Source organism: Streptomyces sp. WMMB 322 (assembly GCF_900090145.1).
Lineage (GTDB): Bacteria > Actinomycetota > Actinomycetes > Streptomycetales > Streptomycetaceae > Streptomyces.
In genome coordinates, this window is record NZ_FMHI01000008.1 from 225628 (window position 1) to 266777 (window position 41150).

At 71.5% G+C, this 41150-nt stretch carries 38 protein-coding genes and 1 pseudogene (1 of these 39 running past the window's edge); 21 read left to right on the top strand and 18 right to left on the bottom strand.

What is annotated here, in order from left to right:
- On the bottom strand, nt 1-1164 hold the 5' portion of the coding sequence (locus H180DRAFT_RS15545) for a zinc-dependent alcohol dehydrogenase (RefSeq protein WP_055486655.1). The gene continues 18 nt to the left of window position 1, outside the view; only the first 1164 of its 1182 coding nucleotides appear in the window; its start codon is at nt 1162-1164; the stop codon falls past the left edge of the window.
- Nucleotides 1165-1446: 282 nt separating this feature from the next.
- On the opposite strand from H180DRAFT_RS15545, the gene H180DRAFT_RS15550 reads away from it, so the two are divergent.
- Entirely contained in the window at nt 1447-2994 is a 1548-nt protein-coding gene (locus H180DRAFT_RS15550) for an FAD-dependent oxidoreductase (protein ID WP_055486656.1), read from the top strand.
- Between the two features lie 266 nt (nt 2995-3260).
- Entirely contained in the window at nt 3261-4688 is a 1428-nt protein-coding gene (locus H180DRAFT_RS15555) for an LCP family protein (protein WP_055486657.1), read from the top strand.
- 197 nt (nt 4689-4885) lie between these two features.
- Here H180DRAFT_RS15555 and H180DRAFT_RS15560 read toward each other — a convergent pair whose 3' ends face one another.
- The 4 genes from H180DRAFT_RS15560 to H180DRAFT_RS15575 form a co-directional block, all read right to left on the bottom strand.
- Nucleotides 4886-6706, bottom strand: a complete 1821-nt coding sequence (locus H180DRAFT_RS15560; RefSeq protein WP_254666034.1) for an acyl-CoA dehydrogenase — start codon at nt 6704-6706, stop codon at nt 4886-4888.
- 89 nt (nt 6707-6795) lie between these two features.
- Nucleotides 6796-7695 (bottom strand): SAM-dependent methyltransferase, encoded by a 900-nt coding sequence (locus tag H180DRAFT_RS15565; RefSeq protein WP_368073125.1) that lies wholly within the window; start codon nt 7693-7695, stop codon nt 6796-6798.
- A 42-nt stretch (nt 7696-7737) separates the two neighbouring features.
- A complete protein-coding gene (locus H180DRAFT_RS15570) occupies nt 7738-7995 on the bottom strand; it encodes a DUF397 domain-containing protein (RefSeq protein ID WP_055486658.1) in 258 nt (85 codons plus the stop codon).
- Between the two features lie 4 nt (nt 7996-7999).
- Nucleotides 8000-8857, bottom strand: a complete 858-nt coding sequence (locus H180DRAFT_RS15575; protein WP_055486710.1) for a helix-turn-helix domain-containing protein — start codon at nt 8855-8857, stop codon at nt 8000-8002.
- 221 nt (nt 8858-9078) lie between these two features.
- Between H180DRAFT_RS15575 and H180DRAFT_RS15580 the strand changes: the two genes are divergently transcribed.
- Together H180DRAFT_RS15580 and H180DRAFT_RS15585 are read left to right on the top strand one after the other, a co-directional pair.
- On the top strand, nt 9079-9531 hold the full coding sequence (locus H180DRAFT_RS15580) for an ATP-binding protein (protein WP_055486659.1): 453 nt from the start codon (nt 9079-9081) through the stop codon (nt 9529-9531).
- Between the two features lie 175 nt (nt 9532-9706).
- Nucleotides 9707-10522, top strand: a complete 816-nt coding sequence (locus H180DRAFT_RS15585; RefSeq protein WP_055486660.1) for an SAM-dependent methyltransferase — start codon at nt 9707-9709, stop codon at nt 10520-10522.
- Nucleotides 10523-10732: 210 nt separating this feature from the next.
- Here the strand turns inward: H180DRAFT_RS15585 and H180DRAFT_RS15590 are convergent, their stop codons facing one another.
- Together H180DRAFT_RS15590 and H180DRAFT_RS15595 are read right to left on the bottom strand one after the other, a co-directional pair.
- Entirely contained in the window at nt 10733-11650 is a 918-nt protein-coding gene (locus tag H180DRAFT_RS15590; RefSeq protein ID WP_055486661.1) for a helix-turn-helix domain-containing protein, read from the bottom strand.
- 172 nt (nt 11651-11822) lie between these two features.
- Complete coding sequence (locus H180DRAFT_RS15595) at nt 11823-12065, bottom strand: DUF397 domain-containing protein (protein ID WP_055486662.1); 243 nt, start codon at nt 12063-12065, stop codon at nt 11823-11825.
- Nucleotides 12066-12277: 212 nt separating this feature from the next.
- Here H180DRAFT_RS15595 and H180DRAFT_RS15600 point away from each other — a divergent pair, with 212 nt between their 5' ends.
- The 3 genes from H180DRAFT_RS15600 to H180DRAFT_RS15610 all read left to right on the top strand — a co-directional run bounded on the left by H180DRAFT_RS15600 (nt 12278) and on the right by H180DRAFT_RS15610 (nt 15159).
- On the top strand, nt 12278-12481 hold the full coding sequence (locus H180DRAFT_RS15600) for a hypothetical protein (protein ID WP_055486663.1): 204 nt from the start codon (nt 12278-12280) through the stop codon (nt 12479-12481).
- A gap of 202 nt (nt 12482-12683) precedes the next feature.
- The gene (locus H180DRAFT_RS15605) at nt 12684-13583 is read left to right on the top strand and encodes a universal stress protein (RefSeq protein WP_055486664.1); all 900 of its coding nucleotides are present in this window, start codon (nt 12684-12686) and stop codon (nt 13581-13583) included.
- Between the two features lie 103 nt (nt 13584-13686).
- Nucleotides 13687-15159 carry a dihydrolipoyl dehydrogenase family protein gene (locus H180DRAFT_RS15610; protein WP_055486711.1) on the top strand — a complete coding sequence of 491 codons (1473 nt, stop codon included), beginning with the start codon at nt 13687-13689 and terminating at the stop codon, nt 15157-15159.
- A 167-nt stretch (nt 15160-15326) separates the two neighbouring features.
- Here the strand turns inward: H180DRAFT_RS15610 and H180DRAFT_RS15615 are convergent, their stop codons facing one another.
- Complete coding sequence (locus H180DRAFT_RS15615) at nt 15327-16154, bottom strand: non-homologous end-joining DNA ligase LigD (RefSeq protein ID WP_368073126.1); 828 nt, start codon at nt 16152-16154, stop codon at nt 15327-15329.
- A gap of 203 nt (nt 16155-16357) precedes the next feature.
- Between H180DRAFT_RS15615 and egtA the strand changes: the two genes are divergently transcribed.
- The 4 genes from egtA to egtD all read left to right on the top strand — a co-directional run bounded on the left by egtA (nt 16358) and on the right by egtD (nt 20948).
- The gene (egtA, locus tag H180DRAFT_RS15620; protein ID WP_055486665.1) at nt 16358-17578 is read left to right on the top strand and encodes an ergothioneine biosynthesis glutamate--cysteine ligase EgtA; all 1221 of its coding nucleotides are present in this window, start codon (nt 16358-16360) and stop codon (nt 17576-17578) included.
- A 147-nt stretch (nt 17579-17725) separates the two neighbouring features.
- Entirely contained in the window at nt 17726-19078 is a 1353-nt protein-coding gene (gene egtB / locus H180DRAFT_RS15625) for an ergothioneine biosynthesis protein EgtB (protein WP_055486666.1), read from the top strand.
- The gene (gene egtC, locus H180DRAFT_RS15630; RefSeq protein WP_055486667.1) at nt 19078-19938 is read left to right on the top strand and encodes an ergothioneine biosynthesis protein EgtC; all 861 of its coding nucleotides are present in this window, start codon (nt 19078-19080) and stop codon (nt 19936-19938) included. Before egtB ends, egtC begins: the two co-directional genes overlap by 1 nt.
- Nucleotides 19938-20948, top strand: a complete 1011-nt coding sequence (egtD, locus tag H180DRAFT_RS15635) for an L-histidine N(alpha)-methyltransferase (RefSeq protein ID WP_055486668.1) — start codon at nt 19938-19940, stop codon at nt 20946-20948. The genes egtC and egtD overlap by 1 nt, the downstream gene beginning before the upstream one ends.
- On the opposite strand, the gene H180DRAFT_RS15640 is transcribed toward egtD, so the two are convergent.
- Nucleotides 20938-21174, bottom strand: coding sequence for a DUF4190 domain-containing protein (locus H180DRAFT_RS15640; protein WP_254666041.1), 237 nt, complete (start codon nt 21172-21174; stop codon nt 20938-20940). The genes egtD and H180DRAFT_RS15640 overlap by 11 nt on opposite strands.
- A gap of 113 nt (nt 21175-21287) precedes the next feature.
- Complete coding sequence (locus H180DRAFT_RS29840; protein ID WP_165434852.1) at nt 21288-21446, bottom strand: hypothetical protein; 159 nt, start codon at nt 21444-21446, stop codon at nt 21288-21290.
- 137 nt (nt 21447-21583) lie between these two features.
- On the opposite strand from H180DRAFT_RS29840, the gene H180DRAFT_RS15645 reads away from it, so the two are divergent.
- Nucleotides 21584-22225, top strand: coding sequence for a TetR family transcriptional regulator (locus tag H180DRAFT_RS15645; protein WP_055486669.1), 642 nt, complete (start codon nt 21584-21586; stop codon nt 22223-22225).
- A 38-nt stretch (nt 22226-22263) separates the two neighbouring features.
- Here H180DRAFT_RS15645 and H180DRAFT_RS15650 read toward each other — a convergent pair whose 3' ends face one another.
- The 3 genes and pseudogenes from H180DRAFT_RS15650 to H180DRAFT_RS15660 all read right to left on the bottom strand — a co-directional run bounded on the left by H180DRAFT_RS15650 (nt 22264) and on the right by H180DRAFT_RS15660 (nt 25707).
- Nucleotides 22264-23880: a serine/threonine-protein kinase gene (locus H180DRAFT_RS15650; protein WP_055486670.1), complete on the bottom strand. Its 1617-nt coding sequence runs from the start codon at nt 23878-23880 to the stop codon at nt 22264-22266.
- A 106-nt stretch (nt 23881-23986) separates the two neighbouring features.
- Nucleotides 23987-25000, bottom strand: coding sequence for a non-homologous end-joining DNA ligase (gene ligD, locus H180DRAFT_RS15655; protein ID WP_055486671.1), 1014 nt, complete (start codon nt 24998-25000; stop codon nt 23987-23989).
- Between the two features lie 159 nt (nt 25001-25159).
- A pseudogene (locus H180DRAFT_RS15660) lies at nt 25160-25707 on the bottom strand (GNAT family N-acetyltransferase).
- A gap of 76 nt (nt 25708-25783) precedes the next feature.
- Here H180DRAFT_RS15660 and H180DRAFT_RS15665 point away from each other — a divergent pair.
- Both H180DRAFT_RS15665 and H180DRAFT_RS15670 read left to right on the top strand, forming a co-directional pair.
- Nucleotides 25784-26863, top strand: coding sequence for an ATP-dependent DNA ligase (locus tag H180DRAFT_RS15665; RefSeq protein ID WP_055486713.1), 1080 nt, complete (start codon nt 25784-25786; stop codon nt 26861-26863).
- 34 nt (nt 26864-26897) lie between these two features.
- A complete protein-coding gene (locus tag H180DRAFT_RS15670) occupies nt 26898-27476 on the top strand; it encodes a DoxX family protein (protein WP_079100141.1) in 579 nt (192 codons plus the stop codon).
- Here the strand turns inward: H180DRAFT_RS15670 and trxA are convergent.
- Entirely contained in the window at nt 27464-27859 is a 396-nt protein-coding gene (gene trxA, locus H180DRAFT_RS15675) for a thioredoxin (RefSeq protein WP_055486672.1), read from the bottom strand. The two genes, H180DRAFT_RS15670 and trxA, sit on opposite strands and share 13 nt — an antisense overlap.
- 387 nt (nt 27860-28246) lie before the next feature.
- Here trxA and H180DRAFT_RS15680 point away from each other — a divergent pair, with 387 nt between their 5' ends.
- From H180DRAFT_RS15680 to H180DRAFT_RS15690, 3 genes are all read left to right on the top strand, one after another.
- Nucleotides 28247-28765 carry a lytic polysaccharide monooxygenase auxiliary activity family 9 protein gene (locus tag H180DRAFT_RS15680; RefSeq protein ID WP_055486673.1) on the top strand — a complete coding sequence of 173 codons (519 nt, stop codon included), beginning with the start codon at nt 28247-28249 and terminating at the stop codon, nt 28763-28765.
- Between the two features lie 221 nt (nt 28766-28986).
- A complete protein-coding gene (locus H180DRAFT_RS15685; RefSeq protein ID WP_055486715.1) occupies nt 28987-30060 on the top strand; it encodes an LLM class flavin-dependent oxidoreductase in 1074 nt (357 codons plus the stop codon).
- A gap of 112 nt (nt 30061-30172) precedes the next feature.
- Entirely contained in the window at nt 30173-32305 is a 2133-nt protein-coding gene (locus H180DRAFT_RS15690; protein ID WP_368073127.1) for a neutral/alkaline ceramidase, read from the top strand.
- Nucleotides 32306-32351: 46 nt separating this feature from the next.
- Here H180DRAFT_RS15690 and H180DRAFT_RS15695 read toward each other — a convergent pair whose 3' ends face one another.
- Nucleotides 32352-33752 carry a S1 family peptidase gene (locus H180DRAFT_RS15695; RefSeq protein ID WP_254666035.1) on the bottom strand — a complete coding sequence of 467 codons (1401 nt, stop codon included), beginning with the start codon at nt 33750-33752 and terminating at the stop codon, nt 32352-32354.
- 364 nt (nt 33753-34116) lie between these two features.
- Here H180DRAFT_RS15695 and H180DRAFT_RS15700 point away from each other — a divergent pair, with 364 nt between their 5' ends.
- Nucleotides 34117-34710, top strand: a complete 594-nt coding sequence (locus H180DRAFT_RS15700; protein WP_055486674.1) for an LAETG motif-containing sortase-dependent surface protein — start codon at nt 34117-34119, stop codon at nt 34708-34710.
- 140 nt (nt 34711-34850) lie between these two features.
- Here the strand turns inward: H180DRAFT_RS15700 and H180DRAFT_RS15705 are convergent, their stop codons facing one another.
- Together H180DRAFT_RS15705 and H180DRAFT_RS15710 are read right to left on the bottom strand one after the other, a co-directional pair.
- Entirely contained in the window at nt 34851-36083 is a 1233-nt protein-coding gene (locus H180DRAFT_RS15705) for an acetyl-CoA C-acetyltransferase (protein WP_055486675.1), read from the bottom strand.
- Nucleotides 36084-36248: 165 nt separating this feature from the next.
- A complete protein-coding gene (locus tag H180DRAFT_RS15710; protein ID WP_055486676.1) occupies nt 36249-37145 on the bottom strand; it encodes a LysR family transcriptional regulator in 897 nt (298 codons plus the stop codon).
- Between the two features lie 177 nt (nt 37146-37322).
- Between H180DRAFT_RS15710 and H180DRAFT_RS15715 the strand changes: the two genes are divergently transcribed.
- The 3 genes from H180DRAFT_RS15715 to H180DRAFT_RS15725 all read left to right on the top strand — a co-directional run bounded on the left by H180DRAFT_RS15715 (nt 37323) and on the right by H180DRAFT_RS15725 (nt 40882).
- Nucleotides 37323-38270: a CoA transferase subunit A gene (locus H180DRAFT_RS15715; RefSeq protein ID WP_055486677.1), complete on the top strand. Its 948-nt coding sequence runs from the start codon at nt 37323-37325 to the stop codon at nt 38268-38270.
- A gap of 141 nt (nt 38271-38411) precedes the next feature.
- A complete protein-coding gene (locus tag H180DRAFT_RS15720; protein ID WP_055486678.1) occupies nt 38412-39179 on the top strand; it encodes a CoA-transferase subunit beta in 768 nt (255 codons plus the stop codon).
- Between the two features lie 92 nt (nt 39180-39271).
- Nucleotides 39272-40882, top strand: a complete 1611-nt coding sequence (locus H180DRAFT_RS15725) for a 3-hydroxyacyl-CoA dehydrogenase (RefSeq protein ID WP_079100135.1) — start codon at nt 39272-39274, stop codon at nt 40880-40882.
- On the opposite strand, the gene H180DRAFT_RS15730 is transcribed toward H180DRAFT_RS15725, so the two are convergent.
- On the bottom strand, nt 40848-41150 hold a 303-nt coding region (locus H180DRAFT_RS15730), incomplete at its 5' end, for a transposase (RefSeq protein WP_139151394.1). The genes H180DRAFT_RS15725 and H180DRAFT_RS15730 overlap by 35 nt on opposite strands.

The following is a 41150-nucleotide window of genomic DNA, read 5'->3' on the forward strand; positions in this document are numbered from 1 at the left end:
CTTCACCGCGCCGTCGGCCTTCTTCTGGAACATCTCGTAGGCCTCCGGCGCCTGCACCAGCGGCAGGTGGTGGGTGGCGAAGTCGTCCACCCCGAGGACGTCCTCGTCGGTGAGCAGAGGCAGGATGTCCGGCACCCAGCGCTTGACGTTGGCCTGTCCCATGCGCAGCTGGATCTGCTTGTCGAAGAGCGTCAGCATCGGCAGGGGGTCGGCGGCGCCGCCGTAGAGACCGGAGAGCGAGATCGTCCCGCCGCGGCGCACGATGTCGATCGCGGCCTGGAAGGCGGAGAGCCGGTCCACCCCGGCCTTGGTCATGACCTTCTCGGCCAGCTTCCCGGGAAGCATCCCGCCCACAGTCTGTGCCGCCTTTCCGGCGGGGTTGCCGTGTGCCTCCATGCCGACGGCGTCGATGACGGCGTCCGTACCGCGGCCGTGTGTCATCTCCCGCACGGCGGCGCCGATGTCGTCGTGCTCCGTGAGGTCCAGCACCTCCGCGCCGCGGGCGCGTGCCCTTGCGAGCCGTTCGGGCACCAGGTCGATGCCGATGACCTGCCGGGCCCCGCGGTGCAGCGCGATCCGGCACGCCATGTCGCCGATCGGGCCGAGACCGATGACGGTCACGGTTCCGCCCTTGGGGACGTCCGCGTACTCGACGGCCTGCCAGGCCGTCGGCAGGACGTCGGAGAGGAAGAGGAAGCGGTCGTCATGCGGCCCGTCGGGGACCTTGACGGGGCCGTACTGGGCCTGCGGCACGCGCAGGTACTCGGCCTGGGCGCCGGGAACGGCCCCGTAGAGCTTCGTGTAGCCGTACAGCGGTGCGCCCACCCCGTGCTCACGGACCTGTGTGGTCTCGCACTGGGTCTGCAGGCCCTGGTCACACATGAAGCAGGAGCCGCAGGCGATCTGGAAGGGCACGACCACGCGGTCGCCCGGCTTCAGATGCGTCACCTCACTGCCGACCTCCTCGACGACACCCATCGGTTCGTGCCCGAGGATGTCGCCCGGTGTCATCAGCGGTGTCAGCACCTCGTAGAGGTGCAGGTCCGAGCCGCACAGCCCGGTCGACGTGATCCGGATGACCGCGTCGGTCGGCTCCTGCACGACGGGGTCGGGCACCTCGGCGACCTGCACGTCCCGCTTTCCCTGCCAGACGACTGCCTTCATTTCCTCATCACCTCCGTAGCAGGCGGCCGGGTACCCGGGAGCCCTCCCCGGACACGTGGAGACTGCCGCGAAACCCCGCCGTCACGCGTGACCCGTGCGGCGACGGGAATCACAGCAGGGTTGAACAGCCCGACAGTGGTACTGGGGATGCCATGAAGATCCAGCGGGGGAGGCCCGCGGGAAGCGCATGCGGCGGACGCCGGTGTGCGGCCCTGCGGACAACAGCACGACCCGGACGAGCCGGATGAGCCGGCGAGCCGCGGACGATCATGAGGAGCAGCGGTGACCACACTGCCCGTCGGTTACGAGTCCTACTGGATGCTGTCTGCCGGGGCGTCGGCCCATCCACCGCTTCCGGCCGGGAGCGTGACGGAAGTGGACGTCGCGGTCGTCGGTGGCGGAGTGGCCGGCCTGTCCGTCGCGTGGGAGCTGGCGCGGGCGGGCAGGAGCGTCGCCGTGCTCGAGGCCGACCGCATCGCCGCGGGAGTCACGGGCCACACGACCGGCAAGGTCTCGGCCCTGCACGGTCTTGTCTACTCGTATCTGCGGGAGAAGCGCGGCGTCGAGGACGCCCGCCTCTACGCCTCTTCCCAGCAGCAGGCCATCGACCATCTCGAGGACGTGACACAGGAGTTGGGGATCGGCTGTGACCTGGAGCGGATCCCCGCGTACACCTTTGTCGAGTCCGAGCACCACGCGGACGAGATACAGGCCGAGGCCGAGGCGGCCCTGGAGGCCGGGCTGCCCGCGTCCTTCGTCACGGACACCGGGCTTCCTTTTCCGGTGTGCGCGGCCGTACGCGTCGAGGACCAGGCCCAGTTCCATCCGCGCAAGTACCTGCTCGCCCTCGCCGAGGACCTGCTGCGGCGCGGCGGGCGCATCCACGAGCGCACCCGTGTCACCGGCCTGGACGAGGGCGATCCGTGCCGGGTGGTCACCGAGAACGACGCCGAGGTCGTCGCCCGTGACGTCGTGGTGGCCACTCACTACCCCGTCTTCGACCGGGCGTTGATGTTCTCCAGACTGGAGCCCCGCCGGGAACTCGTCGTCTCCGCGCTGCTGCCGGACGGCCAGGACCCCCGCGGCGCCTACCTCACCCCGGAACGCGGCACGCGTTCGGTGCGGACCGCTCCCTATCCGTTCGGGAAGGGAAAGCGGCTGCTGATCGTCACCGGTGAGAAGTTCACGCCGGGGACCGGGGGGCAGGGTTCCGTGGCCGCCGGCTACGAGCGGCTCGCGGCGTGGACGTACGAGCGCTTCCCCGACGCCCGGCTCGTGCACCGGTGGGCGACCCAGGACAACGACACCACCGACCGCGTCCCCTACATCGGCGCCTTCCACCCGGCGTCGCAGCACACCTGGGTGGCCACCGGCTTCGGCGGCTGGGGGATGTCCGGCGGCGTGCTGGCCGGGCAGCTTCTCGCCGCGCACATCACCGGTGAAGTGCTGCCGCCCTGGGCGAAGTTGTACGATCCGCGCCGGCTGAGTCCCCGTGAGGCGCCGGCGATGCTGCGGCTTCAGTCGGCGGTCGCGGGCCGCTTCGTCGGTGACCGGCTGCGCTCGTCGTACGCCGACTCCGTGGAGGAGGTCGCACCGGGTACGGGCGCGATCGTGCGGGTGCGGGGGCGCCGCTGCGCGGTGCACCGCACGCCGGAGGGCGAGGTGCGTGCGCTCTCGCCGCGCTGCACGCATCTGGGGTGCCTTGTGAGGTTCAACGACGCCGAGGGCGCGTGGGAGTGCCCCTGCCACGGCTCGCGCTTCGACACCGAGGGGCGGGTGATCCAGGGCCCTGCGACCAGGCCCCTGGAGCGGCGCGACGACGTGACGTGAAGGTGGGGGAGGGCTCGGCGGGGACGGGTGGGGCGGGCAGGATCGGCGTTCATCTGACCGGGTGAGCCGGACGAGTGAGCACGACGTATCGCCGGAGGTATGGGCACGGGGCTGCCTAGCATGCGGAATCCCACATTCCGCCGGAGGTGCACCGACTTATGTCCCCTCTCTCCCGCCCCGCCCGGTCCCCGCGTCCCGCCCGACCCGCCCCGTCCCCGCGTCCCGCCCGACCCGCCCCGTCCCCGCGCGCTCGCCGGCTGCTCGCCGTGGCCTGCGCCGTGTGCACCGCGCTCACGTGCGGCGCCGCGCTCGACCCGAAGACGGTCGCGACGAACACGCCCGTCCCGCCCGGCGATTCGGAGCGCGTGAGCAACGCCTTCGAGAAGCTCTCCGAGGCCGGCCGTCCCGCCCGGGGCCCCGGCATGAACATCCTTCTCGTCGGACTCGACCGGCGTGAGGGGCTCTCCCAGAAGACGAAGAACCGTCTGCATGTGAACGGCAAGCAGTGCGACTGCACGGACGTGATGATGCTGCTTCACATCTCCGCCGACCGGCGACGTGTCAGCGTGGTGAGCATTCCCCGGGACTCCTACGTGCGGTTCGCAGCGCACCGTGACCACGGCAAGGGCTTCGGCAAGATCACCGAACGCACCACGCGTCACCTCGGCAAGATCAACAGTGCGTACGCCCACGGCGGTCCCGCGCTCACCATCCGCACCGTCGAGCAGAGCACCGGGGTCCGCATCGATCACTACGCCGAGACCGACTTCCCCGGGTTCGAGAAGACCGTGAACCGGCTGAAGGGGACGCAGGTCTGCTCCGCCGAACCGCTCAAGGACAAGAACAGCGGCCTGAAACTCGCGGCGGGCACGCACACGCTGAACGGGAACCACGCGCTGCGGTTCGTGCGTGCCCGGCACGTCGACCCGCCCGGCGACCTCGGCCGCATCCGCCGGCAGCAGCACGTCCTCGGAGATCTCCTGCGCACGCTCACCAGCGACCGGACGGCCGGCAGTCCGCTCGAAGTGGTACGTGCCGCCGCCGCGTTGAGCGGCTCGGTCCGCTGGGACAAGGGGTTCACGACGCGAGACATGGCACGGCTCGCACGCGACCTGCGCGGCCTGACGGCGAAGCGGACGGAGTTCGCGACCGTGCCGATCCAGGACTTCGACCACCGCGCGCCCGTGTGGGGCTCCACCCTCCGATGGGACGGCCCGCGAGCCCGCGCCCTCTTCGCCGATCTGCGCGCGGACCGGCCCATCACCGGAAACACCGTCACGGGCCCGGCGCCCGGCGCCACGCCCGTGCCGTACCGGCCGGAGGACGTCTCCGTCCGGGTGGAGGGAAGCGGAAAGACCGCCGAGCACGTCGCACAGGAACTGCGGGACAACGGCTTCCAGGTCACCGGCCCGCGGCGGGCCACCGCCGACGGTTCCGGCCGCGGACGCACGGAGATCACCTACGACGACTACTGGCAGCGCAAGGCGAGCACCGTCTCGGCAGCGATGCCCGGGGCGGTGATGCGGCCCCAGAAGGTCAAGGGCAGCAAGCACTCCCAGGTCTTCACGGTGAGGCCCGGTACGGAGGGCGCCGACGTGACCGACGTCGTCTACGACCGCAGCAGCGTCGTGGGCGCCCCGGTACGCGGCGACGAACTCGGCTGCGACGGGCGCACACCGCACAGCAGGGACTGAAGGACCGAGAAGAAGGACCGACGGCACAGAAGCACAGCAGTCCGGGCGCGCAGTCCGGGCGCGGCTCGGATCAACTCCCGGGCCGCGCCCGGACTTTCGGCGTCCGTCCGCGCGACGCGGGGCCTCCGGGGGCGGACTGATGCTCCCCCGGAGGGCCAACGGGTCCCGGGGCCCCGGAGCCCGTTGGGCCGCAGCGCCTAGAACCAGTCCGGCTCGGTCTCCAGCGTCGTGGTGTCGAGCGATTCCAGCAGGTCGAACTGCGGTGCCGTGCGGGGCAGTTCGTAACGGAAGAAATAGCGCGCCGCCTGCCGCTTGCCCTCGTGGAAGGCGTCGTCGTGACCGGCGGTGGCCAGGAACTGTCCGAGCCATATCCAAGCCATGACGGTGTGCCCCACCGCCTCCAGATATACGGAGGCGTTCGCGAGGGCCACCGACGGATCGCCGGTGCCCCACAGCCGCGCGGTGACTTGGGTGACCCGCTCCCACGACTCCCGCAGGGCGGCGCCCAGTTCGGCCGCCTCGCCGTCGGTGGCCAGCGCCCGCTCCACCGTCTTGCCGATGGTCTCGCCGAGCGCCACGAGACCGGCTCCGCCGTCCATGACGGCCTTGCGGCCGAGCAGGTCGAGGGCCTGGATGCCGTGCGTCCCCTCGTGGATGGGGTTGAGGCGGTTGTCGCGGTAGTGCTGCTCGACGTCGTACTCACGGGTGTAGCCGTAACCGCCGTGCACTTGAATCGCGAGGTTGTTGGCCTCCAGACACCACTGCGAGGGCCAGCTCTTGGCGACCGGGGTGAGCACGTCCAGCAGGAGGCGTGCGTGTGCACGCTCCTCCTCCTGCTCGGCGGTCTGCTGCTCGTCGACGAGCCGCGAGCAGTACAGCAGAAGTGCGAGCGCGCCCTCGACGTAGGACTTCTGGGCGAGCAGCATCCGCCGCACGTCGGCGTGTTCGATGATGGGCACCTGCGGCGCGGAGGCGTCCTTGCCGGCGACGGGCCGGCCCTGCGGGCGTTCGCGCGCGTACTCGAGGGACTTCAGATAGCCGGTGTAGCCCAGGGCCATGGCGCCGGCGCCGACTCCGATGCGGGCGCCGTTCATCATGTGGAACATGTACGTGAGCCCGCAGTTGGGCAGGCCCACGAGGTACGCGGCCGCGCCCGGGGCGCCGCCCGGAGTGTGCGCGCCCTCACCGAAGTTGAGCAGGGTGTTCGTCGTGCCCCGGTAGCCCATCTTGTGATTGAGCCCGGCCGTCACGACGTCGTTGCGCTCGCCGAGGGTGCCGTCCTCACCCACGAGGTACTTGGGCACGATGAACAACGAGAGGCCCTTGACGCCCGGGGGCGCCCCGGGGATGCGGGCCAGGACCAGATGGACGATGTTCTCCGCGAGCTCGTGGTCGCCCGCCGAGATCCACATCTTGCTGCCGAACAGCCGGTAGCTGCCGTCCGGTTGGGGTTCGGCGCGGGTGGTGACATCGGCCAGCGAAGAGCCCGCCTGCGGCTCGGAGAGGCACATGGTGCCGAAGAAGCGGCCGGAGAGCATGGGCCGTACATAGGTGTCGATCTGCTGCGGGGACCCGTGCTCGCACAGGAGCCTGGCGTTGCCGAGGGTGAGGAAGACGTAGGCGGACGTGCCGATGTTCGCCGCCTGGAACCAGCTGAAGCAGGCGGTCGTCATCAGCTGCGGCAGCTGCATGCCGCCCAGTTCCTCGTCCATGGGGGCGGCGAGCAGGTCGGCCTTGCTGAAGGCCTCCAGGGCCTCCTTCACCTCCGGCACGGTGTGCACGCGTTCACCGTCGAAGCGGGGCTCCTGCTGGTCGTTCTTCTTGTTGTGCGTAGCGAAGTGGCGCGTGGCGATCTGCTCGCTCAGGTCGAGCACGGCGTCGAAGGTCTCGCGGGAGTGCTCGGCGAAGCGCGGGCGCCGGGTCAGCTCCTCGGCGTCGAGCCACTGGTGGAGGAGGAAGTCCAGGTCCCGGCGGGAGAGCAGGAGCGACGAAGTGGCCATGTGGCGTGATCCGATCACGGTCGGCGGCGTACGGGCGCATTCCTAAGCGCTTGCTTATCGTGCGTCCGCGCGGCACCCCGTGTCAACGGCCCCCCTCACGGCGCCGGTCAGGGTTTACGGGCCACCCCCGCGTAGCTCGGCACCTCCTCGCCGGACAGGTGCGCCGGGGTGTCCGGGTCCGGGCGCCACTGGTGGGGGAGTACGAGGCCGGGGTCGGCCGGCTCCAGACCGTCGAAGAAGCGGGCCACCTCCGAGCGCGTACGGGGCCGAAGCGGACAACCGCCCGGATACGTTCCGAGAACCGTCTCGGCCCGCGCCGCGGCGTCCTCGTCGAGGAAGTCGGCCGTCGCGTGCGTGAGGACGAGATGGCTGCCGGCGGGGAGCGCGCCGAGCAGCGTGCGGACGATGTCGTACGGATGCTGCTCGTCGCGCACGAAGTGCAGCACGGCGCCGAGGGAGAGGCCCACGGGGCGGCCCAGGTCGATGGTGTCGCTCAGGCCGGGGGCGTCGAGGATGCTCTCCGGGTCCGTGAGATCCGCGTGCACATAGGCGGTGCGGCCTTCGTCGTTGCCGTCGCGCGCCGCACGGGCATGCCGCAGGACGAGGGGGTCGTTGTCGCTGTAGACGACCTTCGCCCCGGGGTCGGCCTCCCGGGCCGCCTGGTGCAGATTCGGCTCGGTGGGGATGCCGGACCCTATGTCCAGGAACTGCCCGACCCCGCGCTCGGCAGCGAGCCAGCGGGTCGCCCGGAGCATGAAGTCCCTGTTGGCCCGTGCCGCGTTGCGCACCGCCGGCATTGCGGCAACCACGGATTCCGCAGCCCGCACGTCGGCGTCCGAGTGGTCACGGCCGCCCAGGTAGTAGTCCTGCATGCGGGCCGGGTGCGCTCTGCCGGGCTCCGGTGCGGGTCCGGCCCGGCCGCCGGCGCGGCCGCCGCGGGAGGCTCCCGCCGGCCGCGCCGCTTCCGTCCGTCCCGGGGGTCCGGTCACTCCAGTCACTCCGGTCACTCCAGTCAACGGTGGCTCCGTTTCCGTGCTGGGCGGTCGTGGTCATCCGTGGGTGAGCAGGAAGTCGGCTTCACCGCGCTTGGCGCCGCGTATGAAGGTGTCGATCTCGGCGGGGTCGTATATCAGGGCGGGCCCGTCCGGGTCGGTGGACTGCCGCAGCGCGACGCGGCCGTCCCCCAGCATCATCACCTCCAGGCAGTTCCCGCCGTTCGGGCCGCTCCACGGCTTGTGCCAGCCCTCGGCACCCAGCTCCCGGGAGGGCATGCCGTTGTAGATGTGCTGTGTCGTGTCGCGGCCCATGCAGTCAGAACTCCTTGCGGATCTCACCGAGGAGAGCCTCGGTGCTTCGTGCCGGTGCGGCCTGCGCACCTATGCGGTCCAGTGCCTCCAGATAGACGGTGGTGTCGCGGCGCTCGTCGTAGTAGACGGCGCCGCTGAGGCTCTCGGCGTAGACGATGTCGGGCAGTTCGGGGATCTCGAACCGGAAGAGCTGGAACGGCCCGAACATGGCGGGGTGCGCCCCGGCGGCGAACGGGATGATCTGCACGGTGACGTGAGGCAGGGCGGCGCTCTCGATCAGCCGGTCGATCTGGCCGCGCATCACCTGCGGAGTGCCGACGTGCCGCCGCAGGACCTGCTCCTCCAGCACGACCCACAGCCGCGGCGCGTCCGTCCGTCTCAGTAGTTCCTGGCGCTCCATGCGCAGGGCCACCCGGCGCCCCAGCTCCTCCTCCCCGGCGTTGGGGAAGCCGGTGCGCAGCAGCGCCCGCGCGTACTCCTCGGTCTGGAGCAGCCCGTGCACGCAGTGTGGCTCGTAGGCGCGGATCAGGCTCGCCTCGCCCTCCAGGCTGACGTAGAGGCTGAACCACGAAGGCAGCACGTCGCGGAATCCCTGCCACCAGCCGGGCCGGTTCGCTTCGTCGACCAGTTCGAGAAAGGCGGTGATCTCGTTCTCGGGAATTCCGTACGTTTTGAGAAGTTTCTCCACGTACGGCGGCTTGAGGCCCACCTCGGCCTTCTCCATGCGGCGGACCGTCGTGGTGTTCACGCTCAGGGCCGCGGCCGCTTCGGCGAACGAGCATCCGGCGGCCTCGCGCAAGTCCCGCAGTCGCATGCCGAGGACCATCTGACCCACGGTCGGAGCGGTACGGCCGTCAGCCAACACGCCTCCCCTCCACCGGACTTGCCCGGCCAGAAGTGTCCCATGCGATCAGTGCACGGGCCACTCTGTTCCTCCGATTCTGCAATTCGCAGACTGGCTATTGCCAACCGGGACGAGCACGGCGCATAGTGATGGATGTGATACAGCTCATGCCCCGCATGGTGCTGCCTCCGCGCCCTGTCCCTCCCCGCAGCAGGTAGTCGGAAGGCGTCGAACCCACCGTGGCCTTGTCCCGCCCTGTCATACCGCTCTCCCCGTCCTCACCCGTCGGGGCGCTCGTGCGTCGCGGCGGCTTCGAGCTGCCCGCACACGCCACGGCGGTGGCCGAGGCCCGCAAGATGGTGCGCGGTCAGGTGCGCAGCTGGGGACTGCCGGAGGAGGTCGGCCGCACGGCGCAGCTCGTCGTCTCGGAGTTCTTCACCAACGCCGTGGTGCATACCGACAGCTGCCGCGTCCGCTGCAGACTCCAGGTCTGCGAGCAGCGGCTGCGCATAGAGGTGTGCGACGAGGGCAGGGGATGCGACGAGGTGGCTCCCCGCCGGGCGTCCGCGGAGGATGTGAACGGCCGGGGACTGCAGCTCGTGAACGCGGTCGCGGAGAGCTGGGGTGTGCGCCCGGAGGACTCGGACTCCGGGCGCGTCGTGTGGGCGGAGCTGCCTCTTCCCCGGCTGTGACCGCATGTCCACACGCGTCACTCGCATCCCTGCCGCATCATCGGTTGCGCGGCTTGCGAATTTCCTTTCCCTACTGGGTAGTTGCGGTGCTCTTCGCCACATCGCCGTGCCATGCTTCGCCGTGACGGAACGTGTACGCAACGGGACGCGTGCACGGCGGGACGGTGAGGGACGCATGCGCGGAGACGAAGTCGCGGAAGGTCAGGGAGTGGACGTCACAACTCCCAGTGTGGCGCGTATGTACGACCACTACCTCGGCGGAAAGGACAACTACGAGGTCGACCGTCAGGCCGTCGAGGAACTCGACAAGGTCGTACCGAGCACCCGGCCGCTGGCCGTCAACAACCGCCGCTTCCTCCGGCGCGTAGTCCGCGTCCTCGCGGAGGAGTACGGCGTGCGGCAGTTCCTCGACCACGGGTCAGGCCTGCCGACGCAGGACAACGTGCACCAGGTCGCGCAGCGCGTCGACCCGAAGGCGCGGGTCGTCTACGTCGACAACGACCCCATCGTGCTGGCCCACGGGCGGGCCCTGCTGGACGAGAACACCAACACCGCGGTCATCCAGGCGGATCTGCGCGACACCGACGAGATCTTCGCGCACCCCGAGGTGGGCCGGCTGATGGACCTCTCCGAGCCCGTCGGTGCCCTGTTCGTCTCCGTGATGCACTGCATCCCCGACTCCTCCGACCCGGCGGCCGTGCTGCGCCGCGTCGCCGAACGCCTTCCGTCGGGCAGCTTCCTGGTGATCAACCAGCTGGTGAGCGAGGACAAGGCGACCCGGGACTTCGTCACGGACTTCATGGCGAAGGCCACCGGCGACCGCTGGGGCAGGGTGCGTCAGGCGCACGAGGTCGAGCGCTACTTCGACGGTCTGGAGATCCTGGAGCCGGGCCTGGGGGAGATCAACGACTGGCGGCCGGACTCGGACCTCGGGCCGAAGCAACTCACCGACGAGTGGTACGAGTTCGGAGGCGTCGCCCGCAAGCCCTGACCACCGGCGGCGGGGCGCGGTGCGCAGGGCGGGGCCCCGCCGGACGGGATACCGCCGGGCCGCTGGCGCTCCGTTGCCCCGGTCCGCTCCGCATCGGGCCGCGGCCAGGGCCTGTGCGGCGGTACATGCGGACAGCTCTCGACCGGACGGCTTGATACGGCGGCACGGTATCGCGGGGCACATGCCCCGGGCCTGTCCGGCGGAGAGTCCCTAGCCCGGGTGCCGCTCGAAGCGGCTCAGCAGCCTCTCCAGGAACTCGACCGTCATCGACGGCGGTTCGGCCGTAGCGCACAGGCGGTCCATGACCACCATGTAGTTCTCCACCTCTTCGCGCTTCTCCAGGTACAGCGAGGAGGTGAGCTGTTCCAGATAGACGATGTCCGGCAGGTCCGGCTCCTGGAAACGCAGTATCGTCACCGGTCCGCCGGCGGCGGCGAGGCCGCCGATCGCGAACGGCGCGATCTGCACGGTGATGTTGGGCTGTTCGGTCGCCCACAGCAGCCGTTTGATCTGCTCCCGCATCACCGATGCCCCGCCGAGCGGGCGTTGCAGGGCCGCCTCGTCGACGACCGCCCACAGCTTGGGGCTGTGCGGCCGGGTGAGGATGGCCTGCCGGTCCTGGCGGAGCTCCACGCGTCGCTCGATCTCCTCCGTCGACGCGCGTGGATGCCCCAGCCTCATGACGGCGCGGGCATAGTCCTCGGTCTGCAACAGACCGGGGACGAACTGCACTTCGTACATGCGGATGACGGAGGCCGCTTCCTCCAGGCCGATGAGTCTGTCGAACCACGGCGACATCACATCGCTGTACTTCTGCCACCAGCCGGGGGTGTTGGCGTGCCGCGCCAGGACCAGATACTCCTCGCGCTCCGGTCCGGAGGTGACTCCGTAGAGCGAGAGCAGATCGGCGACGTCCCGCTCCTTGCAGCCCACTCTGCCCAGTTCGAGGCGGCTGATCTTGGCGTGGGAGCCCCGGATCGCGTCCCCGGCCTGTTCACGGGTGATGCCACGCCCCTCGCGGAGCCTGCGCAGCTGCGTGCCGAGCACGATGCGCAGAATCGTCGGGCCGCCACGGGGATGGTCCAGGATCCGCCTGACCGAGGAATCGCTTTCCCGCTCTGCTGACATCAGGTCTTCCCTGCTCCCGTGAGTGACGAGCCGAGCGCCCAGTGTCCCACTCGGTCAACGGCCCGTACAGTCATGCTGCTTGCACATACCCCGGCCATGTGCCACACCGTTGTGGCGCCGCATACGGCCGGGGGCCACGCGCCCCCCGCTGTCCGACCCGGCATCGCCCGCGTCAGCCGCCCGCGGTCAGCAGGTCGTCGAAGTCGCCGTCCTTGGCGCCCTGCACGAACGCCGCCATCTCGGCGGGCGTATAGACCAGCGCGGGGCCCGAAGGGTGGCGCGAGTTGCGCACGGCGACGTGACCGCCCGGCAGGCCGGCCAGCTCGACACAGTTGCCGTTGGGGTTGCTGCGCGCGCTCTTGCGCCAGGTGACGTTCCTGAGGCGGGTGGCCTCGATTCCGTTCTCGATCTGCATGAATGGCCTCTCTGTGACGTCCATCTGACAGCCGTACGGGGGTTGTTGGGTCGTACTGTCTCACAGCCGCACGTTCTTGCATCTGTAATTGCAGATGTACTTGCAGGCGTAAGTACACGCGGTGGAGAATGGCTCGCGCAGCGGTACTGAGCGGTGAACGTGCCCCGGAATCACCACAGTTCGGCTCATCTGTCCCTCACTCTGGAGTCCTGGTGACCTCATTCGGATCCGAACGTCCCGCCTCGGCCGGGCCGCTGGACGCTCAGGCCGCCGTCGTGGAGCTCGAACACTGCGACTGGGACGCCCCGTTGACGCGTCTGCTCCTGCTGCTGGAGATCGCCGACCGGCCGGCCTGGCTGCGGGAGGTCGCCCGCGGCGCACGGCGCGGCGGCTCCGGTCAGTCCTCGGGCGCCTGAAGGCCAGCAGGGCCCGGGCACACCTGCGTCCCGGAACTCACGACGCCTCCGGCGCGTCAGTTCACTCCGCGTCAGCCTTGCGCCGTCACACTCGGCCGGCCCGTCACCTCGTCACTTCGCGGGCGCCACGCCTTCTCCCGGCCTTCGCCCGAATCCCGCACACTGGGACAAACGGACGAGCCCACCCGAGGAGAACCGCCCGATGAATGACCGCTCCGAAGCCCCGGCCGCCGAAGGCCGCGTGGTCGTCGGCGTCGACGGATCCGAACCCTCCTTGCGTGCCCTCGACATGGCCGCCGAGGAAGCGGACCGCAGAGGCGTCGCGCTCGAGATGGTGATTTCCGCCGGATGGCCCCGCCGCTCCAGGGTCCCCGTGCTGGAGGCCGACACCGAACGCATCAGGTCCGCCGCGGCGGCCGTCCTGGACGCGGCGGGGCAGCGGGCCCACGAGCGCGTTCCCGGACTGCGCGTCATGGCGCAGGTCCACACCGAGGCCCTGGCGGCCGACACCCTCGTCAAGGCCAGCCGCAGCGCCGCGCTGACCGTCGTCGGCACGCGCGGGCACGGCGGGTTCTCCGGGCTGCTCATCGGCTCGGTCAGCCTCCGCGTCGCCACGCACTGCGAGGGCCCGCTGATGGTCGTCGGCGACAGCCGCAAGGGCGGCGCCACCGACCGCGGCACCGTCATGGTGGGCATGCACTCCGAGTCGGACGAGGCCGCGCTGCGATTCGGCTTCGAGGAGGCCGGCCGCCGCGGTTCGTCGCTGCGCGTCCTGCACGCCTGGCACCACCCCCGCATGCCCGGCAGGCTCCAACTGCCGCCCAGCGAGGCCGAGCAGGCCCGCTCGGCCGCGTCGGAACTCGTACGCAAGCTGGTGGAGCCGGTCCGCAAGGACCACCCCGGCGTGCAGGTCAGCGCCGACGAGCAGGGCGGCAGCCCGGCAGCCACCCTCATCGAGGCCAGCCGCGCCGCCGACGTCCTCGTGATCGCCGTGCACCGCCGTCCGCACCGCCGCCTGGGACTGCAGCTCGGGACGGTCGCGCACGCGGTGCTGCACCATGCGCACTGCCCGGTGGTGCTGGTGCCCACCCCGGCGGGCTGAGCGCACCTGCGGGCGCACGGATACTCCACCGGCCTCCTGGCCCGTTTACGGCCGGTGCCTGGGCGCACCCGCAAATTCCGGAACCCAGCACGTGGAGGCCTACATGACACGCTCCGAGGCGACCGCTCCGACCACGGCAACCCCTGACGGCGGCGAGTACGACGTCATCGTGATCGGAGCGGGCCCGGTCGGGGAGAACGTCGCCGAGCGCGCCCATGCGACGGGACTCGGCGCGGTCGTCGTCGAGAGTGAACTCGTGGGCGGCGAATGCTCCTACTGGGCCTGCATGCCCAGCAAGGCGCTGCTGCGTCCCGTCGCCGCCCTCGCCGACGCCCGGCGCGTGGCCGGAGCGGCGCAGGCCGTCGGCGGCGCGGTCGACGCGGACGCGGTCCTGGCGCGGCGCACCTCGTTCACCTCGAACTGGCAGGACGGAAGCCAGGTCGACTGGCTTGGCTCCGTCCCCGTGGACCTCGTGCGCGGCCACGGCCGGCTCGACGGTCCGCGCCGCGTGGTCGTCGAGACGCCGGACGGCTCCTCCCGCACCCTCACCGCCCGCCATGCCGTCGCCGTGTGCACCGGCAGCCGCGCGGCTCTCCCGGACCTGCCGGGCATCGCCGAGGCGCGCCCCTGGACCAGCCGGGAGGCCACGTCCTCCAAGGAGGTGCCGGGGCGCCTCGCGGTCGTCGGCGGGGGAGTGGTCGGAGCGGAGATGGCGACCGCGTGGCAGGCCCTGGGCTCCGAGGTGACTCTGCTCGTCCGCGGAGACGGGCTGCTGACCCGCATGGAGCCCTTCGCCGGGGAAATGGTCGCCGAATCCCTCACGGAGGCCGGTGCGACGGTGCGGACCGGCGTCTCCGTCGAGCGACTGGAGCGGCCCTCCCCGGACCGGCCCGTCACGCTGTCCCTCAGCGACGGCAGCACACTCGAGGCCGACGAGGTCCTCTTCGCCACCGGCCGCAAGCCGCGCACCGACGACCTGGGTCTGGAGACGGTGGGCTGCGAGCCGGGCAGCTGGCTGACCGTGGACGACAGCCTCCGGGTGAAGGATGTGCACGGCGGGTGGCTGTACGCCGTGGGCGACGCCAACGGCCGTTCCCTCCTGACGCATCAGGGCAAGTACCAGGCCCGCATCGCGGGCAGTGCCATCGGCGCGCGTGCGGCGGGCGTCCCGTTGCTGGAGACCGACCGCTGGGGCGCGCACTCGGCCACCGCCGACCACGACGCCGTGCCGCAGGTCGTCTTCACCGACCCGGAGGCCGCGTCGGTGGGACCGACGGCGGCCGAGGCGGAACAGCGGGGCATGCGGGTGCGGGTGGCGGACCTGGACATGGCAGAGGTCGCCGGGGCCGCGCTCTACGCCGACGGCTACCGGGGACGCGCCCGGATGGTCGTCGACGCCGACCGCGAGGTGGTCGTGGGCGTCACCTTCGTCGGTCCAGGCGTCAGCGAACTGCTGCACTCCGCGACCGTCGCCGTCGCCGGTGAGGTGCCGCTGGATCGGCTGTGGCATGCCGTGCCCGCCTACCCGACGGTCAGCGAGGTGTGGCTGCGGCTGCTGGAGGCATGCCGCGGCTGACGGCTGACGGCTGACGGCTGACGGGTGACGGGTGACGGGTGACGGGTGACGGCTGACGTCCGGCTGACGCGGGCGGAGGGGGCGTCAGACCTACTCCGGCAGGCGCCTGTCCGCCGCCCGTACCGACCGGCCCCGCGAACCCGTTCCCGCCCACGGATCGTCCACGCTCAGCCTGTCGGCGATGTTGCGGACGTTCCACCGGTCGGGGCGCAGCTCCGGGTCCTCCAGCTCCGGCCACCCGACCGGAGTTGCCACGGGTGCGTGCCCGGCCGGGCACGCACCGAGCAGGGGGCGACGACCGTCTGCGCGTAGGCGTTGCGCTGGATGTCCGGATAGACGCGGTCGCCGCTGGGGGCACCTCCCGGGCCGCGAGGCCCAGGGGGACTTGCGGGGCTCGTCGGTGAGCCGTCCGGGATGGCGCGCCACCAGCACCCGGGAGACCGTGCGGGCGAATTCCCGCACCGCGTCGAAGTCCGACCCGCGGTCCAGTGCGGCGATGACGTGCAGCCCGCGCGAGCCGTCGTCATCGGCTGCGTGGGCAGTCCGGCCTCCTCCAGCAGTCCGCCCACGCAGCGCGCGGCCCACCGCACGTCCTCGAAGTCCGCGTCGCCGTTGGGGTCCAGGTCGAAGACGAGCAGGTCCGGATTGCCGGGCCGGTCCGTCTTCGACATCCAGCGGTGCGTGGTGACATACGCCTGCCCCGCGAGGTACACCAGGGTGTCGGCGTTGTCGCACACCACGTGCCGCACCGTGCCGTCCTGCTTGGGAAGTTCGGCGGTGTGCACCCAGTCGGGGAAGTAGTCCGGGGCGTTCTTCTGCATCAGCGGCTTTCCGCCGACACCGTCCGGATGGCGCTCCATCATCAGGGCCCGGCCGCGCAGCCGCGGCACGGCACGGCGGGCCACGCGCCGGTAGTGGCCCGCGAGTTCGCTCTTCGTGATCCCGTCGTCCGGGAAGAGCACCTTCCGCGGCCTGCTGACCTCGATGTCCGTCACGTCGCGACGAGTTGACCGCTCCCGGTGGCGCAAACCGCCATTCGGCCCTCTCCAGGCGGTTTCGTACGTCACCCGGGGGTCACCCGGCCCGCACCCCGGCGGGCTCTGCCGTCTTGCGCGCAGCGCGTCCCCGAAGCAGTCTCGGACTCCACAGGACCAACCCGCATGCACCGTTCCGTATCCGACTGGAGGCGCCGGATCCCATGGATGCCGTGCTGAACGAGGACGAAGCAGCCGCGTACGTCGGAGGCATCTGTTTCAAGACCGGGCCGCCGCGCCGCGTCGGAGTGGAGCTGGAATGGCTCATCCGCGACCGTTCCGCGCCGTCCCGCGCCGTGCCTCCCGGCCGGCTGGAGAAGGCGCTGGAGCCGCTGTGGACCCGTGGCCTGCCGGGCGGCAGCAGGCTCACAAGGGAACCCGGCGGTCAGCTCGAAGTCTCCTCCCCGCCCGGCGAGACGCTCGACGAGTGCATCGCCACCACTGCCGCCGATCTGACCGTTCTGCGTCACCGGGTGCGCGGCTCGGGGGCGCTGCTGTACGGACGGGGCCTCGACCCGTATCTCAGCCCCCCGCGGGTGCTGGAGGATCCCCGCTACCGCGCCATGGAGGCGCACTTCGACCGTTCCGGCCCCTGGGGCCGGATGATGATGAGGGCCACCGCCGCCGTCCAGGTCAGCCTGGACGCGGGTGACGACTCCGACGGGCCCTCCGGGTACCGCCACCGCTGGCGGCTTGCACACCGTCTCGGCCCCGTACTCGTGGCGGCCTTCGCCAACTCGCCGTTGTGGCGCTCACGTCCGACCGGGTGGGTCTCCACCCGGCAGAGCGTGTGGGCCCGCGCCGACCCTGCGCGCACCAGCCCGCCTCGTCCGCACAGCGACCCCCGCGAGGGCTGGGCACGCCACGCACTCGACGCCGAACTGCTGTGCCTGCGCCGCGACCCGCCGGCCGAATGGACGGCACCTCCCCGGCTCTCCTTCCGCGCCTGGCTGAAGGGTGCCCACCGCGAACGCCCGCCCACGCGCGACGACCTCGACTACCACCTCGGCACGCTCTTCCCGCCCGTGCGGCCTCGCGGCTGGCTGGAGTTGCGGATGATCGACGCGCAGTGCGGCGACGGCTGGATCGCGGCCACGGCCGTCGTGGCGACCCTGCTGGACGACCCCGTCGCCGCGGACTCGGCGTGGGCGGCGACGGAACCCCTGGAGAGCGACCCGGTGCTGTGGCAGCGCGCCGCGCGGAACGGCCCCGCCGACCCGCTGCTGGGGCCGGCGGTGCGCAGGTGCGTCGCGGCGGCCGAGTCGGCGCTCTCCCGCCGTGACCACGGCAGCCTCGTGCACAGCGCCGTGGCCGAATTCGCCGAGCGTTACTCCGAGCGCGGACGCTGCCCCGCCCACGACCAACTGGACGCCATGCGCGGCTGAGACCTGCGGCTGATACGCCGCGCGCCTCGGCGCCCGCCCCTCCCCCGGGTCACCGGCCCGGGTGGGGGTTCCCCCGGGGCGCCTCCCCGCGAAGCGCGTGGGAGAAGCGAGGGGCCCCAGGTGCCCACACGAGAGGAGACACCGAAGATGTCCGAACGCTCAGCCGCGCAGGCCACCACCGCCGCACCCGCGGGCCGTGAGCGCGCGCTCGCCGCCCTGGAGCGGGCGCGGCGGCGCACCGCGGCCCTCACGGACTGTCTGGACGAGGCCGGACTGACCGCCCAGCACTCCAGGTTGATGTCGCCACTGGCGTGGGATCTGGCGCACGTGGGCAACCAGGAGGACATCTGGCTGCTGCGCGAAGCGGGCGGCACCGGCGGGGTGCGTCCCGATCTCGACGCCGTCTACGACGCGTTCCGCACGCCGCGCGCCGACCGCCCCGCCCTGCCGATGCTCCCGCCCGACGCGGCCCGCGCCTACATCGCCGAAGTGCGCGCCCGCGCGCTGGAGGTGCTCGCCGCAGGTCCGCCCGACGGGGCCGACAGTGCGCTCTTCGAGGGCGACTTCGTCTTCGGCATGGTCGCCCAGCACGAGCAGCAGCACGACGAGACCATGCTCGCCACGCACCAGCTGCGCCGGGGTCCCGCGGTGCTCGACGCCCCCGATCCTTCCGCGCCCACCTCCAGGGCCACGGACGACAGGCACGGTGAAGTGCACGTTCCTGCGGGGCCGTTCACGATGGGCACCTCCGCCGAACCCTGGGCGCTGGACAACGAGCGTCCGGCGCACACCGTCGACGTACCGGCCTTCGACCTGGACGCCGTACCGGTGACGAACGGCGCCTACCAGCGCTTCATCGAGGACGGCGGATACCGTGACGAGCGCTGGTGGCACCCCGAGGGCTGGGCGTACGTGCAGAAGGCGGAGCTGTCCGCCCCGCTGTTCTGGCGCCGGGACGGCGAGATGTGGCTGCGGCGCCGCTTCGGCTACATCGAGCGTGTCCCGCCCGGCGAGCCGGTGATGCACGTGTCCTGGTACGAGGCCGACGCGTACGCCCGCTGGGCCGGGCGCCGGCTGCCGACGGAGGCCGAGTGGGAGAAGGCGGCCCGCCACGACCCGCGGACTGGTGAATCCCGCCGCTACCCGTGGGGTGACGCGGAACCCGACGAGGGACGCGCCAACCTGGGCCAGCGCCATCTGCGTCCCGCGCCCGCCGGCGCCTACCCGGCCGGTGCCGCTCCGTGCGGTGCCCGGCAGCTGATCGGCGACGTGTGGGAGTGGACGTCCTCGGACTTCACCGGCTACCCGGGATTCCGGGCCTTCCCCTACCGCGAGTACTCCGAGGTCTTCTTCGGCAGTGACCACAAGGTGCTGCGCGGCGGGTCGTTCGGCACCGACGCGGTCGCCTGCCGGGGCACGTTCCGCAACTGGGACCTGCCGGTGCGCCGCCAGATCTTCGCGGGCTTCCGGACGGCGCGCAGCAGCGGGGGAGGGAACTGATGTGCCGCCACCTCGCCTACCTCGGCCCGCCGTCGTCCCTTGCGGACCTGGTGATCTCTCCCGCGGGCGGTCTGTACGAGCAGTCGTGGGCTCCCCGCATGCAGCGGTACGGGACCGTCAACGCCGACGGTTTCGGCCTGGGTTGGTATCCGGCGCCGCGAACGCCGCGCGACGGCGACGGGGCAGCGCCGGACGGCGAGCAGCTCCCGGCCCGCTACCGGCGCGCCGTCCCCGTCTGGGCCGATGTGAACCTGCCCGACCTCGCACGGACGGTGCACAGCACCGCTGTGCTCGCCGCCGTGCGCGACGCGACCGAGGGCACCGCCCAGGACGAGACGGCCGCGGCACCGTACGCGGACGGCCGGCTCCTCTTCAGCCACAACGGCGCCGTGCGCGACTGGGAGCGTCTGGTGGAGGACCTCGGTGTGGCGCTGGAGCCCGCCGAGCTGCTCCGGCTGGAGGCCCGCTGCGACTCCGCGCTGCTGTGGGCACTGCTGACCGGCCGTATCCGCGCGGGCGAGCCGGCCGAGGACGCCCTGGCGTGGCTCGCGGTGCGCATCAGGGACATACGGCCGGGCGCCCGGCTCAACTTCCTTCTCACGGACGGCCGCACCGTATGGGCCACCCGCTGCGGCGACACCCTCTGGTACCGCACGGGGCCCGGAAGCGTGCGCGTCGCCTCCGAGCCGGACGACGCGCCCGCCGAGGACTCCGAGGCCGGCTGGCAGGAGGTCCCCGAGGACTCGCTGCTCGTTGCCACCGTCTCGTCCGTACGCACAGCACCCCTGGTCCACACCGCACCGCGGCCCCCGGCAGACGTGTCCGGGGGCAGCACCGGCATCCACACGAGGAGATCCTGATGACGGGCCGCTTCGACCTCACCCGCCGCCTGCCCGACGGGTACTTCACCGACGCGCTCCACACCGATGTGCTCAAAGGGCTCACCGGCCGCCCCAAGACGCTGCCGCCGAAGTGGTTCTACGACGCCCGCGGAAGTGAACTCTTCGAAGAGATCACGCAGTTGCCCGAGTACTACCCGACGCGGGCCGAACACGCGATCCTCACCGGGCGCTGCGACGAGATCGCCGCGGCGACCGGCGCCCGCACACTCGTGGAGCTCGGCTCCGGTTCGTCGCGCAAGACGCGGCTGCTCCTCGACAGTCTGCTGCGGCACGGCACTCTGGAGGCCTACGCGGCGCTCGACGTCAGTGCCGACGCGCTGCGCGAGGCGGGCGAGCAGCTGTGCCGCGACTATCCCGGCCTGCGGGTCACCGGCTGTGTGACCGACCTGGAGACCGACCTCGGGATTCCGGAGACTGCTCCCGGGCCGCGTCTGGTGGCCTTTCTCGGGGGCACCCTCGGCAACCTGGGCGGCGAGGCGCGGCCCGCGTTCTACGCCGCCCTGCGCGCCGGACTCCGGCCGGGGGACGCGCTGTTGCTCGGCGCGGACCTGGTGAAGGACCCGGGGGTGCTCGTTCCGGCGTACGACGACGCGCAGGGAGTGACCGCGGAGTTCAACAAGAACGTGCTGCGGGTGCTCAACCGCGAACTCGGCGCGCGTTTCGACCCGGCCGCCTTCCGGCACGTCGCGGTGTGGAACGAGCGGGAGGAGCGGATCGAGATGCGGCTGCGCTCGCTCCGTGCGCAGGCGGTGGAGCTGCCCGCCCTGGAGATGACCGCGGAGTTCGAGGAGGGCGAGGAGATCCTCACGGAGATCGCCGTGAAGTTCCGCCGCGCCGCTCTTGCGGACGAACTCGCGCGTGGCGGCTTCGCGTTGAGCCACTGGTGGACGGACGAGGAGGGGCGGTTCGCGCTCATGCTGGCCGAGCCGTCGCCGGTGCGGCCCGGCCCGGGGCCGCTCAGCCGGTGATGCTCCAGGAGAACGACTGGTCGGCGGCGGCGACCGTCGCGAGTACGGCGAGGTCGGCGGCGCCGAGCGTCATCCCGAGGACCGCCCGGGCGCGGCGCGTCGTGCCGCGCATCAGGGCGAGGCCGGAGAGCACCAGCGCGCACGGGCCGAGGACGAGGTTGAAGACGAGCAGTCCGGCCAGGCCCATCACGAAGGAGGCGACGGCCATGCCGTCGGCGTCGTGCAGACGGGCGGCGGCCGCGGTGCGCGGCTGGTCGCCCGTGGTGCCGGAGCCGTTCACCTTGTGTGCCTTCGAGTGCGAAGTGCCGGGGCGGACAAGGGTGTTCAGGGCGTTCACGGTCAGCTCCCCTGACGGTGGTGCTTGCGTTCACGGACGGCGAAGATCAGCAGCCAGGTGCCGATGGCCGCGGCTGCGGCGAGGGTCGCCGGGACCGGGATGTGGGCCGCGGTTCCCACCAGGAGTCCCAGCAGGAGGAATGCGGCAACGATGAAGATCATGTGTGGCCCTTCGTCTCGGAGGGGCGGTGCGCGCGGCATCCGCTTCTCCACTTCTCAGTGAACAATTGGAAATACAACTGTTCACTGAGAACAGAGTACCTTGGCACACGGGCGAGAACACCTGTTTACTCAATGACATGAGCCACACCCCCGCGTCCGCCCCGACCGCCCGCGAGACGCAGAAGGCCAGGACCCGCAGCGCCCTGCTGGACGCGGGCCTGCGGCTGCTTGAGCACCAGAGCCTCAGCAGCCTCGGCCTGCGCGAGGTCACCCGCGTGGTGGGAGTGGCCCCGGCCGCCTTCTACCGGCACTTCAGGGACATGAGCGACCTGGGGGTCGCCCTCGTCGAGGAGTCGCTCGGGTCGCTCCACGCCGTCGTGCGCGAGATCCTCGCCGGACCCGCCGAGGAGTCGGCCCGCATCGAGCGCACCGTCACCGCCATCGCCCGCTACGTGCGCGAGCACCCGACGCACATCCGCTTCGTCGTGCGCGAACGCCACGGCGGAGTGCCGGCCGTACGGGCCGCCATAGGTGCCCAGTTGGACCGCTTCGCCGACGAGGTCGCCGGCGCACTGGCCACGGACGAGGTCTCCGCGGGATGGAGCGAGCAGGACATGCGGATGCTCGGCGAACTCTTCGTCGACCACATGGTGATGACGGCTTCGGCCTTCCTGGACGCCGCACTCGGCGAGGGCCCCGACGAGGAGAGCGTCGCGCACACCGCCCGCCGGCAGCTGCAGCTGATCAGCGCCGGCCGGCGCCACTGGCAGGACGGCTGAGCCGCCGCCCCCTGTCCGGCGGAAGCACTGCCCGCCCGTCAACCGCCCCGGGAGACGCGGAAGGTCTTGACCGCCATGTCGAAGTACTTCTTGGAACCGCCCCATTCGGCGTCCGGCGCCGAGAGATACAGCGCGTAGTGCCGCTCGCCCTCCGTGCCGAAGCCGAGGTCCAGCGCATGGTAGGTCCGCGCCCTGCCCTGCCAGGTGTACTCCCAGACGGCGGCCTTGCGGCCCTGGTAAGTCGTGGCGTTCATACGGAGGTTGCGGTAACCCGGCGACTTCGCCCGGACCTCGGGCTCCAACTGCCGCCAGTGCTTCAGGGGACTGGCGCCCGCGAAGTCCAGCACGCTGAAGGTGAGTCCCGTACGGCCTGACGGATCGAGGAAGTCGACCCCCTGGCCGCCGGGCTTCTCCTGCCGCTTCCAGCCCTCGGGCACGTCCACGGAGAAGCCGAGGTCCTCCTTCACGCGCCGGTACCCGTCCGCGGCCGGCGGCCGCGGAGGGAGCGCCGTGGAGGAGTGTCCGGAGGAGTGGGACGAGGACGGGCCCGGCTTGCCGCCGCCGCCTCCCTCGTCCGCGCCTTCCTGTGCCAGCCACCATCCCCCTCCGGCGACGGCCGCCACCGCCGCCACCGAGAACACGGCCCAGGCGGCGGCACGCGAGCCGCGCCTTCGCGGGGCGGCGGGGGCCGGAGCGGGATCGGTGGCGGATGACGCCGGCGACGGTACGGCGGCGGACGAGTCGGGGACGGACGCGGGCCCGCGGGCCCCGTCGTGGTTCCGGACGCCCGGCCCCTGCCCGCGCTCGTCCCACGGCGCGCCCTGCGGCAGCGCCACGGTGCCCGCCGCGCCCGAGAGCCACTCCTCCGCCTGCTGGAGCGTCGGCCGCCCGCCGGGGTCCTTCGCGAGCAGGGCCTCGATCAACTCGCCCAGGGCACCGGCCTGTTCCATCGGCCGGGGCGGTTCGCTCGCCGTGGCGTACGCCGTCTCCACCCACGTGGCCCTGCGGAACGGGGCGGTCCCCTCCACCGCTTCGTAGAGCGTCGCGCCGAGCGCCCATGCGTCGGCGGCAGGGCCCGATTCACCGCCCTGCATCCGCTCCGGCGCCGCGTAGTCGATGGAGCCGACGAACTCCCCGGTGCGCGTGAGGGTGGTCGTCCCGGAGGCCGCGGCGATGCCGAAGTCGGTGAGGACGACGCGCTCGGTCTCCCGCGACAGCAGGACGTTGGCGGGTTTCACGTCCCGGTGCAGCACTCCCGCCGTATGGGCTGCGCGCAGCGCCGAGGCCATCGCCGTCCCCGTGCGCGCGGCCGCCTCCGGCGGCAACGGCCCGTCCTCGCGCAGGACATCGCTGAGCGAGCGGGAGTGCACGTACTCCATGACGATGCACGGCCGCCCGTCCTCCTCGACCACGTCGTGCACGACGATGACCCCGGGGTGGCTTATCCGGGCCGCGCTGCGGGCCTCGCGGCGCGTGCGCTCGTAGAGCCGCGTCAGCTCCTCGTCCTCGAGATGCGGCGTCACATGGAGCTTCTTGACGGCCACGTGCCGGTCGAGCAGTGTGTCGTCAGCGAGCCACACCGTTCCCATGCCCCCGCGGCCGAGCTGCCGGGAGAGCCGGTACCTCCCCGCCAGCAGCCGGTCCTCGTCGGTCACTTCGAACTCCCCGATCCCCCTTGAACACCCGTTCCAGTGGGGAACCCTAGCCGCCGCCGCGCCAGTTGTGACGGCGGAACGCCCATGCGGGGCGCCGTCCGCGGTTTCAGCCGTCGGTGCGTTTCGCCCTGCTCGGCTGGACACGCTTGGGCTCGCCCTTCACCTTCGGGTGCTCCGGCGGATAGGGCAGGTCCCCCAGCCCGTGCTCGCGCTCGTCCCTGGCGGCCAGCTCCAGGGCCGCGTCGAGGCGGCAGCGGTGCGCGTCCATCTCCGCGTGCACGTCGCCGACTTCGGCGTACCGCAGCGGCATCGTCACCACGTCGAAGTCGTCGGGGTGCGCGCTGCCCAGCTCCTCCCACAGCAGCGGGGCGGAGACGGTGGCACGCCTGTTGGGACGTACGGAGTAGGCGCTGGCGATGGTGCGGTCCCGCGCCGTCTGGTTGTAGTCGACGAAGATGCGGCTGCCGCGCTCCTCCTTCCACCACGCGGTCGTGATGCGGGACGGGTCGCGCCGCTCCAGCTCCCTGCCGACGGCGATGGCGGCCCGCCGCACCTGTGCGAAGTTCCACTCGGGCTCGATGGGCACGAAGACGTGCAGTCCGCGCCCGCCGGAGGTCTTCGGCCATCCGCGCAGGCCCAACTCCTCCAACAGCGGCCGGAGTTGCTGGGCGGCCCGCACCGCGTCCGCGAAGTCCGTGCCCGGCTGCGGATCGAGGTCGATGCGCAGTTCGTCCGGGTGGTCGGTGTCGGACCTGCGCACCGGCCAGGGGTGGAAGGTGAGACAGCCGAGATTCGCGGCCCACAGCACCGCCGCGGGGCCCGTCGGGCAGATCTCGTCGGCGTGCCGCCCGCTGGGGAAGCTGATCCTCGCGGTGGGGATCCAGCCGGGCAGGTTCTTGGGGGCGCGCTTCTGGAAGAACGACTCGCCGTCCACGCCCTCCGGATAGCGTTCGAGCGTCGTCGGCCGTTCGTACAGCGCCCGTGCGATGCCCTCCCCGACGGTCAGGTAGTAGCGGGCCACGTCCAGCTTGGTGAGCCCGCGCTCGGGGAAGTAGACCTTGTCCGGGCTGGACAGCCGCACCTTCTGTCCGCCGACCGTCAGCTCCACCGCCTCACCCATGTCCGCAACGCTATGCCGCCCGGTGCCGCGCCGCCTCCCGGCGGATGGCAAAGCTTCCGGCTGCCGCTGCCTTCCGGCGTCGGTCGGCGTCGGTCGGCGTCCGCCGGTGGGGGCGGGCGCGCACGTGCGGTGCGGGGCGCGGACCCCGCACCGCGGACGTCAGATGCCGAACGGCGCGGCGTAGCGCACCGTTCCGCGGGGCAGCGGGCCGTCGGCCCCGAGAGCCAGCGCCATCGCGGCCTCGTCCGGTACCTCGACGGGCAGGCGGATGCCGTGGGCGGAGGCCCGGGTGAAACCGAACCTCGGGTAGTAGTCCGGGTGGCCCAGGACGACCACCCAGCGTTCGCCCATGCCGGCCGCGGCCCGCAGCACGCCGCGCACGGCGGCGGAGCCCGCCCCCGTGCGCTGCAGCTCGGGCCGCACGGCCACGGGCGCCAGGCACAGCGCCGGTTCGGCGTCGATGTGGCTGGGGGTACCTCCCAGGCCGAAGGCTCTGGGGGAGTCAGCAGCGCGTGGCCTGCGGGCCGGCCGTCCTCGTCGTCGGCGACGACGGACAGGCCCTCGATCCAGGCGCTCTCGTCGGCGCGCAGCGCCTCCACGAGGCCGGCCTCCCCGGCGGTGGGGAACGCGGCGAGGTCGATCTCGCGGATGGCCGCGATGTCGGCGCCGCTCTCGGCGCGGGTGGTCCAGGTACGGCGAGTGGTCATGTGGATGAAGATCCGTTCAGGAGGGTGTCCCGAGGAGAACAGGCGGGCGCGCCCGCGCGGGAATACAGTGCTCGGCATGGACCTGCCGGTGATGCCGCCAGTCAAGCCGATGCTCGCCAAGCTCGCCTCGAAGATTCCGGCGGGCATGCAGTACGAGGCCAAGTGGGACGGCTTCCGCGCCATCGTCTTCCGCGACGGCGAGGAGACCGAGATCGGCAGCCGTACGGGCAAGTCCCTCAAGCGCTACTTCCCCGAACTGGTCACGGCGCTGCTCGCGAACCTTCCCGAGCGCTGCGTCGTGGACGGGGAGATCGTCGTCGCCCGCAACGACAGGCTCGACTTCGACGCCCTCGGGCAGCGCATCCACCCCGCCGCCTCGCGCGTGCGGATGCTCGCGGAGCAGACCCCGGCGTCCTTCGTAGCCTTCGACATCCTCGCGCTCGGCGACGACTCGCTCATGGGGACGCCCCTGGAGGAGCGCCGCACGGTCCTCCAGCGCGCGCTCGGCCCGGCGCGCGACCCGGTCTTCGTGGCGCCCGCCACGACCGACATCGACCTGGCCAGGCAGTGGTTCGACCAGTTCGAGGGCGCCGGGCTCGACGGGCTCGTGGCCAAGGCGCTCAACCTGCCGTACCGGCCGGACGAACGCTTCATGGTGAAGATCAAGCACGAGCGGACGGCGGAGTGCGTGCTCGCGGGGCTGCGCCCGCACAAGAGCGGCGAGGGGGTCGGGTCGCTGCTGCTCGGCCTGTACGACCACTCCGGCACGCTCCAACACGTCGGCGTGTGCGCCTCGTTCACCATGAAGCGGCGCCGAGAGCTCCTGGCCGAGCTGGAGCCGCTGCGGATGACCGACCCCGCGCAGCACCCGTGGGCGCGCTGGCAGAGCGAGGAGGCCCACACGCAGAGCCGCATGCCGGGCGCACCGAGCCGCTGGACGGGCACGAAGGACCTGTCGTGGGTACCGCTGCGTCCGGAGCGTGTCTGCGAAGTGGCCTACGACCACATGGAGGGGGACCGCTTCCGGCACACCACGCAGTTCCGGCGCTGGCGTCCCGACCGCGAGCCGCGGGGCTGCACCTACGCCCAACTCGAAGAGCCCGTCAGTTACGACCTGTCCCGCATGCTGACCGAGTCCCCGCAGACCCCCACCTGAGCACGTGAGAAGGGACGACGCCATGGGCCACACGATGTGCCACGGCAGACACCGCCTGCGCGGCCACCGCATCCACAGGACCCACAGCATCCGCCACGACCTCGGACTCCTCGCGCTGCGCCTCGGCACCGGAGGAGTGCTCTTCGCCCACGGCACGCAGAAGCTCTTCGGCTGGTTCGGGGGTTACGGCCTGGAAGGGACCGGCAAGTCCATGGAGCAGATCGGCTTCCGGCCGGGACGGGCCCATGCGCTCGCCTCCGGCCTCGGTGAGGCCGGAGGCGGAACGCTGCTCGCCCTGGGGCTGGCGACACCCGGGGCGGGCGCTGCCGTTGCGGCCGCGATGTCGGGGGCCGCTTCCGTCCATGCGCCGGCGGGGTTCTTCAACGACCGGGGCGGACTGGAGTATCCGGTCCATCTGGCGCTGGCCGGGTCGGCCGTCGCCCTCGCGGGCCCCGGCCGGTTCTCCCTGGACCATCTGCTGGTCCACCGGCTCGACCAGCCCTGGATGCTGGGCGTGACGTTCGCCGCCGCAGCGGCGGCCGCGGCGTGTGTCGTCTCCCGGCGGCTGCGGGTCCAGCGGGAACAGGAGGCGGAGACCGCTCAGCCGGGCTGATCCTGTGCGTCCTGGCCGGACGGCTCCTCCGGCACGGCGGCGGACTGGCGGACCTCTTCCATGTCCAGGTTCCTGGCCTGTCCGATGAGGTCCTCGAGTGCGGACTCGGGGAGCGCTCCCGGCTGCGAGAAGACGACGATGCGGTCCCTCACGATCGCGAGTGTGGGGATCGACTGGACCTCGAAGGCCGCGGCCAGTTCCTGTTCGGTCTCGGTGTCCACCTTCGCGAACGTCAGATCGGAGTGACGCTCGGCGGCAGCTTCGTAGACCGGCTCGAACTGGCGGCACGGACCGCACCAGTCCGCCCAGAAGTCGATCAGTACGAAGCCGTCGTCCGCGACGACCTCGTCGAAGTTGTCCTTGGTGAGCTCCGTGGTGCTCATGTGCTCTCCTGCTGTTGAGGACGGTGTCGGACCGTGACGGCCCTCGGCCGCTCCGGCGGTTCACGCCGGGAGTCCCGGTCCGCGTTCCCACCGTCGCACGCGGCGTAAACCGCTTGCCGGGCTTTGATGTGCCGCAAACGCTGTCATGAAGGGCTTCCGGGGTCTTGACCGGGGAGGGACAATCGCTATGGTCTAGACTAATGGCGAGCGTGATACCGGGTCCCCCAGCTCGAAGCCGTCAGAACTCTCCACGCTGCCCTTCGCCGCTGACGGGGCTGCCTTCACATCGCCTCCGCTTTCAATCAGGCCGTCCGCAAGGGTGTGCGGCACCTCTGTGTCCTCCCCTCCTCGCCGCTTTCCGGCCGGCCGGACCGTGAAGGAGTTGGCATGAACGTCAAGAGGAAGCTCGCGGCGGGAATCGGGGCCGGCATCGCGCCTCTGCTCGTCCTCACCCTGCCGGCGGCCCCGGCCAGTGCGCACGGCTACATCGACTCGCCGCCGAGCCGTCAGGCGCAGTGCGCCGCGGGCACGGTGGAGTGCGGAGCCATCAAGTGGGAGCCGCAGAGCGTCGAGGGCCCCAAAGGGCTCACCAGTTGCAGCGGCGGCAACGAGCGGTTCGCCGAGCTGGACGACGACAGCAAGGGATGGGCGGTCACTCCTGTCGGGAGCTCGACGAGCTTCAAGTGGCACCTGACGGCACGTCACGCGACGAGCACGTGGCAGTACTTCGTCGGCGGCTCGAAGATCGCGGAGTTCGACGACGGCGGTGCGCAGCCCGGGGAGACCGTCACGCACCAGGTCGACTTCGGCGGTCTGAGGGGCGAGCAGAAGGTGCTCGCCGTCTGGAACATCGCCGACACGGCCAACGCCTTCTATGCGTGCGTCGATGTGAACGTCGGCGGCTGAGGCGAGCCGGCCGGCCGATCCGCCGCGGCGCCGCCGGAGGTGTTTCCTCCGGCGGCGCCCCCGTGTGTGCGGCAGGCCCTGCCGCGGTCGTGTGTCCTGCGGCTTCGCTGCGGCGGCACCTCCGCGCGACCATGGAGCAGGAGCACGTGGGAGACTTGTGGGACCGTGTAGTTCAATAGTGAACTAGTGGCTTCGCCGGAGCCGACGAGAGGGTGAGAGTGGTGCAGTTCGGGATCTTCACCGTCGGGGACGTCACGACCGATCCCACCGACGGCCGCACGCCGAGCGAGCACGAGCGGATCAAGTCGATGGTCGCGATCGCGCTCAAGGCCGAAGAGGTGGGCCTCGACGTCTTCGCGACGGGGGAGCACCACAACCCGCCCTTCGTGCCCTCCTCGCCGACGACCATGCTCGGTCACATCGCCGCGCGCACCGAACGGCTCATCCTCTCCACCTCGACGACGCTGATCACCACCAACGACCCGGTGAAGATCGCCGAGGACTACGCGATGCTCCAGCACCTGGCCGACGGCCGCGTCGATCTGATGATGGGCCGCGGCAACACCGCGCCCGTCTATCCGTGGTTCGGGCAGGACATCAGGCAGGGCATCCCCCTGGCGATCGAGAACTACGCGCTGCTGCACAGGCTGTGGCGCGAGGACGTGGTGGACTGGGCGGGCCGCTTCCGCACCCCGCTCGAGGGCTTCACCTCCACGCCGCGTCCGCTCGACGGCGTGCCGCCGTTCGTCTGGCACGGCTCCATCCGCAGCCCGGAGATCGCCGAGCAGGCCGCGTACTACGGCGACGGCTTCTTCGCCAACAACATCTTCTGGCCCAAGGAGCACTACATGAAGCTCATCGGGCTCTACCGCGAGCGCTTCGCGCACCACGGACACGGCACTGCGGAGCAGGCGATCGTGGGTCTCGGCGGCCAGGTCTTCATGCGCCGGAACTCCCAGGACGCGGTGCGGGAGTTCCGCCCCTACTTCGACAACGCGCCCGTCTACGGGCACGGGCCGACGCTGGAGGAGTTCACCGATCAGACGCCGCTGACCGTGGGCAGCCCGCAGGAGGTCATCGACAAGACCCTCACCTTCCGCGAGGCCTTCGGCGACTACCAGCGGCAGCTGTTCCTCATGGACCACGCGGGCCTTCCGCTGAAGACCGTGCTGGAGCAACTCGACATGCTCGGCGAGGAAGTGGTGCCCGAACTTCGCAAGGAGTTCGCCGCGCGCAGGCCGGCCGGAGTGCCCGACGCCCCCACTCACGCGTCGCTGCTCGCGCAACGCGGCTGAACGCCGCCGGAATTGGTTCTGACCAATCCCGGCACGCGCATTGTGGCGTGTGTTACACAGTGGCATGCTCAACGGGCAGTTACCGGGAAGTAGCCCTACGGAGGAGCACCCGTTGAGTAGCACCCACCCCCACACCCCACCGTCCGAAGGGCAGCCGGAGCACACTCCCTCTCCGGGGCCCCGCAGCAGCCGCCGCACCGTACTGCGTGCGGGCGCCGCGCTGACCGGACTCGGCCTGGCCGGTGTCACGCCGGGCGCCCGGGCTGCGCATGCCGAAGACGCCGTGAACACCGGCGAACCGGCGGCCGGGAGCGGCTATCTCGTGGGCCGGGGCGTCGCCGACGCCACCGGCGAGATCGCCGAGGTCGGCATGATGGGCTACGGTCGCGTCGACCAGCAGGCCGAAGGCCTCCACACCCGCCTGCGCGCCCGTGCGTTCGTCTTCGCGGACCAGGAGACGCGCGAGCGCGTGCTCCTCGTCGTGGTCGACACGGCCATGATCTTCGAGAGCGTGCACCAGGCCGTGCTGAGCAGGCTCGGGGAGAAGTACGGCGACCTGTACACGCACCGCAACGTCATGCTCACCGCCACGCATACGCACTGCGGACCGGGCGGCTCCTCGCACCACCTGCTCTACGACCTCACCACGCTGGGCTTCCACAAGAAGACCTTCGAGGCGATGACGGACGGCATCGTCGAGGCCGCGGCCCGCGCCCACGAAGACGCAGCGCCCGCCGAACTTGCCCTCACACATGCGGAGTTGACGGGAGTCAGCGTCAACAGGTCACGCGAGGCCTTCGAACGCAACCCCGCCGGGCTGCGCGGCCACTTCCCGGACGGCATCGACCCGCAGAGCACACTGCTGCGCGTCGAGCGCGAGGGGCGGGCCGTCGGGGCGGTCAACTGGTTCGCCGTGCACTGCACCAGCATGTCCGGCGACAACAAACTGATCAGCGCCGACAACAAGGGTTACGCCGCCCACCACTGGGAGCGCGAGGTGGAGGGAGCCGACTATCTCGACGGCACCGCACCCGGCTTCGTCTCCGCCTTCGCGCAGACCAACGCCGGCGACATGTCCCCGAACCTCGACCTGAAACCGCCGACGACGCCCGCCGACTTCGAGAGCACCCGCGAGTGCGGACTGCGCCAGTACAAGTCCGCCGCGGGCCAACTCGACCAGCGGGGCACGAAGATGACGGGCGGAGTGGACTCCAGGCTCGTCTACATCGATCTGTCCGACGTGACGGTCGAGCCGGAGTTCACCGGAGACGGCAAGCAGCACAAGACCGCCAAGCCCGCCATCGGCGCGTCGATGGCGGCCGGAAGCCTGGAGGACGGCCCGGCGTTCCCCGGTTTCGAAGAGGGTGAGAACCCCCTCTGGGACACGATCTCGGACTCCGTCATCTACGAGGCCTCACCCGAACTGCGCGACGCGCAGGCACCGAAGGGCATCGTCGCCCCCGTGGGGGAGATGAACCGCATCTACCCGTGGGTGCAGGAACAGGTTCCGGTGCAGCTGGTGCGCATCGGGCAGCTGTATCTCATCGGCGTGCCCGGCGAGGTGACCGTGTGCGCCGGGCTGCGGCTGCGCCGCACGGTCGCGGAGACCGTCGGGGCCGAGGTGAAGGACGTCCTCGTCGCGGGCTACGCCAACTCCTACTTCCACTACCTCACCACGCCTGACGAGTACGACTCGCAGCAGTACGAGGGCGGCAGCACGCTCTTCGGGCGCTGGCAGCTGCCCGCGATCGAGCAGACGGCGGCGCAGCTCGCACGCGCCATGCGGGACGGGAAGAGCCTGCCCCTCGGGCCCGTCGCACCGGACATCTCCGGGAAGACGATCTCCTTGCAGCCGCCGATCGTGCTGGACGCGCCGCCGCTGGCACGCGAGTTCGGCGACGTGCTCACGGCGCCGCGCGCCAACTACCGGGCGGGGGAGCGGGTCACGGTCGTCTTCGCAGGCGCCCACCCCGGCAACGTGCTGCACCGGGGCGGGACCTATCTGCGCGTGGAAGCACGGAAGGACGGCGGGTGGCGCACCGTCGCGGACGACGGTGACTGGTCGACGGCCTTCCGCTGGGAGCGTTACGGGATCGCCGCCTCGAAGGTGACCGTCACCTGGGACATCCCCGAGGGGACGGCCTCCGGCGAGTACCGGATCACCTACGAGGGCGACGCCAAACCGGTCGCGGGCGACCCGAAAGCCATCTCCGGCGCCAGTTCCCCGTTCACCGTGACGGGCTGACACCGTGAGCGGCTGACGGGCCGCCCGCGGGGCGACCGGGCAGCGCTTACGGCAGCTGCTGCTGCTCCTGCTGCTGTCCGGCCTCCCCGCCGCCGTCGCCGATCGTCGCGCCGGTGGCCTCAAGCGCGTCGGTGACCGGCTGGAAGAAGGTCTCGCCGCCCTGCGTGCAGTCGCCGCTGCCGCCAGAGGTCAGGCCCACGGCCTGGTCCTCGGAGAACATCGCGCCGCCGCTGTCGCCGGGTTCGGCGCAGACGTTCGTCTGGATCATGCCGTTGACGACGTCGCCGCCGCCGTAGTCCACGGTGGCGTCCAGGCCGGTGACCTCGCCGTCGCTGAGGCCGGTGGTGCTGCCGCTGCGCTGCACCGGCATGCCCACGGCGGCCTCGGCCGCGCCGGTGATCTCCTGCGTTCCGCCCTGGCCCTCACCCAGCGGGTCGAGGTTCACGGCGCTGGGCGCCTCGGCCTGCGCGTCGTCGAGCGTGGCGATCGCGAAGTCGGTCTCCGGGAACTGCGAGTCCGTGATCGAACCGAGTGCCTGTGCACCGGCCTCGTCGGAAGTCCAGTTCTGGGCGGCGTTGCCGCAGTGGCCCGCGGTCAGGAAGGCGGGTGCTCCGTCGACCTGCACGTTGAAGCCGAGCGAACAGCGGGTGCCCTCGGCGAAGATGGCGTCGCCGCCGAGCACACCCTCGGCAGCCGCGTCGCCGCCTTCACCGGCGCCCGCGCCGTCGTCACCCTGGCCGGCACCGTCGTCACCCTGGCCCGCGCCGTTGCCGTTGCCTGCGCCGTCTTCGCCCTGGCCTGCGCCGTTGCCCGCGCCCTGGTCGCCCTGGCCTGCGCCGTTGCCCGCGCCCTGGTCGCCCTGGCCTGCGCCGTTACCGTTGCCCGCGCCCTGGTCGCCGGCGTCGCTCTCGCCGGCGCCGCCGTTGCCGGTGAACTTCTGGAACTTCCCGGCGGTGCGCTTGACCGACATCATGCCGTCCATGCCGGCGGCGGTCCTGTTCAGCGAGGCCCACTCCTCCTCGTCGACCGTGCTGTCGGCGAGAACGGAGACCTTGTTGGTGCGGGGGTCGATCGACCAGGCCGAGCCCGGCACCGAAGCGCCGTTGGCGAGGGTGTCACTGACCTTCTGCAGCTCCGCCTTGGAGTTCTCGACGATTCTCGCCTCGGCGCCGCTCTCCTGGACGCGCTGGGCGGTCTCCTCGTCGGTGACGTTCATGACGAGCCGTTTGGCCTTGCTGTCGATGAACCAGCCTGCGGTGCTCGACCCGTTCTCGTCCGCCAGCTTCGTGCCCATCGCGGCAGCGGCCTTCGCGCTCATCGTGCGCGGACCGGCAGCTTCCTGGCCCGCGTTCGCGTACGGAAGCATGATCGCCGCCGTCGCAAGTGCCGCAGTGCCGGCGCCGGCTATCACATACGCCCGTTTCTTGTCCTTGCGTCGATGGCTCAACTCACTGTCCTCCCTGGGGTGGTGGACCGGCGCCTCGCCGGCTCGGCGCAGTGGCACGCCATGGTTCTCCACAGGTACTCGCTCCGCCCGTTTCGTAGTTGAGACCGCTCAATGTCCGTGAGTTTCCCTCGCCGTTGCCTTGGAGGCGGTAGCCTCAGCGGGTTCCAGCGGGGAACGGGCGGGCAGCCGCCGGACCGTACGGGGGATGGCTGCACATCACACGCCACCACGTCTGAACTGCCCCTTTTTCAGAGCCTTTTGGTCAACCGGGGGCGGTCGCGACCAGTGATGTACCGGGGAGTACCGTTCTGTCCTCGCACAACATCCGCCCTTTGCACCACTTCTTCACCTTCAGAGGGAGACCATGACCGCTATACGCCACAGATGGCACCGCGCCGCCGCCGTCGCCACCGGTACCGCCGCGCTCGTCGGTACCGGGATGTTCGTCGCCTCCCCCGCGTCGGCCCACGTGCCGGGCTGGGAGGTGGACTGCTACACGACGAGCGTCCACCTGGAGAACTACAGCGACCGGGCCGAGAACACCATCAAGATCACCGCGGGTGGCAAGACCCTGGTGGACGAGACGTTCGGCCGCACCTTCGACAAGAAGGTGAACCTCCCCGAGCACAGCTCCCCCCTCGATGTCCACCTGGTCATCGACGCCGGTGACGACGACAAGTTCGACCGGGACGAGCACAAGACGTCGCCCGTGTGCGAGGAGTCCCCCTCGCCCACGCCGAGCGAGTCCTCGCCCGAGCCCTCGCCGAGCGAGTCCAGCAGCGAGGCCCCGGCGCCCTCCGAGAAGCCCAGCACCGCTCCCAACGGCGGAGGCGACGACCTCGCCGAGACCGGTGCCTCCAGCGCCACCCCGATGATCGCCGGCGCGGCCGGTGTCGTCCTGGCCGCGGGTGCGGGCCTGGTCGTGGTCTCCCGCAAGCGCCGCTCCGCGCAGGACTGAGTCCGCCCCGCGCACACTTCGGCAAGCCCGACGGGCCCGGCAGCCAAGTGGAGGCTGCCGGGCCCTGGTTGTGCGAGAGGTGGCCCGCGCGGGCCGTCCGTGACGTATCCGGTGACGGCGCCCGGGGCCGGTCGGGCCGGTCAGCAGCGCCCGAAGACCGCGGCGAGGCCCTGCCCGCCGCCGATGCACATGGTCTCCAGTCCGTAGCGCGCCTGGGTGCGCTGCATGTGGTGCGCCAGCGTCGTGAGGATCCGGGCGCCGGTGGCGCCCACCGGGTGGCCGAGCGAGATGCCCGAGCCGCACACGTTGATGCGCTCCTCGTGGTCCCTGTCCGTCCAGCCCAACTCGCGGGTGCAGGCGAGGACTTGAGCGGCGAAGGCCTCGTTGAGCTCGATCAGGTCCAGGTCGCCGGCCGACAGCCCGGCACGCTCCAGGGCCTCCCTGGTCGCACCCACCGGCCCGATTCCCATCGTCTTCGCAGGAACTCCCGTGCGGGCGAAGGAGATCAGCCGCAGCATCGGCGTCAGGCCGAGGCGTTCGGCTGTCGCGGCCGTGGTGACCAGGCATGCTGCGGCGGCGTCGTTCTGGCCGCTGGCGTTCCCGGCCGTGACCGTGGCCTCCGGGTCGGTCTTTCCCATCACCGGGCGCAGCGCGGCCAGTTGGTCCGCCGTGGTCTCCGGCCGCGGATGCTCGTCGACGGACACAGTGCTCTCGCCCTTACGTCCCGGCACCGTCACCGGCACGATCTCCTCGGCGAACCAGCCCTCCTCGATGGCGCGGGCGGCGCGCTGCTGCGAACGAAGAGCCAGGGCGTCCTGGTCCTCGCGTGAGACGCCGTACTCGCGGCGCAGGTTCTCCGCCGTCTCGATCATGCCGCCCGGCACCGGGTGGTGCTCGCCGCCCGCGGTGACCCGCCCGCGCGCGAGGGCGTCGTGCAGCTGGAGCCCGGGGCCCTTGATGCCCCAGCGGCCTTCATGGGTGTAGTAGGGGGCGGCGCTCATCACATCGACTCCGCCCGCGATCACGACCTCGCTGAAGCCGGCCTGTATCTGCATCGCGGCGTCGAGGACCGCCTGGAGCCCCGAACCGCAGCGCCGGTCGATCTGGATGCCTGTGACCGACTCCGGCAGGCCGGCGTCCAGCGCGGCGACACGGCCGATGGCCGGGGCCTCGGCGCTCGGGTAGGCGTGGCCGAGGATCACCTCGTCGACCTGCGAGCCGTCGATGCCGCTGCGCGCGACGACCTCCGCGATGACGTGTGCCGCCAGCGCGGCGGGCCGCCGGCCTGCCAGGGCGCCGCCGAAGCGCCCGATCGGCGTGCGAAGGGGGTGGCAGATGACGACGTCGGTGCGAGTCGGAGCGGGGGCTGACATGGAGGGGCCTTCCTGACTGGTTCGGGCTGGTCGCGGTCACGGGCGGGGCACGTCGGGAGCGAGGCTTGCCCACGACCCTTCCACCGCGCACTTTTCCGGTCCAATATCCGATTCGCCTCGCACTGATACGCGGGCGCACTCAATCGCTGCCGGAGGCCGCCGCGTTCACGATCCCGGAGGCGGCAGCGCGTCGGCCGCGACCTCCAGAACGCTGCGCAGCGCCGCCGACGGGTTGTCCGTACGCCAGGCCAGCGCCGCCCGGAGCACCACGGGCGGCCCGGCCAGCGGACGGTAGACGAGACCGGTCTGCTGGATGTGCATGCAGGAGGTGAGCGTCAGTGTCACGCCGACTCCCATCGCCACGAGGGCGAGGATCGTGTACGAGTCGGGGGCCTCCTGCACGATCCGCGGGTGGAAGCCGCTGCGCTCGCACGTCTCCAGCGTGACGTCGCGCAGGCTGGAGCCGGTGCGGGCGGGAAAGCTGACGAACGGCTCCTCGGCCAGGTCGCCCACGGTGATCCGCTCCTGGCGGGCGAGGGGGTGGTCCGAGGGCAGGGCGCACACCAGCTCCTCCTCGGCGATCACCCGGTGCTCGACTCCCGGCCGGTTCACCGGGAGCCGCACGAAGCCCAGGTCCAGCGATCCGTCCGCGACCCGTGCCACCGCCCTGTTCGCATACGTCTGGCCCAGCATGACGAGCTCGATGCCGGGGTGTGCCGCCCGTACGGCACGGGTGAGGCGGGGCAGCGCGGTGTGGCTGGAGGCACCGGCGAAACCGACCCGGACGCGCCCGTACTCGCCGCGCCCGGCGGCCTTGGCCACCCGCGTCGCGATGTCGATGTCCTCCAGGACCGTGCGGACGGGCTCGAGGAACGCCTCGCCGGCGCTGGTCAGCCGCACCGAGCGCGTGCTGCGTTCGAAGAGCTGGACCCCCAGCTCCTTCTCCAGCTGCCTGATCTGCTGGCTCAGGGGCGGCTGGGCCATCTGGAGCCGCTTGGCGGCACGGCCGAAGTGGAGCTCCTCGGCGACGGCGACGAAGGAGGAGAGGTAGCGCAGTTCCACGTCGGTACGCTCCCGTCGGCCAGTTATCAGTTTCACGTCTCAAACTGACCTTAATTCGGTATTGGACGCCAATCAATGCCGGGTGGGAACGTGGTCCCGGGCTGGGCGTGACCGTTGCCGTGACAGCGGCACCGGGGCGCACCGATGCGTACCGCACCGCACCGAGGAGATGTGGAGATGGCCGTGGAGACCGCCGTGGACAAGACGATGACGATGCGGGAGGCCGTCGCAGCCCATGTCAGGGACGGCGACACCGTCTCCCTCGAAGGCTTCACACATCTCATACCGACCGCGGCCGGGCACGAGATCATCCGCCAGGGCCGCCGCGACCTGACCGTGATCCGCATGACCGCCGACATCGTCGTCGACCAGATGCTGGCCGCCGGGTGCGTCTCGCGGCTGGTCTCCTCCTTCGTCGGCAACTCCTCCGCCGGCTCGCTGGGCGAGCTGCGCCGCCGCGTGGAGAGGGCCGACCCCGAGCCTCTGGCCTTCGAGGAGTACAGCCACTACGGCATGATCTGCCGCTACATCGCCGGAGCCCAGCGGCTGCCCTTCTACCCGTTGCGCAGCTACGGCGGCAGCGACCTGCCGAGCGTCAACCCGGCGCTGCGCAAGGTCACTTCGCCCTACCCGGGGCCGGACGGCGAGAGCGAGCAGATCTACGTCGTGCCGCCCGTCAACCCGGACGTGACGATCGTGCACGCGCAGCGGGCCGACCGCTCCGGGAACACCCAGATCTGGGGTCTGACCGGCGTCCAGGCCGAGGCCGTGTACGCGGCGCGCAAGGCGGTCGTCGTCGTGGAGGAGGTCGTCGAGGACGAGGTCGTGCGCTCCGACCCGAACCGCACCGTCATCCCGTCGCACGCGGTGGACGCCGTCGTCGTCTGCCCGCGCGGTGCTCACCCGTCCTTCGCCCAGGGCTACTACGACCGCGACAACGCCTTCTACCGCTCCTGGTCGGCGATCAGCAAGGACAAGGAGCGGCTGACCGCCTGGCTGGAGGAGTGGGTGCACGGGACCGCCGACCACGCCGAGTACGTCGCCAAGCTCGGCGAGGAGTTCTGGGAGGGGCTCGCCGTCGGAGAGGCGATGAGCCTGCCGGTGAACTACGGCCGCAGGCTGTGAACCCCGCCCGGCCGCCGTCATCTCCGTCCCGTCCCGTTTCACCCCGCACCGGCAACGGGCCCCGGCACGCGCCCGGGGCCACGCCACTCCCCGACCCGTACCCCGGACCTTCGCACCTCCGCACACGGAAGTGAGCCGCAGATGACCACCGACACCGTGACCTCCTCCGAGCTGCTGTCCGTCGTCGCCTCCCGCGAACTGGCGGGCAGGCGCACGGTGTTCGCCGGAATCGGGCTGCCCACGCTGGCCGCCTCCCTCGCCCATCTCACCGTCGCGCCCGGACTGGAGATCGTCTACGAGTCCGGGGTGTGCGGCGCGCACCCGTCGCACCTGCCCGAGACCATCGCCGACGCCGTGCTGATCACCGGGGCCGAGGCGGTCATTCCGATGCCGACGCTCTTCGGGTCGGTCCTCCAGGGCGGCCACATCGACGTCGGCTTCCTCGGCGCCGCCCAGATCGACAAGTGGGGCAACCTCAACTCCTCCGTCATCGGGGACTGGCACCACCCCAAGGCCCGGCTGCCCGGATCGGGCGGCGCGAACGAGGTGATGGCCAGCTCCGGCGAGGTGTTCGTCGTCATGCGCCGTCACGATCCGCGCTCCTTCACCGAGAAGCTCGACTTCTGCACCTCGCCCGGCCCGGACCGGGCCCTTGCCGACGGCATCCGCCCGCTGGGTTCCGGAGTCACGCGCGTCATCACGGAGTTGGGCATCCTCGCGCGCGAAGGCGTGGGCGAGGAGCTGAGGCTGACCGCTGTGCACCCCGGTGTGACGGCCGAGGACGTGAAGGCGAACACCGGCTGGGACCTTCGGACAGCCGGCGATCTCAGCGTCATCGAGCCGCCCTCGGCGGACGAACTGGCCCTGCTGCGCGAAGATGTGGACCCCGAGCGCGTGTATCTGCGCTGACGGACGACGACGGGGACGGCAGCGGACGGGCGACGTCCGGCCGGGACGGCCCGGGCGGCGGCAGCGGTCCGGGAAGCGGAGACGGAGCAGGCATGCGCATCAGAATCGTCGGTACGGGCGTCATGGGCCGCGGCATCGCACAGTGGGCCGCCACGGCCGGGCACACCGTCGAACTCGCCGACGTGCGCGAGGAGTCGGTCACCGAAGCCGTCGCGTTCGTGACCGGCATGCTGGAGCGCGCCGTGAAGAAGGGCCGGATGAGCCGGCAGGACGCGGACGCCGCCCGCGAGCGACTGGTGCCGCTCTCCTCGCCCTTCGCGGCACCCGGGAGCGCCGAGACCGCGCCGACCCTCGTCGTGGAGGCCGTGCGGGAGGACCTGGAGACGAAGGCCGCCGTCTTCACGGAGCTCGCGAAGGTGCTCCCGGAGGCCACCGTCTTCGCGACCAACACCTCCTCGCTGTCCGTCACGGAGATCGGCGCGCGGCTCGCCGACCCCTCCCGCCTGGCCGGGCTGCACTTCTTCAATCCCGTACCGCTGATGAAGATCGCGGAGGTCGTGCCCGGCGCGGCAACCCGCCGGGACGTCCCCGGATTCCTCACCGACTTCGTCGAGGGCTGCGGGCACCGGGCGGTGACCGTGGCGGACACCCCCGGCTTCCTCGTCAACCACGCCGGGCGCGGACTGGTCACCGAGGCGCTGGCGCTGCTGGAGGAGTCCGTCGCCCCGCCCGCGGACCTCGACGCGGTGGCCCGGGACGTGCTGGGCCTGCGCATGGGCCCCTTCGAACTCATGGACCTCACCGGGCTCGACGTCACCGCCTCCGTCATCGACACCATCTGGCGCGGATTCCGCCACTCCGAGCGGCTGCGGCCCTCGTACCTCACCGCGAACCGCGTCACCGCCGGACTGCACGGCCGCAAGACCGGCCGCGGCTTCTACCCCTACGGACCCGAAGCCCCCGGCGACGCCGCCGCCCCCACGCCGCCCCCCGCGGGCGGCGACGCCTCACGCGCGGTGGAGGTCGCCGGCGAGGGGCCGGACGCCGACGCGGTACGGGCACTCCTCGGCAGCGCCGAGGCGCGGCGCAGCGGGCGCGCGGCCGGCACAGAGGGCGGCGGTCCCGCTGCCGGGCCGCTGCTGCTGGTGCCGACCTGGGGCGGGACGGTCGCCGGCGCCGTCGCCGAACACGGCCTGCCCGCCGCCCGCACCCTCGGCATCGACCCGCTCTCGCTCGGCACCGCACGCCGCGTGCTCGCCGTGACGCCGGCCACCGCACCCGAAGCGGTCCGGGACGCGGCCGCCGTACTCGCCGCCGACGGCACGCAGGTCACCGTCGCACGGGACACCGCGGGTTCCGTCGCGCAGCGCCTGCTGGCCTCCGTCGTCTCGGTGGCCGCCTCCATCGCCGAACGCCACATCGCGGCGCCCGCGGACATCGACGTGGCCGTCACCGCGGGCCTCGGCTACCCCTGCGGTCCGCTGGCGTGGGGCGAACGCATCGGCGCCGCCCGGATGTTCGCGCTTCAGCGCGCACTTCTGGCCACCACCGGCGATCCCCGGTACAGGCCGACGCGCTGGGTCAGGGAGCGGGCTCAGCTCGGGCTGCCGCTGACGGCCCCCGACGTCACGCTCACCCCGCACACCGAGGAGAATCTCAATGAGCGTGTCAAGCCGCCTGCGTGGCCGGTGGGACGGAGGTGAATTGCCTCTTGTCGCGCAGCATCGCCCAGAGCACGTCGACTCGTCGGCGGGCGAGGGCGAGCAGGGCTTGGGTGTGCAGCAAGCCCTCGGATCGCTTCCTGAGGTAGTAGTCCCGGGAGGGACCGGGCCGCATCATCGCAGTCTGGGCGGCCAGGTAGAAGATGTGCCGCAGGCGCCGGTTGTAGCGCTTGGGCCGGTGGTAGTTGCCGGTTCGTCGGCCGGAGTCCCGGGCGACTGGGGCCAGGCCGGCGTGGGAGGCCAGTCGGCC

Excerpts from the sequence above, each read along its gene's own strand:
- ligD (WP_055486671.1), bottom strand. The coding sequence starts at position 25,000 with ATGGGTGAGGCGGTGGAGCTGACGGTCGGCGGACAGAAGGTGCGGCTG.
- H180DRAFT_RS15570 (WP_055486658.1), bottom strand. The coding sequence starts at position 7,995 with ATGGGCCGCGACACGACACAGCACATCTACAACGGCATGCCCTCCCGG.
- H180DRAFT_RS15590 (WP_055486661.1), bottom strand. The coding sequence starts at position 11,650 with ATGTCAGCAGAGCGGGAAAGCGATTCCTCGGTCAGGCGGATCCTGGAC.
- H180DRAFT_RS15595 (WP_055486662.1), bottom strand. The coding sequence starts at position 12,065 with ATGCAGATCGAGAACGGAATCGAGGCCACCCGCCTCAGGAACGTCACC.
- H180DRAFT_RS15665 (WP_055486713.1), top strand. The coding sequence starts at position 25,784 with ATGGACCTGCCGGTGATGCCGCCAGTCAAGCCGATGCTCGCCAAGCTC.
- H180DRAFT_RS15585 (WP_055486660.1), top strand. The coding sequence starts at position 9,707 with ATGCGCGGAGACGAAGTCGCGGAAGGTCAGGGAGTGGACGTCACAACT.
- H180DRAFT_RS15605 (WP_055486664.1), top strand. The coding sequence starts at position 12,684 with ATGAATGACCGCTCCGAAGCCCCGGCCGCCGAAGGCCGCGTGGTCGTC.
- H180DRAFT_RS15670 (WP_079100141.1), top strand. The coding sequence starts at position 26,898 with ATGTGCCACGGCAGACACCGCCTGCGCGGCCACCGCATCCACAGGACC.
- H180DRAFT_RS15700 (WP_055486674.1), top strand. The coding sequence starts at position 34,117 with ATGACCGCTATACGCCACAGATGGCACCGCGCCGCCGCCGTCGCCACC.
- trxA (WP_055486672.1), bottom strand. The coding sequence starts at position 27,859 with ATGAGCACCACGGAGCTCACCAAGGACAACTTCGACGAGGTCGTCGCG.
- H180DRAFT_RS15720 (WP_055486678.1), top strand. The coding sequence starts at position 38,412 with ATGACCACCGACACCGTGACCTCCTCCGAGCTGCTGTCCGTCGTCGCC.
- H180DRAFT_RS15645 (WP_055486669.1), top strand. The coding sequence starts at position 21,584 with ATGAGCCACACCCCCGCGTCCGCCCCGACCGCCCGCGAGACGCAGAAG.
- H180DRAFT_RS15610 (WP_055486711.1), top strand. The coding sequence starts at position 13,687 with ATGACACGCTCCGAGGCGACCGCTCCGACCACGGCAACCCCTGACGGC.
- H180DRAFT_RS15725 (WP_079100135.1), top strand. The coding sequence starts at position 39,272 with ATGCGCATCAGAATCGTCGGTACGGGCGTCATGGGCCGCGGCATCGCA.
- H180DRAFT_RS29840 (WP_165434852.1), bottom strand. The coding sequence starts at position 21,446 with ATGATCTTCATCGTTGCCGCATTCCTCCTGCTGGGACTCCTGGTGGGA.
- egtD (WP_055486668.1), top strand. The coding sequence starts at position 19,938 with ATGACGGGCCGCTTCGACCTCACCCGCCGCCTGCCCGACGGGTACTTC.
- H180DRAFT_RS15705 (WP_055486675.1), bottom strand. The coding sequence starts at position 36,083 with ATGTCAGCCCCCGCTCCGACTCGCACCGACGTCGTCATCTGCCACCCC.
- H180DRAFT_RS15715 (WP_055486677.1), top strand. The coding sequence starts at position 37,323 with ATGGCCGTGGAGACCGCCGTGGACAAGACGATGACGATGCGGGAGGCC.
- egtA (WP_055486665.1), top strand. The coding sequence starts at position 16,358 with ATGGATGCCGTGCTGAACGAGGACGAAGCAGCCGCGTACGTCGGAGGC.
- egtB (WP_055486666.1), top strand. The coding sequence starts at position 17,726 with ATGTCCGAACGCTCAGCCGCGCAGGCCACCACCGCCGCACCCGCGGGC.
- H180DRAFT_RS15680 (WP_055486673.1), top strand. The coding sequence starts at position 28,247 with ATGAACGTCAAGAGGAAGCTCGCGGCGGGAATCGGGGCCGGCATCGCG.
- egtC (WP_055486667.1), top strand. The coding sequence starts at position 19,078 with ATGTGCCGCCACCTCGCCTACCTCGGCCCGCCGTCGTCCCTTGCGGAC.